This is a genomic window from Winogradskyella sp. UBA3174 (assembly GCF_002364335.1).
GTDB lineage: Bacteria > Bacteroidota > Bacteroidia > Flavobacteriales > Flavobacteriaceae > Winogradskyella.
The window spans coordinates 1-57,671 of the sequence record NZ_DEXW01000061.1 but is presented as its reverse complement, the minus strand read 5'-3'; the positions used below and the strand labels follow the sequence as shown (position 1 = coordinate 57,671).

The following is a 57,671-nucleotide window of genomic DNA, read 5'->3' as shown; positions in this document are numbered from 1 at the left end:
GAAGCTGAGAAGAAAGTTGACGTTATCCGCAAAAAGAAAAAAGCTGCCAAACAAAAAGAAGTTAATGTAGAAAAACCAAAGCCTATTTTAAAAATTGATGATCGTGTAAGAATGCATGATGGAAGAGCAATTGGCACTATTGACAGCATTGAAAAAGGAAAAGCAAATGTTAATTATGGCATGTTTACTACTAATATAAGCTTAGATTTATTGGAATTGGTTGAAGCCGTTAAGAAGAAAAAGTAAAAAAGCGATAGTTTAGACTACCACCATCGCTTCTTAGAATTGCTAGCAATTATTAGTCGCAATTCACTGAAACGTCTTATATATCAGTCTATGTCTATATAATATTATCTAAAATCGTTGCACCTCTTACTGTTAGCTCTACATAATCCGCCCTGTAAAAGTTATAACACCACTAAAATTTGTGATTTTTAATTGTGTTGCAATAGCACCACCACTCATGTTAGCTACAAGTGCATTGTTATTTGTTGGGTCTAGCTGTAATGCTTTAATTCTTAACCGTTTTACAAATGGCATCTTAACGTTTGAATAGGTCTAGTATGTGTCGTAGACTAATGAGGCTGATCCAAATGGCACTGTAACTATTCTATTAGAGAAATAATCAAATGAGCTTACAGTGAAAATCCTGAACTGTAAGTTGACGATTGTTAAGCCTAAGTTGAAATTTCTAGACTTGTAGATACTTCTCCTGTAATAGAATCTCCAGTTCCAAAATAGCTAACTTCTATTGATGCTGTTGTAAGACTACTTAATCCAATAGTTTCTTTGTATTCAGATGTATATGTGGTCGTTATATTTTGTATGATACTAATTTCCTGAGATAAAGGACCATTACCTCAATTTACTAGAGTACTATTAAACCCAAAAGACGTATCTATAGCTGGTAAAATTGGTGCTAGGCTTTGTGTATCTAAAGCTACGATTCTAAAATATTGTGTTGTGCCACCTTCAGCATTCCAATAGGTTTCTGTATTATTAGAATTCTTAGTTAGCATTATATTAGCACTAAACTTTCTAAACCATTAGACTCTCTAACAATTCTAATTTTTTATTGACTATCAAGAGTTTAGTCTATCTACGATAAATCTGGCACTAGGAAAGATGTATTATAGTGAGAAAAGCTATACTGAAGCTTTAACTAAAACGAAAGGTGATTTTGTGAGCGCATTACAATACCAAGAAACCAACAAAATAATAGCAGGATAGTCTTTATAATAAATAAAAGGGAACTAAGTTTGATGAGTTACAAACCAAATTTGACATCGCAAAAAAAAGTATCCGAGATTGCCTTACAAGACGAAGAAATAAAAACATTAAACGCTAAAGCAGAAAACTAGAAACTTACCAAGACCCTTTATGATATAGGCATGTTTTCATTTCTAAGTATTGCATCACTACTCTATTTCGGTTTTAAACAACGAATAAAAAAGAATAAAACTGAACGCGAAAAACAAGAGATAGCTTTTAAATAGAAATAGATGACCTATAAGACTTTACACTTAGTTCAGAAAAGTAGCTTCATTCAATAATTGAAAGATAATTTAGAAAAGATAAAAAAATATCCAGAATTATTTATAATAGAATTTAGACATTTAGTATTGCACCTAAAAAAGGAAAGCGCGGAAGACAAAGGTTGGGAAGTTTTTAAATCTTATTTCACAGAAGTACATAATAACTTTGATAATAAAACAAAAGCCATAGCCGACGGTATTTCTGAAAAGGAATACATCTAGCATCATTTTTAAGAATGAATCTTTCTACGAAGGAAATCGCTTCAATACTAAATATAGACTAAAGAAAAAGCTAACTTTAAACAAAGAAGACAATTTAACTCAATTTTTAAATTCATTATAATCATAAGACTTATCTTTGCAATGTGATATATAATATACCTAAAGATAAGCTATTAATACTGTTTGACGGAGTCTGTAATCTTTGCAATTCTAGTGTTTTGTATGTTATAAAACGAGATAAAAAAAATAGATTTTTATTTGCACCGCTTCAAAGTGAAATAGGACAATCTGTTTTAAATGAATTTAATATAGATAGGTCTAAAACAGATTCTATACTACTTTATAACCCTATTAATAATTCAATTATATATAAATCTTCAGCTGCATTACATATTTCTAAACATTTAAGTTTCCCTACTAATTTAATGGTTGTGTTCTTTATAATACCAACTTTTATTAGAAATTGGGTTTACAGTTATATAGCAAAAAACCGCTACAAATGGTATGGAAAAAAAGATGCTTGTATGATACCTACACCAGAATTAAAATCTAAATTTATTGCATAAAAAAAGCCTTTCAGCATACATTCTGAAAGGCTTTTTTAAATTAACAATTTACTTAAAACTAATTTAATCTAAACAAAAATTAAATTTCAATTCAATTCAATTCAATTCAATTATAATGAGGGAAAATAATGAATTGATTATTAGCACATTATTTTGTTGGTTCAAAGATATAAGAACAACTAATCTAGTTGCAAAAAACTCGTTATATGAACATTTTAATTGTTTAAAATTAAAGTTGTGCAAAAATCATCTACAAGTTGTACAGTTAAGAACAACAAACTCATTGAAAAGTTCCTTTTACTTCATATTAGTATTGCCTTACTCATTTTAGATTTATTAAACTGCTTATTAGCTCTAGTTTTGACTTAAACAAAATAAAAGCTATCATGAAAAAACTAGTACAAATTATGCTTATTGTATTGAGCATACAATACATAAATGCACAGCAAGAAAGTAAAATAACAGATGTCACCGTTTATTTAGATGGTGCTGAAATTAACAGAACGACTAAATTAAGTTTAAAACCAGGAACTACAGCGCATACCCTTAATGGTTTATCTCCTTACATTGAAGAAAGTAGTATTCAAATTTCTGGACTAAAAAACACATCTATACTATCTATTAATTATGGTATCAATTATTTGTCTAAACAAAAGCAAAGTGATTCTATTTTAGGTCTACAAGATGAGTTGAAAAGCTTTGATAACAAAACTCAATATGAGTACGATTTAATCGCTGGTTATAACGAAGAGTTGAGTCTAATTCAGAATAATAAACGCTTAGGTAATGAAACAGAAGTCGTGAGTTTGGAAAAACTAAAAACCTTTGCCGCTTATTACAGAACACGTATTACTGAATTAAAAGTGGCCATTAATAAATCTAATTCTGAGATTAGAAGTCATCAAGAAAAACAAGTTGATATTAAAAGGCAATTGGCAGAGTTTAATGTTGATAATAAAGTGCAAACTGGTGAGATTAAACTAAAATTGAATAGTGATATCTCAACATTATTAGATTTAAAAATCACTTACAATATTAAAAATGCAGGTTGGTTTCCTATTTACGATTTAAAAGCAGATAAGATTAATAGCCCAATAAACCTAGAATATAAAGCGCATGTCTTTCAAAATTCTGGTTGCGATTGGTCTGATGTTAACTTGGCATTATCTACTAGTGATCCAAACACAAATAATGAAAAACCAATTATAAACGCAAAATATTTAAACTTTATAAACGCCTATAGTAATTACGAATCTCAACGTGCCACAAGAAGTTACAATTATAAACACAATCCTTTGGTGAAAATGGTTTCTGGTATCGTTACCACATCTAGCGATGGTTTGCCATTACCAGGTGCAAGTGTTATTGAAAAAGGAACTTCTAATGGCGCACAAACAGATTTTGATGGTCGTTATACGTTAAGAACAACTAATGGTAATACATTAATTTATTCTTATGTTGGTATGAATACTGAAGAATTACCTATTCACTCGAGCCTTATGAATGTAACATTAGATGAAGGAGCACAATTAGACGAAGTCGTTGTTTTTGGTTATGGTACCTCGCCCAAGCAATCTTATTCGGGTGTGTCACAATCTTTAGCAGGTGAAGCTGCTGGTATAACATATAGTAATTCATCTGGTCAGCCTGGTTCTAGTTCTTCTATAAGAATTAGAGGATTTGGGTCTATAAACGGAAACAGATCTCCTCTTTATATAGTTGATGGTGTTCCCTTAGTAAATACTAGTAGTTTAAATAATCTAAAAGCAGGTGATATAAAAAACACAACTATCTTAAAAGATGCTGAAGCAACAGCAATATATGGAGCTAGAGCTGCTAATGGTGTAGTTTTAATAACTCTAAAAAGTGGTTCTGAAAGCAAAAAGAATAATTTAGGAATTACGATTGAAACTGGCATTACCAATACACGTTTCGAAATTGACAAAAAGTACAGCATACCTTCAGACGGAGATGTAACCGTTATAGAAATAGACCAATTTAGTGTACCAGCTACTTACGATTATTTTGCTGCACCTGTTTTAAATGAAAATGTATTCTTAACTGCTAAAATTGGAAACTGGGAACAATACAACCTATTGCCTGCAGAAGCCAATGTTTACTTTGAGGGCAGTTATTCTGGTAAAACAAATATAAACCCAAGTGCTATATCAGATAGTTTAACCATTTCACTTGGTGTAGATCCCAATATTATTGTAAAACGTACACAACTAAAAGACTTTAAAAAAACCACATTTATTGGCAGTAATAAAATTGTATATAAAGGTTTTGATATTGAAATTAAAAACAACAAACAATCCGATATTCGATTAACACTTATAGATAGAATTCCTATCACCCAAAACAAAGCCATTAAGTTAGACGATATAGAAACCGGAACTTCTGTATACGACAAAGACAAAGGGCTACTTACTTGGACTCTGAATTTAAAAAGCGGAGAATCAGACAAAGTAAAACATTCTTATTCTGTAAAATATCCGAAAGGAAAACGCGTTAACCTTTAACTCAGTGAAAAGAAGAGTTTACGAATCAAAAAAGCCAAATACACTCCGTATTGGTTTTTTTATTCTATTAATGAGCATAACTTAGTTCTAAGCTTTTTAAGATATTAGTTTTAAGCTTAGTAATTAGAAACCTCAAAGCAAGATGATGTTGGTCTGCCCCTTACTTCAGTTAGTAAGGAATGAGTCAGATTCTATTTAGAGACGTGTCTAACCTCTTATTAGTGTCAGTGAAAATGATAGACAGAAACATTTAGCTTTGGGGTTTATTCTATTGAATGCTAGATAAAAAAGCAATAGATACTAATACGAGAAAATTATTAACTGCATGGAATACAAACCCTACAAATAAGCCTTCAGATTTTTTTACCATATAACCTGTTATAAGCCCAAAAATAAAATAGTACAAGAACAGTTGAAAACTCATGTGTACCAATGAAAATAAAGAGGCTTGTATAATATTTGCACCTAAAAAACCTATATGCTTTTCAATACTACTAAGTATAATTCCTCTAAAAATGATTTCTTCATATAATGGTACAATTACAGCAACTGAAAAGAAAGCAACGCTGAAACCATATTGAGAAAGTACATTATCTATTTCTGCTCTAGAATTTAGAGTTTGCATTACAGCAATAGTATCCTCCGCACCAAACAAATTAGTAACTATTCTAATCACTATGGCGTTTACAATAACAAAACCTATAGCATATAGAATGATTTTTCCGAGGCCAAAAGTGGTGTTGAAAACAAATTTAATTCGTCTTTTATTTAAAAATAACGCTGTAAAACAAAGCATTAGAAAAAAGAAAAATAAATTAGAATTGGCAGAGATAACTTCAATTTCATTAAAGGTCTCTACTCCATATAAATAAGCAACCTCCAAATAAGCATTAATAAAATCTTGATAGTAAAAACACAAAATTAAAATAAATTGAGAAATCAAATACACAAAACTAATAAGCCAAAAGTGTCTTAAATTCCAATCTACATCAATTAACTTTTTGTTCAGTTTAATTCTGAAAAACTTCTTCGCACTATAAACTGGTAAAATCCATAAGTATGGCACAACAAAGAGCGTAAATACGGCTAAAACTAGCAAGAGTATATGAGTTATTTCATTCCATGTCCATAATTGAAATGGGGATTTAAAAAACAAACGTATACGTTTTACACCAAAAAAATCATCATTATAACTTAGATCTTGCATACGTCTATAGCTTATAATAGAAGTATCAAATGATGAATAAGAAATATCGTGATTTAATAACTTCTGAATCTTACCAGCTTTCTCCCATTCTTCTATCGTGTCCTTTACGAGGTAATTACGTGCTTCATCAATCTTATTACGCTCAAGAAATATCTTATATAAACTTTCGTTATTTGTGAGCGTTGAATCTTTAATACTAGCGCGTTCAAACATTTTTACAGCCTCATCAATTTCTTCAAAATCGACCAATAAGTCGCCTTTACGTTTTAGCACCCATCCGTATTTACTGTCATAAAACAAGGCATTCATTAAAGCATCTTTAGCCTTTTTAGTTTTACCTAATCGTAAATAAGCTTCCGAAATTTCGACTGATAAGTCTAGACTGTCACTAAATCTTTCAGCTCTTTTTGCATACATTATAGCTAAATCATCATTATCTTCTATATGGTAATTAAAAGCAAACTCATACAATCTACTCTGATGATTATAGGTCCAATTATCCTTGTTCTTCTCTAAACTAATTAAAGCATCAGCAATTAAATTTTTACGCTCGTCGCTCCAAGTGTATTCTAACTTGTAAAGTAAAACCTCTGGATTTTCCGGATAACGATTAATTAGATTATCAATACAATCTATCATCTCATCATAGTTAGGGTTGTAATCTTCATAAACATCATAACTAGAGTTTCCTATGAATTTACAACGCTCTATTTGGCTTATAATTTGTTCTGGGTTTTTTTCAATATATGTATTATAAGTTTCAAGAATTTCTGAATACTTTAAGTTTTTAGAATCTTGTAAAATTTCGATAAAGTATTCTGAACTACCTGATTCATTGATAGATTTGACTTGAGCCGTAACATGAGACAAAACAAAAAATAAGATCAAAAAAACTAAATGTTTACGCATAAGGCCTTACTTCAAACTTCGCAGTATAAAATCTAAATTAGTATTCTTGTTATTGTTTGTAACATAGGCATCTGTAAAATGCTTTGGAGGTGTTGCTAAACCTAGACTTTGCATTTTTTCTATGGTTGGTATATACTCTTCACTAACTTTTCCTGTAAGCAAAATACCTAAATCTTTACCGTTTTGAGCATATTTATAGGTATTACGTAAACCAGAAAGGTATAAGTGATCTTTAGTAAAACCACCACCTCTGTGTACTCTAAGTGTAATACCGAAGGCTTTATCTCTGTTTAGTTTATGTTGATTATGTAATAAATGAAAGGTGTCTGAGAAATCATAACCTTTATTTAAACTATCTACAGCAATGACTCTAAAAGCCAATTCCTTTAAACGATCCATAGTTAAACAACCACTCATAAATTCTGAATAGACTGCTAAACCTTCTTGAGTTTCTACATTATTTGGCAAGCCATTAGAAAATACTTTAAGTGGGTGTGAAAGTCCATTAAAAGTCGTAACCATATGCACACCAATCTCATGATTAGTTAATACTTTAAGCTGGTTTAAACTAAACTTATGACTTTTACGTAACACCAATGTTTGAGTGCTATTTAACACCATAGCTACAGCAGAAAGGTTATTTGAGATTCTTATATTATAATCAAAATCATAACGCTTAGAGTAGTCTTCAAAATAGTGTTTTGCTTCGTCTACATTATAAAGCGGCAGCATTTCTTGGTCAAATTCAGCATCATCAAAACGCAAAATAAACTTAGCATTTTCAATATCTTTTTCGGTTGGAGTGCCAAAACTTTTTAAACTATTAAAATAAAATTTTCGTCCTTTCCCAATCGTTTCAATACATTCTATTAAACCAGAGTACTCATAAATAATATCTTCATATAATTGTCTAATGTCCTCATCTTCTATCCGCTCTAAACGTTGAGAGAAAAATAAGCGATGTAGTTTATAACCGTTGAATTTAATTTTTGGATACTTAAACTGAGGTTCGTAGTTGTATTTTGAGGAATAAAATTTCTTCTTTTCTGACGCAATATTTAAAGGATTAACATAGTTCAGCAATTCAATATTTTTAACCAATCTATTAAGATTGCTATCAATATCAAATAAATCTTGAAATTCTTCTGTTATTTTTATTTGGGACATTAGTTTCTAAAGCTATTGTAAAATTGGTTGGCATGTTTTGGTAGTAGTGTTTGTAATTGCTTTTCTACAGCAAATACTACTTCCGGATAATTAATTTGATGGTATTCGTCGCAATATACTTTTGCAATTTCCGTTGCCAAAACTAAAGTATTATTAAAGTTATTGGTAATATATTTTAGAAAATAACCGTTCCCTTGAAACGTATCATTAATTTTTGCAGTTTGTTTAATACTATGAGGTAATTCAATATGTTCTAAAGCTTCTCTCCACAATTCTACTTGGTTACCAAAACGCTTATTATCTATGTTAGATGTTCCTAAATTCCAAGTTGGCACTTCCCTATCCCATCGTTGCCAATTATAACTATGCATATCGTAAATTATAGCAACACCAAACTTTTCTTCAAGCTTAGAGATTAGCGCATGTACCACTTTATAAAATTTAGTATGTTTCTTTAGACTCTCTGTTTTTTGGGCATCGGATAACGGGGTTTTCCAAAGTTGCTTTCCCCAAGCGGTTTCAAAAACAGCTTCTTCTGGTACACGATTCAAATCATATTCGAAACGCGAATCACAACTTGCAATTAAAATTGGATGCGAAATCACCATATTTTTAGTTTCTGGATCTTCCTCGTACCACCTATCGTATTCGCTATGTAAACAATTGCTCCAAAGTTCTTTTCTAAATTGGTGACCATCATGCACTGCTGCGCAAGCATATGCTACATAGTTATCTATTTTTAAGGTAAATGAATAGTCCTCTGAAATTGCGTGAAAGGTTTCTTCAGATTCTATTTTAGCTATAATGGAATCAACGGAAAGTCTTTGCATTACGAGTTCTTTAGAAGTTTTTCTAAAAAACGAAACATAATCTGTTCGTTGATACTAAAATCATCATCAATATAAAAAAGAACTTTTATATCTTCTAACAATACATCTATATCATCTTCACTGTAATTGTGCTGTTCTAGACTAATAGTTATTTTTTTGATACTACGGTAATCATTATCCGTATGAAATTCATCATAAATCTCTTGGAAGGTATTTTTATCTACCAAAGCGAGAATCATCTCTTTTTCTTTTGGATCTTCTTTAAAATCTGAATTTGCCGCAAACAGTAAAATGTATGCTACGAGTTCATCTCTTGTCCAGTCTATTGTTTTCATTATTTTATTTTGTTAAACTTCCATATTCAGTCCACGAACCATCATAGACTGTTAAATTATTATAATTACAAAGTGTTGCTGCTAAGGCTAAAATACAAGCCGTAATACCTGAGCCACAACTAAACACCAACTCAGTTTTATCTTCTACTAAATTATTAAAGATTTCTGAAAGTTCTGTTTTAGATTTCAATTTATTTCCATTTAATAATTCGGTGTACGGTAAGTTTTCAGAATTAGGTATTGTACCACGTCGCAAACCAGCTTTTGGTTCATCTACTAAACATTTAAAACGTACTTCTGAACGTGCATCTATAATTAAAGAATCTGGCTTATTAGAAAAAGTATTGATACCATTAAAATCTGTCATTAATTCTAGATTTAACTTAGCTTCAAAATTACCTATTGGATATGTTTCATCTTTATAATGTTCGACTTCAAAATTATTATTTAACCATTCTGGTATGCCTCCATCTAAAACAGCAATATTTTTAAATCCAAATGTTTTAAATAACCACCAAGCTCTGGCACTTGAGTAAATGCCTTTGTCATCATAAACTATAACAGCGGAATCTTCATTAATACCTAACAATCTTGCTTCTTCTTGAAATTGTTCTGCTGTTGGTAACGTACTAGGAAATGGAGCACTTATAGTACTAAATTTCTTTTTAATATCGAAAAAACGTGCATTCGGAATACGTTCAGCCGTATTACTAATAGCTTTATTAATTGTTGCGTCTAGTACAATTAAGCTTGTGGTATTAAGGTTTGCATTCAACCATTTAACCGAAACTAACGAAGAATTAATATGCGTTGGGTTCATTTATAAAACTCTTATTGATATACTAGCTAATTTTGAACTAGGACTTAAAACTGTTTTAAGCATCATCTACTGCTTTACGTAATCTTGTGCGTCTGTCAAAAGCCTGAAGTTGATCTACAACTTTACTTTCTAAAAAGTCAATAACCTTCTCCTCTACTTTAGTTTTATTCTTATACACTTTATTAATGTATGTAATACCACCAGGAGACATTACGTTTACTTCAACTAGCTTTCCTCCAATAACATCAATACCAACAAAATAAAGACCATCTTTAACTAATTTAGGTCCAATTTGCTTACACAACGCCTTTTCCGTTTTAGTTAACGAATGTTTTGCAATACTTCCTCCTGCTGATACATTAGATCGATGATCGTCAGTACCAGGAATACGTTTCATTGCGCCTACTGGTTCTCCGTTTAAAAGTAGAATTCTAACATCTCCTTGATCTGCTCCTTCAATATAATCTTGAAGAATTACATAATTAGAATCACCATCTCCTGCGCTGATATAAAAGTCTAAAAGTGAATTTATATTATTCATCGCAGATTTTTCTATAAGAATTACACCAGATCCTCCAAAACCATTCAATGGTTTCAAAATCATCTTATCGGCTTTAGATTCTTTAATCTGTTGTACCAAATAGGCTTTGTTCTTAGACACATGCGTATTCGGTATAATATTACTATGGGCATCACCGAAAGCAGCTGTGTAAAGCTTATTATTAGCTTCGCGCATACCTTGCAACGAATTAATGATAAATACATCATCTTTAACTGAGTCCAAGAAATTTAGCATTATCGGATCTAAAGGCGGGTTTGCTCTAAAGAAAATAGCATCAAAACCAGCCAATGGTAACATTTCTTCTCTTAATTTGACTTTATTATAAAATGATTTTAATGTTGTTGGTACTTTATCCATGCGACTAATAACATTACAAAATGCATTAGTAACACTATCTCTAATGGTTAAATTAGCTGGTGTACACATAGCAACACCGTGACCTCGTTTTGCACATTCTTTTATCAAAGCTAAACTTGTATCATTTTCTGGGTCTATGTCTTCCCAAGGGTACATTATAAAGCAAACATTCATTTTAATATAGTTTTAGTTGATTAAATGTATTCACTAAAGTTAATGACTTTTAATGAGGATGAAAAATTATTTTACAGCCTCATAATTATCATCCCATTCTTTTGGTTTAGGATTATCGTGAAGCTTACCTAGTGATTTTGCTACCATCATAGAAACTGTTGCGTCTCCTGTAACGTTAACCACAGTTCTACACATATCTAAAGGTCTGTCTACTGCAAAGATTAATGCCAATCCAATCGGTAATAATTCTGGTGGAAAACCAATAGATTCTAATACAATAACGAGCATAACCATTCCTGCACTTGGCACTGCTGCGCTTCCTATTGAGGCTAATAATGCAGTTAACACAATGACCAATTGGTTGGTAAATGTTAAACCTTCTGGCCAAATTACCTGCATAATAAAAACAGCTGCAATACCTTGGTATAAACTCGTACCATCCATATTTACTGTAGCTCCTACTGGTAATACAAATCCAGAAACTTCTTTATCTACGCCAAGATGTTCTTCTACACGTTCCATAGTTACAGGCAACGTTGCCGCACTACTACTAGTAGAAAATGCTAATAATTGCGCTGGACTAATTTGTTTTAAAAACCATAATGGTGATTTTTTAGTATAGAATTTTATCAATAACATGTAAAATCCAATCATAAGAATTAATCCACCTACAACGCAAAAAGCATATTGTAAAAGTTTGACTAATATTTCGGTGTCATCAAAAGCAATAATAACATTTGCCATAAGTGCAAAAACAGCATATGGTGCAAAAAGCATAATTAGATCTACCATTTTCATGACGACTTCATTAAGCGCATCGAAAATATCTATCATTGGCTTGGCCTTCTTTTCTGGAATAAGCAATAAACAAATCCCTACAAAAAGTGCGAAAAATATAATCTGAAGCATTTTTGCATCTCCCATTGCCTGAAATATATTACTTGGAAAGATATCTACCAAAGCCTGTAATGGTCCTGTATCTTGTTGTGCGCTCGCTTTCGCTAATTTATCTGTAACACCAGCATCGTTCTCATACTTCAGTTTAATCTTTTCGATAGTTTCTTGAGGCATTCCAGCACCTGGCTTTACCAAATTAACAATTGACAGTCCAATTATTATGGCAATTAAAGTGGTGCCTATATAAATCGATATGGTTCTTAATCCCATACTCTTAATCTTAGAAATATCTTTAAGATCTGATATGCCTTTAATTAAAGACGCCAAGATTAGTGGTACTGCAATAAGCTTAAGAAGGTTAATAAATATGGTGCCAAAAGGTGAAATCCAATCGGTCACAAATTGCTGACCGTCTACTGAATTCATTATAAAACCAAAAATGATTCCGAGAACCATTCCTATAATAATCTTCCAATGTAATGCTAGTTTTTTCATAAGCTATATACCTGCGAAAGCAGGAATCTCATAATTAATGATTAGAATCTTTTACTTAAGTCAATGACTTAACAAATAGTTTTTTATAGTTTTCACAAGAAGCAAACTTCTTGTAAATAAATATTATTAGATTCCTGCTTTCGCAAGAATTTGTTTACCAATTTTGGGTCTCTTGCCTACGCAAGAGTAAATAATCTGCTAAAACTAATGCTGCCATAGCTTCAACAATAGGTACTGCTCTTGGCACAACACAAGGGTCGTGTCTGCCTTTTCCTTGCATTTCTACTGTTTCACCTGCGCTATTAATTGTTTCCTGTTTCTGAAGTGTTGTTGCTACAGGTTTAAAAGCGACTCTAAAGTAAATATCCATACCATTACTTATACCGCCTTGTACTCCACCAGATAAATTGGTTTGTGTACTTCCGTCAGCATTGAACTTATCATTATGTTCACTTCCTTTCATTTTTGCACCACAAAAACCACTTCCATATTCAAAGCCTTTTACCGCATTTATAGACAACATAGCTTTACCTAGTTCTGCATGTAATTTATCAAAAACAGGTTCTCCTAATCCGGCAGGAACGTTTTGCAAAACACAAGTAATTGTTCCTCCGATAGTATCCCCTTGCTTTTTAACCTCTTGAACTTTCGCTATCATTTTCTTAGCAGTAACTTCATCAGGACAACGGATCATATTAGATTCAATTTTACTAAAATCTAAATCTTGATAAGGTTTATCTAAAAAAATAGCACCAACAGAAGATGTAAAGGCGTTTATACTGATTGAAGCTAGCATTTGTTTTGCAATAGCACCAGCTACAACACGAGACGCTGTTTCGCGAGCAGAACTTCTACCTCCACCTCTATAATCTCTTACACCATATTTTTTATCATACGTATAATCTGCATGACTTGGACGATAGACATTCTTAATATGTGAATAGTCTTTAGATTTTTGATTGGTATTTTTTATCACAAATCCGATTGGTGTACCTGTAGTAAGCCCTTCAAAAATACCTGAATAGAATTCTACTGTATCTGGTTCTTTACGTTGTGTCACAATTTTAGATTGACCTGGCTTACGACGATCCATTTCATTTTGAATAGCATCAAAATCTAGTTGTAACCCTGAAGGACAACCATCAATAATTCCGCCAATTGCAACACCATGAGATTCACCAAAAGTGGTGAGTTTAAATAATTTTCCGAAGGAATTTCCCGCCATTAAAATATATTTTATGCTAAAGTAAATGTATTATCACAGAAACAAAAATACACCGACTGTTTTTAGCATGTTATTACTACGTTAAGCACTTTTAGATACACTAACTTTCAATAACATTTTAATAACAGTTTACTGATATTTTATTGATTTTTACTTTACACCTAATTAACAACTGATATAGTTCTTTGTATATAATTAATATATAGCATTGAATTTAAAACGCAAAGTTGAAATCGCCGTCATTTCTGATGTTCATTTAGGGACTTATGGTTGCCACGCAAAGCAACTATTAACCTATTTAAACAGTATTGAGCCTAAGACCTTAATTCTTAATGGTGACATTATTGATATTTGGCAATTTAAGAAGCGTTACTTCCCTAAATCTCATTTAAAGGTCATTAAAAAAATCATGGATTTTGCTGCAAATGGCACTAAAGTCATCTACATTACTGGAAACCATGATGAAATGCTTCGTAAATTTACAAATACTGAAATAGGTAATATTTCTATAGTCAATAAATTAGTTCTCGATTTAGACGGAAAAAAAGCTTGGTTTTTTCACGGTGATGTTTTTGATATATCCATCCAAAATGCAAAATGGTTAGCAAAACTTGGTAGCTATGGTTACGATACCTTAATCCTTTTAAACAGATGTACAAATTGGTGTTTAGATAAATTGGGGAAAGAGCGTTATTCATTATCTAAAAAAATAAAGGACAGTGTAAAAGGTGCTATTAATTATGTTAATGACTTTGAAAAAATCACTACTGATTTAGCTATTAAAAACGGTTATGATTATGTGATTTGTGGACATATTCACCAACCAAAAATACTGATTAAAGAGACTAAATATGGACAGACAACCTATTTGAACTCTGGAGATTGGGTTGAAAATTTCACAGCATTAGAATATCAATTTAAGCGTTGGAAAATCTACAATTATAATAAAGACAAACTCTCTCCTTTTTTTGCTGACGAAGATATAAAGGAAATGAATACCCAAGATTTAATCGCTGCTATTACAATTTTTGAGCAACCTAAGCGTAAAAAAAAATCTAAATAAAAACTCTTATTATTATAGTGAATTTAGGCAGAGATAAACTTTGTGCCTTTGCGAGAAAAAATCAGACCAAAGCTTCCTTCAAAATAGTAATAGGATGCTTGGCTAAACGACCTGTACCATCTTTAATCTGATGTCTACAACTCGTCCCATTAGCTGCAATAATAGTATCCTCTGAAGCATTTCGTATAGCTGGAAACAAGGTTTGCTCTCCAATCTGCATACTAATATTATAATGGTTCTTTTCGTAACCAAAACTACCTGCCATACCACAACAACCACTAGGAATTATAGTAACCTTATAATTCTCAGGAAGATTTAACATATCGAAACTCGATTTCTGATTCGCTAATGCCTTTTGGTGACAATGTCCATGAAACTTTAAAGACTTCTCTTCTTTTGTAAATTTACTAGATGTTATGTTACCTAATTCAATTTCTTGTTGAATAAATTCTTCAATTAAAAATGTCCGTTTTGCTATGGATTTGGCGACCTCTTTATCGTCAGCTAATTTTATGTATTCATCTTTAAAAGTTAATATAGCAGAAGGCTCAATTCCTAATAAATAAAAATCATCATTCAAAGCGTCTTTAAAGTACGCTATATTTTTATTAGCTAATACTTTAGCTTCTTCTAAAAACCCTTTAGATAAAAACGATCTTCCACTTTCTAAATGACTAACTAACAATACTTTGTAATCCAATGATTCAAGTAATAATTTAGCATCATTAGCAATAGGTGATTCGAGGTAATTAGTGAATTCATCTACGTAAAGAACTACTGTTTTTAATGGATTATCTAAAACCAAAGTACGCTCAGAACTTTCAATTTGGGTCTGTATTTTTGTAAATGATTTTGTGATTTCTGGAAGACTTCTATTAGGATGAATGCCCAAGAAAATTTTAATAAAACCTGAAATAGATTTAGAATTAAACAATACATTAGATAAACTCGGAATTCGAGAAGCTAACTTATTATAACGTGTTGAATTCGCAAAGAATTTATCTTTAAATTTAAAACCATTGGCTTTTTGGTATTGGTATTGAAATTCTGCTTTTAAACTCGCCACATCGACACTACTTGGGCATTCGCTTGCACAAGCTTTGCAGCTTAAACATAAATCGAAAACCTCTTTAAGTTCGGTGTGATTAAACTTATTAGCTTTTTCTGAATTGGTTAAATAGTCGCGTAAAGCATTTGCTCTAGCTCGTGTTGTATCCTTTTCATTACGTGTTGCTCTGTAACTTGGGCACATAGTACCACCAAATTCTGGTAATTTTCTACAATCACCAGATCCATTACATTTTTCTGCTTCTCGTAAAATACCTTGAGAGCTAGAAAAATCTAATAGGGTTTCAATTTTTGGTTCTACTCTATCTGCCTCATAACGTAAACTTTTATCCATAGGATAAGCGTCTACGATTTTCCCTGGATTAAAAATATTACTTGGATCAAAAGCAGATTTAATTTGTTTTAAAATTTTATAATTCTCTTCACCAATCATAACAGGAATAAACTCGCCTCTCACAATTCCATCTCCATGCTCTCCTGACATAGAACCCTTATATTTCTTAACTAATTTAGCAACTTCAGTTGTAATTTCTCTAAACAGTTTAACGTCTTCAGATTGCTTTAAATCTAAAATTGGTCGTAAATGCAACTCACCAGCACCAGCATGAGCGTAATACACTACCTTTTGTTGGTATGACGTCATTAAAGCCGTAAATTCAGTAATATAATCTTCTAAATCATCTAATGCCACAGCTGTATCTTCGATACATGCCACTGCTTTTTTATCTCCAATAATATTACCCAATAAACCTAACCCAGCTTTTCTTAATTCTAAAGCTTTATCAATGTCTTTTCCTTTTAATATGGGTGCTGCATAACTCAAATTGAGTTTGTTAACGCTTTCTAACAAATTACCAATACCTATTTGAAGTGCTTCAGAAGTATCTGCTTTTAATTCGCACATTAAAATAGCCACAGGATTACCATCAATAAATTGTCTGTTTTTTTCTTGAGTTTTATTCTGTTTTGTGAGATTTAAAATAGTATCATCTATCATCTCGCAAGTATGCAAATTATACTGCATTGCTGGTTTTACCGCTTTCATGCATTGCGAAACACTTTCAAAATGAAATGCAATCATGGCACTTTCTATAGGTGGCAAATCATCTAATTTTAAAGTAATTTCTGTTGTAAATGCTAAAGTCCCTTCACTACCAGACAAGAGTTGACACATATTAAAACTTGAATTTGAATCTGAAAAAACTTCAGATTTAATCAATGCATCAATAGCGTAACCTGTATTTCTTCTATGTATTTCTGGCTTTGGAAAATTATCTTGAATCTGCTTCTGAATCGTTTCAGATTTCAACTGATTGTAAATCGTTTTATAAATATGGCCTTCAAGATTTTCTAATTTTAATTTTTCTTGAAATTCTTCGACTTTAATATTAGAAAATTCAGCCTCACTTCTATCGCTTAATATTGTTTTTAAACTTAAAACCTTGTCGCGTGTGACACCATATTGAATTGAGGTTGAACCAGAAGAGTTGTTCCCAACCATACCACCTAACATACAACGATTAGATGTAGATGTATTTGGCCCAAAAAATAAGCCAAAAGGTTTTAGGTAATTGTTAAGCTCATCTCTAACAACACCAGGTTGAACAGTTACTGTTTTATTAGTTTCGTTAATATCTAAAATACGTGTGAAATATTTTGAAACATCTACCACAATGCCATCACCGACACATTGACCTGCCAAAGAAGTTCCTGCCGTTCTTGGTATTAAAGACGTCTTTTCATCTTTTGCAAATGCAATAAGTAGTTTTAGGTCTGCTTTATGTTTTGGTAACGCAACAGCTAATGGTAATTTTCTATATGCAGAGGCATCTGTAGCGTATAATTTCCGCATTAAATCATCATAATAAAGCTCTCCTTCAAATTGTTTTTTTAGATATTCTAAAGCTTTTTTATGTTTCATTAATTTGTATAATAATGTTAAGAATTCTAATATAAAAATAGTTTTGGCGTTATTTTTGTAAAGATAAGTTCAATCAATAAAAAACGTAATATAATGAAGAAATTAATTTTAACAACATTCGCGATTTTCACATGCTTGGCATTTGTAAACGCACAAGAAATCGCAGATAACGCTATTGGTCTGAGATTAGGAGCTGGTGACGGCTTTGGTACAGAAATAACATATCAACGTGCTTTAGGCGGTAACAATAGATTAGAGCTTGATTTGGGCTGGAGAACTGGTGATGATTTTAATGGTTTTAAATTAGCAGGCTTATACCAATGGATATGGCAATTAGAAGGTGATTTTAACTGGTATGCTGGTGTTGGTGGCGGATTAGGTTCTTACAGTATTGATGACGTCCCGAATGGTTTTGATGACAGTGAAACTTTTGTATTTGCGGCAGGTAATGTTGGAATTGAATATAGTTTTGATATTCCTTTATTATTGTCATTAGATTTTAGACCAGAATTTGGTTTTGGAGATTTTAATGATGATTTAGATTTTGATATTGCTCTAAGCATAAGGTATCAATTCTAATTAAATAGAAATAATAATAAAAACCATCTCAATTGAGGTGGTTTTTTTGAGATTATTTTTTAAATAACAAGCCATAAAATTTGTGTAATTTTGCACATTCAAAAATTGTAAACTAACATAAAATGAAAGACACTGCACTATCCTCTACTCACATAGCTCTTGGAGCAAAAATGGTTCCTTTTGCTGGTTATAATATGCCTGTACAATATGAAGGAGTTAACGCAGAACACGAAACTGTAAGAAAAGCTGTTGGTGTTTTTGATGTATCACATATGGGAGAGTTTTTAATTGAAGGCCCAAATGCTTTAGCTTTAATCCAAAAAGCATCAAGTAACGATGCCTCTAAATTAGAAATTGGAAAAGCACAATACAGTTGTTTACCAAACGATGATGGCGGTGTTGTAGATGATCTACTTATTTATAAAATTGAAGAAGAAACTTATCTACTCGTCGTTAATGCTAGTAATATTGAAAAAGATTGGAATTGGATTTCATCTAAAAATGATGTTGGAGCAACAATGCGCGATTTAAGTAAAGACTATTCATTACTTGCCATACAAGGGCCAAAAGCTGTTGAAGCAATGCAATCTTTATCTAGCCATGATTTATCTGCTATTAAATTTTACAATTTTGTAGTTGGTGATTTTGCAGGTATTGAGAATGTTATTATTTCTGCTACAGGCTATACTGGTAGTGGCGGCTTTGAGATTTACTGTAAAAATTCTGAAGTAAAACAAGTTTGGGATAACGTATTTAAAGCAGGAGCTGATTATGGTATTAAGCCTATTGGCTTAGCAGCAAGAGATACGCTTCGTTTAGAAATGGGTTATTGTTTATATGGTAACGATATTGATGATACGACTTCACCTATAGAAGCCGGTTTAAGTTGGGTATGTAAATTCAATAAAGACTTTACAAATAGTAAAGCTTTACAAGCCGAAAAAGAACGCACGCCAGAACGTAAATTAGTCGCATTTAAATTAGACGAACGCGGAGTGCCTCGCCAAGGTTACGATATTGTTGATAGCAGCGGTAAAACAATTGGTAATGTAACATCTGGTACAATGAGTCCTAGTTTAGGTATTGGTATTGGCTTAGGTTACGTACCAAAAGTCTTTTCTAAAGTAGATAGTAAAATAAATATACAAGTTCGTAAAAAAGCTATTCCTGCAACTGTTATAAAACTGCCCTTCTACAAAGGGTAAAATACTGAATTGGAGACTGATTGATTAATGAAGAAGACCGAACAAAAACATCGTGTTTTAATACTTGGAGCTAGTGGTTACATTGGTAATGCTATTTATAAAGAATTAAGCCCTTATTTCAGGACCTTCGGAACGTATAATACCCCAAAAAAAGAATTTGAATCTAACAAGCAATTCTTTCAATATAACGTTGAGCAAGATGACGTTTACGAAGTTTTAGAAGTGTGTAAACCGTCTATTATAATTTCGGCATTGCGTGGAGATTTTAATGCGCAGACTATCGCTCACCAACATATAGCAGAATATGCCTTGGCATTTGGGAGTAAAATAATCTTTTTATCTTCTGCCAACGCCTTTGATGCTTACAGTCAATACCCTAGTTATGAGTTAGATAAAACCCTTAGCCATAGTGTTTATGGACATTTCAAAATAAAGATAGAAAACATGCTGTTGCGCTTGCCTAAAAAACAAGCTGCAATTTTAAGGTTACCTATGGTTTTCGGGCCAAATTGCCCAAGAATACAAGAAATTAAACAACTGATTTCAGATAAAGAATCCGTTGAAATATTTCCAAATTTAATAATGAATGTAACACTCGATAAAAAAATCACACAGCAAATTCATTATATAATTAATAGAGACAAATCTGGCGTTTTTCATTTAGGCAGTACAGATTTAGTACACCACGATGAATTTATTAAAGATATAGTTACCTCAATAACAGAAGGTGAAGTTTTACTAAAACACGTATTTACGACTAATGAAGATCGGTACCTGGCCGTTTTACCAAAATTTAATAAGCTACCAAAGCATCTTCAAATTACGAGTGAGAAAGTTTTAGAAGAACTTCAGAAATAGTTTTGTCACCTCGCTAATAATTTCTTAAATTACCATTAAAATTATATTATGAAATTAGACGATGCTACAATAGAAAAAAAAATACTTCAATTTCCTGATTGGGATTATTATGATAATGCCATTAACGCAGAGTTTGAATTCGATAATTTTAAAGATTGCTTTAGTGCTATGAGCAGAATTGCTTTTGAATGTGAAGCACAAGGCCACCATCCTAATTGGAGTAATGTCTATAATGTGTTAAAAATATCTTTATCTACGCACGATGTTGGTGGTGTAACTAATAAAGATTTCAAACTTGCAGAAGCAATAGAAGCTATTGTAGAAGTTGAAGAGTAAATCAATATCTAATAGTTATTAATGCCGAAATTTTTAATTACAACCCTTTTATGTGCTTTTTTTTGGGTTTCAATAGCTCAAAAAACAACGTTTTGTAATGAATTAAAAGCTATCACCACTATAGTAAACAAATCACATTATAGACCAAAGCCTTTAAACGACTCACTCTCTAAAGGTGTGTTTAAACTATTTCTAAAAGCTATAGACGATAACAACAAGTTCTTTACACAAAAAGATATTGATCACTTTAAAAAGGATGAATATCTATTAGACGATTACATTAAAACTAAAAAATGTGATTTTTTAATCCCGTATGCTAAAACTTTTGAGAATCGTATTGGTGATTCAAAACGTATTATTGAATCTTTACGTAACCAAGCTTTAGATTATTCTGGTACTGATAGTCTATACTACAACGCAGATAAAAGCTATTCCTATTTTAAAGATGAACCAGCTATTTCAAAATATTGGAATAAAAAGATACGCTTCAAAATTTTACAAAGAATTGTAGAAAATGATTCTATTCTTTCTGATATAAAGGTCAATTTTAAAACTTTAGAAAAAGACATAAAACAAAAAATCATTGATAATGAAATTTGTTTACTAGACGAAATATTAAATAGTAAAGGTTCTATTCTTGAGCTTTTAGAGGTGTCATTTTTAGATGTCTTTCTTAAATACCAAGACCCAAATTCAGCCTATTTTAGTGCTTCCGATAAAAATTTATTTGAGCAATCGGTATCAAATTCTCAATTATCATTTGGGATAAGTACAGAAAAGAAAAAGAATGGCGACATTGTTATTTCTAATATAGCGCCTGGTAGTGCCGCTTTTAAGCAAGGTGAATTTGAAGTTAATGATACCATTTTAACGTTACAAAACTCAAAGGGAACCTTAGAAACCTATTGTACATCTAATGCAACCATATTGAGCTTTATTAATAATGCAAATACAAATAGGATAACGTTTAAAATAAAGAAACAGGATGGTAACGTTAAATCTATTGAGCTGATCAAAACGTCTATAACTATTGAAAGTAATTCTATTACTGGTTATATTATTGAAGGACAAACGAGAATTGGCTACATTAATATTCCTAGTTTCTATACCAATTTAGAATATAGTAATGGCCTTGGATTATCTAATGACGTCGCAAAGCAGGTTTATAAGCTCCAAAAAGAAACTATAGATGGACTTATTATAGATCTTAGATTTAATGGCGGTGGTTCTATGAAAGAAGCTGCAGACTTGTCTGGAATGTTTATAGATCGTGGACCTGTCGCAATTACTAAAATACGAAATGAGGAAAACTATACAATTAGAGATCCTAATAGAGGTACCATATTTACAAAACCAATTATTGTTTTGGTTAATCAATTTAGCGCTTCCGCTTCCGAGTTTTTTGCAGGTGCTCTACAAGATTATAATCGTGCTATTATCTTGGGTTCTCCTACCCATGGCAAAGCAACATCACAGATGATTTTACCTGTTCAAAATACAAAAAATTCAAATTTCATAAAGTTAACTGTTGGGCAATTTTTTAGAGTTACTGGGCAAAGTCATCAGCAAATTGGTGTAGTGCCAGACATAATTTTACCTAATATTTATGATGATTTTGAAACCCAAGAATCTTATAAATCATTCGCTGTTTCAGCCAATACAACAGATGTCTCACTAAAACACAAAGCTAAACCTAAACAGAATATAGACGCTTTAAAATCAGCAAGTGAAACACGCACTGCTAATGATATAGTATTTAAATCGATAATAAAATTCAACCATGTTTTTGTTACTGATTATATTAAACGCGAAGGTAGATATCCACTAAATTTAGATTGGCTTTTTAAAGACATTACAAATTACACTACAACTTGGAATAAGTATTCTGCTATCTTAGACCAGAATGAAGCAGTGTATACAATAAACAATACCGCCTCAACAGAACGTGTTTTAGAATACAATACAGAAGATAAATCTATAAACACAAAGTACAGAGAACAACTAACAAAAGATCCATACATAGAAGAGGCTTATAATATTATTAACGACATTATTAAACTTTAAGAACACATACTACTTATGAGAAAAATTATTACTATCTGCATTTTTCTATTTACAGTTTCATTATCTGCTCAAAAGTTTGACACCGCTTTAGACTATTTAGAATTTGTAAGCGAGCAACAAGAAGGGATTACCAAAAAAATGTGGACATACACCAAAGCTATTGCACATGGAAAAAGTGATAGAAACGTAAACAATAAGCGAAAAAGCCTTCTGAAAACTTTAGATCGCTCTATTGAAAAAATTAAAAAAGCACCAGGTTTTGATGGAGTAGAATTTAAAAATCAGCTTTTAAAACGACTTCAATTTAACAAAGACCTACTAAACGATGAATACGCCAAGATTATAGATATGAAAGCTGTTGCAGAACAATCTTACGATGCCATGGAAGCTTATATGATGGCACAAGAATTAGCGGATAAACGGATGGAGGAAATACAAGAAGAATACGAAGTTAATTATTATGCATTTGCAAATAAAAACAAAATAAACATCGTTGAAAGTGAAACCGATTTAAGTAAAAATATGTCGATTTCTAACGAAGTTTTTAGCTATTACAAAAACATGTATCTCATCTATTTTAAGGTTTACATCAATGAAATTTATCTAATGGATGCTTTAAATAGTAATGACGCAAATGCTATTCAACAAAATGCCAATGCCCTTAGCGAAAGCGCCAAAGAGGGTTTACAGGTTTTAAAGTCAATTGAGCACTACAAAAATGATAAATCTTTGTCCATAGCAACCAAAAAAGCATTTGAATTTTTTATTGACGAGGCCGAAAATAAAGTTCCAGTATTAACTGATTTTTTAGTCTTAAGTGAAGATTTAGAAAAGACCAAAGCAACCATAGAAAAAACAGCTGAGCGTAAACGTACCAAAGAGCAAATAGATGGTTATAATGCCATGATTTCTAAGTTCAATAAAGGCGTAAAGCAATATAATAATACCAACACAGCACTCAATAAAAAGCGTCAAGTTGTTATTAATGTCTTAAATACGACGAATCAAAAATTTTTAAGCAAACATATTCCGAACGATTAATAGAATTTTTAAATTTGTAGTGTCTTCAAAATATTAACTTTAGGCACTTTAAAATACATATTAACTTTTAACTTAAAATTATGGGAAGAGCTTTCGAATTTAGAAAAGCAAGAAAAATGAAACGTTGGTCTGCCATGAGTAAAGCTTTTACTCGTATTGGTAAAGACATCGTCATGGCTGTTAAGGAAGGAGGCCCAGACCCAAACAGTAACTCACGTCTTAGAGCAGTAATACAGAATGCTAAATCTGTAAATATGCCAAAAGATAACGTTGAGCGTGCCATAAAAAAAGCAAGTGAAAAAGGTCAAGGAGATTATAAAGAAGTGATTTTTGAAGGTTATGCTCAACATGGAATCGCAGTACTTATTGAAACAGCAACAGATAACAATACACGTACAGTTGCTAATGTACGCTCTTACTTTAACAAGACAGACGGAAGTTTAGGCACCTCTGGCTCAGTTGTTTTTATGTTTGACCATACTTGTAATTTTAAAATTATAGGAGACGATTTAGATTTAGAAGAACTAGAGTTAGAGCTCATAGATTTTGGTGCCGAAGAAATTTTTGAAGATACAGACGAAGATGAAAACGGAGAAGAACAAATGAGCGTAATGATTTATGCACCCTTTGAAAGCTTTGGGAACATACAGTCTTATTTAGAAGAAAACAACTTAGAAATTATCTCTTCTGGCTTTGAGCGTATACCACAAGTCACAAATAAAATAACACCAGAGCAAGCTGAAGATGTAGAAAAACTTCTAGAAAAACTTGAAGAAGATGATGATGTACAGAATGTATACCATACTATGGATGAAGGAGGTGAATAATATTATTCTTCCATAAAAATCTTTACTGAATAGTAGAATTAAATACTGAAAATAAGTAAACATTATTAAAAAAACCTACTCATCAAATACATCTTAAAATAGTAAGTATACTAGACGATTTTAATAAAATCTAATTATCCAAATAAATACCATACCTTTGCAACTTGAAAAAATTCGTTTTATGAGTTTTTAAATTCCTCAGAGTGAGGATGTGTTACCTAGAAGTTTAAGTGTTTAGTATGTCGATTCGCTTCTTTTGTAACACCAACAGAAAATAATCGAATACATAACACTCAACAATGAGCACATTCCAAGAACTAGGTCTAAATGAAGACCTTCTCAAAGCTATTACAGATTTAGGTTTTGAAAAACCAAGTGAAGTCCAAGAAAAAGCAATTCCAATTTTATTAGAAGAAGATAAAGACTTAGTGGCTTTGGCGCAAACTGGTACTGGTAAAACAGCAGCTTTCGGATTTCCGATGTTGCAAAAAATAGATGTAAACAGTAGAACCACACAAGGTTTAATCTTATCTCCTACTCGCGAGCTTTGTTTACAAATAACTAATGAACTTAAACTTTACGGTAAATACTGTAAAGGTTTAAACGTTACTGCTATTTATGGTGGTGCAAGTATTAGTGACCAAGCAAGAGAAGTAAAACGTGGGGCACAAATTATTGTAGCAACTCCAGGTCGTATGAAAGATATGATTAGCCGAAAAATGGTTGATATTTCTAAAATACAGTATAGCGTTTTAGATGAGGCAGATGAAATGCTAAATATGGGATTCAAAGAAGATATTACTGATATCCTTTCTCATACACCCGACGATAAAAACACATGGCTATTCTCTGCAACAATGCCTAGAGAGGTTGCAACTATTGCTAAAAAATTTATGCTTGACCCTATTGAAATTACAGTAGGTAACAAAAATGAAAGTACAAATAACGTCTCACACGAATACTATTTAGTAAACGCAAGAGATCGTTACCAAGCTTTAAAACGTTTAGCAGATGCTAATCCAGATATTTTCTCTGTGATTTTCTGTAGAACAAAACGCGATACTCAAAAAGTAGCCGAACTTTTAATTGAAGATGGTTACTCAGCAGGAGCTTTACATGGAGATTTAAGTCAAAATCAACGTGATTTAGTAATGAAATCCTTCAGAAACAGACAAATACAAATGTTAGTTGCAACAGATGTTGCTGCTCGTGGTATAGATGTAGATGACATTACACACGTTATTAACTATCAATTACCTGATGAGCCTGAAATCTATACGCACAGATCTGGTCGTACAGGACGTGCTGGTAAAACTGGTATCTCAATGGTTATCGTTTCTAAAAGTGAAGTTAGAAAGATAAAGAGCATAGAGCGTATCATTAAAAAGCAATTCGAAAAGAAGGAAATTCCTTCAGGAATGGCTATTGTAGAAGTACAGTTAATGTCTTTAGCTAATAAAATTCATACCACTGAAACAAATAACGAGATTGATAAGTATCTAGATAGCATTAATGAATTATTCGCAGACACTGAAAAAGACGATTTAATCAAAAAATTCTTTTCGGTAGAATTTAACCGCTTCTTTAATTATTACCAAAAATCTAAAGATTTAGGATCTGTACAGTCTAGAGATTCTGACAGAGATAGTGGTCGCGATTACGGAAAACAATCTAATGATTCACGTTACTTTATCAATGTAGGTAGCAAAGATGGTTTTGATTGGATGAGAATGAAAGATTTCTTAAAAGAACAGTTAGACCTTGGACGTGATGATGTATTTAAAGTAGATGTTAAGGAAAGTTTCTCTTTCTTTAATACCGAAAAAGCATTACAAGAAAAAGTAATAGCATTTTTTACAGACTTTAAATATGAAGGTCGTTTTGTAAATGTTGAAGTCAGCGAAGACAAAGGCAGAAGCGGTGGCGGAAGACGAGACAGAGGACGTGGAGGAAATGACAGACGCTCTGGTGGTGGAGGTCGTAGACGCGATGATAAACCAAGAGGTGATAGACGCTCTAGTGACAGAGGAGATAGAAGATCTAGTGATTCTACTGATAGACGTTCTTCTGGTTCTGGTTCTGGAAACAGAAGCGATAGACGTTCTTCTGATTCTAGTAATAGAAGCGATAGAAGATCTAGCGATTCGCGCGGAGATAGAAGCTCTACTGAAAGTAGTGGTTCTTCAGAAAGACCAAGACGTTCTCGCAGAAGAGATTAATATAGAATTAAAAAAAAGCCTCTTAATTGAGGCTTTTTTTTGTATAAAATTTAGATAATTTACACAAAAAAGACCCATCAACAAATGGGTCTTTTTATTCCATTTCTTTAATACTAACTAACAAAATTAAGAGATAATGGATAGCTTGGTAATTCACCATTACTAGCTTTAATTGCATTTATAATTGGCATAACAAAAGCCAATATTCCTACTAATATTAAGATTAAAAACCCTAATCCAAAAACAAGAATTAAAGGGATACTTAAAATAGAGTATATAATGATACTTATTTGAAAATTAAGAATCGCCTTACCATGAGTATCCATTTGGTCTACTCTATCTTTTTGTGTCGCCCAAATAACTAAAGGCACTATAAACCCACCAAAACCAGTAACATAAGTTAATAATTGCGAGAGATGCGTAATTACTAATAATTGATTATCTGTACGTTTAAGTGTGTGGTAATTAGATTCCATTATTATTTTATGTTTATACTTATAGGACGCATACGTCACAAAAAAGTTACAGAATAATCAAAATATTCTTTGTTAAAGAAAAAATAATTTCACTTTTTTATGACTATTCAGTATCATTTTTTTTATTCTCACTATTCATTAAATTAATAATTATACCAATTAAAATGATGCAAACTAAAGCGAATATTCCAATCATTACAACACCCATTGTCCAATCGTACACTAAAGATATAAATTTATTGACAATCATAATTTGTTTTAATTTAATGGTATAAAATTACAGCTACTAATTATAAAAAAACATGACAAATGTTAGTTATCTAATCAATAGATCTGCTCTATTGAAGACCATCTATCTATTCTTTAGTAAACGCCATAAAAACAAGATTTTATTATCATTACAAGTTTTAGATTTTTTTTAAAAATATAAATTTGCTTAACATAAACTTTAGACCTTTAGTTTTCAAAGGCTATTTTTGTATGTATTATGGATTCACTCACACAAATCGTATTAGGCGCTGCGGTTGGCGAAGTTATTTTAGGCAAAAAAGTAGGTAACAAAGCCATGTTATATGGTGCTATTGCAGGTACAATACCAGATTTAGATATTTTTGCTTCGTATTTTACAGACACGGTTTCTGCTTTAGCGATTCATCGTGGCTTTACCCACTCCATAATGTTTTCTCTTCTTTTTGCTCCAGTCTTTGGTTGGTTAGTCTCCAGATATGAAAAACATAAAGTTTTTAAAGATTGGTCTTGGCTATTTTTCTGGGCTTTTGTAACACATCCTATTTTAGATGCACATACCACTTGGGGAACCCAACTGTTTTGGCCGTTAGATTTAAGATTGGCATTTAAAACCATCTTCGTTGTAGATCCTCTATATACTTTACCATTTTTAGTGTTTCTGATTTTAGCGATGTTTCAAAAAAGAACTTCAGACAAACGACGTTATTACAATAAGCTTGGATTAACATTAAGCACAGCTTATTTAGCCTTAACCTTTATATTAAAAAGCTTTGCATTTACTAAGTTTGAAAACGCTTTAAAAACCCAAAATATCGCTTATGAGCAAATAGATACGAGACCATCTCCACTAAATACGGTTTTATGGAGCGCAAATATTAAAACTAAAGATGCTTATCTATTGGCAAATTATTCCTTCTTTGATACCCAAAATATAACGTTTGAAACCTATCCTAAAAATCACAAATTGCTAGGAAGTCTCATCGGAAATAAAAAAGTGAAACGAATGATTGGGATTTCTGAAGGTTGGTACACCATTACCAAAACAGACGATAAATTATACTATAATGATTTACGTTTTGGCTTATTGAATCTAGAATCACAATCTCAAGAATTTGTGTTTAAATATGAAATTAACGTCGATGCTTCAGGACAGGTGACTTTTACAGAACAAAAGAAAACGCCACGTGATGCTAAAAAATTGATGTTTAGTTTGTGGGAGAGAATAAAGGGAAATTAAGTTACTTTCCGATACATAAAGTTTAATATACTTTAGCGTGCTATTTGCCAATACAGAAATTAGCAAAAATATTACCAAGTAAATCATCATTAGTAATTTCACCAGTAATCTCACCGAAGTGATATAAGGCTTGACGAATATCAATAGCTAATAAATCACCAGAAAGGCCTGTCTCTAATCCATGTTGTACTTTCTGAACTTCTTCAAAAGCTTTTAATAGCGCATCATAATGACGAGAGTTAGTGACTATAGTCTCGTTATTTTTAAGTGCTCCAGTGTTTATTAAGTTAAGAAGTGAATCAGTTAATTGTTCTACACCAAAACCAGACTTCGCGGATAATAAATGAATACCTTCGATTTCAGTATTCATTTTTGCTAATTGGATATCGTCTAACTGATCAATCTTATTTGCAATAATCAATAATCTTTTTTGTGGATGTTTATTTTTAATCTTTTCAATTTCAAGTTTTACAGCATTCAAATTATTTATACTAGCACCACTATCAAACAAATAAATTACTACTTGAGACTGCTCAATTTTTTCAAAAGTTTTTTTTATACCGATACTTTCAACGACATCTTCGGTTTCTCTAATTCCTGCTGTATCTATAAATCTAAAACCAATACCACCTATTGAAATTTCGTCTTCAATGGTATCTCTTGTTGTTCCGGCAATTTCTGAAACTATGGCTCTGTCTTCATTTAATAAAGCATTTAACAATGTCGACTTTCCAACATTAGGTTCTCCTACAATTGCTACCGGAATTCCATTTTTAATAACATTCCCAACCGCAAAAGAATCTATTAAGCGTTTCAAAACAAAATTAATACGCACTATTAGTTCTTTAAATTGCGTTCTATCTGCAAACTCTACGTCTTCTTCTGCAAAGTCAAGTTCTAATTCAATTAACGACGCAAAATTTAGTAGTTCTTCGCGAAGCTTAGAAATTTCGGAAGAAAAACCTCCACGCATTTGTTGCATCGCTATTTGATGCGATGCTTCATTATCACTAGCTATTAAATCAGCTACAGCTTCTGCCTGACTTAAGTCTAACTTACCATTTAAAAATGCACGTAACGTAAACTCACCTGCGCTAGCCATTCTGCAACCCTTCTGTAAAAACAATTGAATAATTTCTTGTTGTATATATAAAGAGCCATGGCAAGATATTTCAACTACATTTTCGCCAGTATAAGAATTAGGGTTTTTAAAAATTGAAACTAAAACCTCATCTATAGTTCTTTTGCCATCAACAATATGTCCTAAATGTATTGTGTGAGTAGACTGTTTATTGAGTTGTTTACCAGAAATAGACTTAAATTGCGTTTCAGCAATACTAATAGCGTTTTCCCCAGATAAGCGGATTATAGCTATAGCACCATTACCAGAAGGTGTAGCCAATGCTACAATAGTATCATTATAAATCTGTGAACTCATAGCTTCAAAAATAGGTCAAAATTAATAACCATTAACATTAGATAATTAAATATTTTAAGATATAATTTAGATTCGTAATCACTTTAATTTAAGATCACAGTTTATATATTTGTAGAACAATTATAATTTCTGAAACAAAATCATTTAACATGAAAAAATTTATAGTCGCTTGTTTATCTATTACCCTCTTTTTTAATTGTAATGGTGATCAATTCAAAATAAATGGAACAGCCGAAGGTTTTGCTGATGGCACTCAGGTTATGCTCCAATCCGTTGGTGAAAAAGGAAACGAAGTTATTAAAGATACTGTATTGGTGAAAAATGAAAAGTTTACAATGCAGGGTAGTGTTGAATATCCTGAAGTAAACTTCCTGTCACTAAGTGGTTCCTCAGGTAATCTTATTTTTATGTTAGAGAATAGTCATATTAGCATTGAAATAAACAAAGAAAATATAATGCAGTCTACGGTAACTGGATCTGATACTCAAAATGATATGAATAAACTCCAAAACGGCTTTAGAGATATAATGGATCTTAATAGAAAAGTTGTTATGGATTATAGAAAAACTGATTATAGAACAGAACCAAAAAAAAGAGATTCTTTAGCACAAATTATAAAGGAATATGGTGATCAAATACTAGCGCTACCTTTAAACTTTGTTAAAAAACATAATGATTCGTATTTCAGTTTAAATTTAATAGGATTAGAAGCAACCAAACCAAAGTTTGATGTTAAAAATTTTATTGAAGCTTACAATAATTTAACGCCCTCTTTAAAAATATCACCAAGAGGAGTAAATGTTAAGAAAACTTTAGATAGCTTATATATTGAATATAAAAAAACTGCGTACTTAGACATTGGCAGCATAGCACCAAATTTTGAAGCACCTAGCGTAGATGGCAAAATGATAAGTTTAAAAGACATTAAAGGAAAAGTAACTATTATAGATTTTTGGGCGGCTTGGTGTGGTCCTTGTCGTAAGGCAAATCCAAACATTGTTAGAATATATAATGAATATCACGATAAAGGTTTAGAAATAATAAGTATTTCTTTAGATGGTTCTCAAAATCAAAAAAACCCAAAAGAAGCTTGGCTAGAGGCTATTGAAAAAGATAAACTAACATGGAATCATGTTTCTAATCTAAACTACTTTAGTGGACCTGTTGCTAAACTGTATAACATTAATTCTATACCAGCGACTTATCTTTTAGATAAAGATGGTAAAATTATTGCTAAAAATTTACGTAATTACGCTTTAGAAGGGAAGGTTAAAGAATTACTTAATAACTAAATTTTTATTTAAGCTTACCTGTTTTATACAAAACATAAAGTACAATAATTGGTAACGCTAATAAGCCTATATGCCACAGATCTGTTTTAAATAAGCTTGGATATAAAATTAGAGTAACAGCATATCCTCCTACGGCTCCACCAAAATGAGCATCGTGGCCAATATTACCAATTCTGTTTTTCATTCCATATATCGAATATGCTAGATAGCCTATTCCGAAAATATAGCCAGGAATAGGTATAGGCACAAAAAACATATATAAACTCATATCTGGTTGAAGCAAAATAGCTGCATACAATACTCCTGTAACAGCACCACTAGCTCCAATAGCACTATACCAATACTCATTTTTATGAAAGTAAAGTGATAACAAATTACCAAATATCAGACTCGCTATATAAATAAGTATAAAGTTAAATGTACCTGTTTCTTCTATAACATAACCTGCAAAAAAATAGAGCGTAACCATATTAAAAAGGAGATGAGTTGTATCTGCATGGAGAAAAGCAGAACTAAACATTCTAATATGCTCACCACGTCTTATACTACCTACATTAAATTTAAAACGTTCAAAAAAGATACGATCATCAAATCCCTTTATGGATACTAAAACATTTAGAGCTATTAGAACTCCTGTTGCTATGTCTAAATTGTTCATATATGCTCAACTATTAAATCAAATATAATATATTTGTACCTCAAAGTTAACATAGTTTAATGCAACTTATTGCCTATATTCTTATCTATCCGATTTTGTGGCTAATATCAATTTTGCCATTTAGATTACTCTATGCTTTTTCCGATTTTTTGTACCTGTTTATATATAAGATTTTTGGATACAGAAAGTCTACTGTAAAGACTAATCTACGATTAGTATTTCCAAATAAATCAGAAACAGAAATCTCAACAATTACTGGTAAATTCTACCATCATCTTTGCGATATGATTGTGGAGTCTATAAAATCGTTGACGATCAGTAAATCTGCTATGCAAGAGCGCTATAAGTTTACTAATGTTGAACTTATTAATGATCTCGAAAAAAAACAACGTAGTATTATTTTAATGTGTGCGCATTATGGGAGTTGGGAATGGATTTTTATTTTACAAACCTATGTAAAACATAAAGGTTACGCCGTATATAAACGTTTAGCAAACAAGTATTTTGATCGTTTAGTTAAACGCATTAGAGCAAAATATAACTCTCATTTAATTACGACTAAAGAAACGCTCTCAGTACTAGGTGAGTTGAAGAAAAAAGGCGAATTAACTATTAACGGCTTTGTCTCTGACCAATCACCGAAAGCTAGAAAAGCATTTTATTGGAACGAATTTATGGGTATTAAAGTACCAATGTACACAGGTGCAGAAATGTTAGCTAAAAAGCTAGATATGGCAGTCGTGTTTTTTAGTGTTAAACGTATAAAACGCGGTTACTACGAAACAACTTTTAAAACCATAACAGAAACACCTAACGATTTTGATAATTATGAAATTACAGATATCTTTTTTAAACTCGTTGAAGATCAAATATTAGAGGATCCTCAGTATTATCTTTGGACACACAAACGCTGGAAACATAAAGATAGAGTTCCAGAGAAATTTAAATAATTTCCACACCAGTTTTATAAATCAAACCAAGCATCAACATTCGTAACAGTGCAAGGTTTACCAATTAATGATTTATGAACAAATTCATTATTGGAGCTTGAGTAGTCATAATCTAAAGCCCAAGTTTTATGGTTTTGAGCTAAGTCTATAATACTATCACAAACAAAATTTATTTCAGTATTTGTGGTTGTTGGGTGAATAGACATACGCATCCAACCTGGTTTGCGTACTAAATCGCCAATAGAAATTTCATTCGTTAGTTCATTAGACATTTTATGATCTACATGGAGCAAGAAATGACCATAAGTGCCTGCACAACTGCAACCACCTCTGGTTTGAATTCCGAATTTATCATTCAATAATTTCACACCTAAATTAAAATGTAAATCGTCTATGTAGAATGAAATAACTCCTAACCTATCTTTATGCTGACTAGCAAGAATATTAATATTAGAAATTGGATCTAATTTTTTGAAGATAATGTCTACCAATTCATGCTCACGTTTCAATATATTATCAACTCCCATCTGTTCTTTTAGCTTAACAGATAAAGCTGTTTTTATAGTTTGAAGAAAACCAGGTGTACCACCATCTTCTCTATCTTCAATATTATCGATGTACTTGTGTTCTCCCCAAGGATTCGTCCAACTAACAGTTCCACCACCTGGACAATCTGGTACCATGTTTTTATACAGCTTCTTATTAAAAACCAAAACACCAGAAGTACCTGGTCCTCCTAGAAACTTGTGAGGTGAAAAGAAAATAGCATCTAATTGTGCATCTTCCTCTTCAGGATGCATATCTATGGCAACATAAGGTGCAGAACATGCAAAATCTACAAAACAAACACCATCATGTTGGTGCATCAGTTTTGCAACCTCGTGATAAGGAGTCTGAATACCTGTAACATTAGAACCTCCAATAATAGAGGCTATCTTAATCGTACAGTCTTTATATTGATGTAGTAGTTTTTCTAAATTTTCTAAACAAAATAAGCCATTGTCATTTGGTGGAACAACTTCAACCTTAGCCATAGTTTCTAACCATGAAGTCTGATTAGAGTGATGTTCCATATGAGATACAAAAACCACAGGTCGCATTTCATCTGGGATACTTGTATAGTCTTTTAAGTTTTCAGGGATTTTTAAACCTAGTATACGCTGAAACTTATTAACCACTCCTGTCATACCATTACCAGAAACAATTAAAACATCGTCTTCATTAGCGTTAACATGATCTTTAATGATCTGTTTTGCTTTGTGGTATGCTTTAGTCATCGCTGTACCAGAAACTGTAGTTTCTGTATGCGTATTAGCTACAAAAGGCCCAAAGTCATTTGTTAATTTATCTTCTATTGGTCTGTATAAACGACCAGAAGCTGTCCAATCTGTATATATTATTTTTTGCTCACCATAAGGTGAAATAAACGTTTGATTCTGACCAATAATATGGTTTCTAAACTGATTGAAGTAAGTCTCTAAATCAGATAATTCTGTATGTATAGTTTCAGAAATCAAAGTCATAACTAAAAGATTATATTAATTTCAAAGATACTAAATATTAGCGATAGCTTTTATTTCACCAATGATTCTATCTGCTAACGTATCAGCCACATCTTGTGATGGTGCTTCTGTGTATATTCTAATAATTGGTTCTGTATTACTTTTACGTAAATGCACCCAACTGTCAGCAAAGTCAATTTTCACCCCATCTATCGTCGTTAATTTTTCATGACTATAATTAGATGCCATAGTACTTAAAATACCATCAACGTCTAATCCTGGAGTGAGCTGTATTTTCTTCTTACTCATAAAGTAACTTGGATAAGAGGCTCTAAGTGCACTAACCTTCATTTGTTTTTCTGCCAAAAGACTTAAAAACAAAGCCACACCAACTAAAGCATCGCGTCCGTAATGTGAGTCAGGATAAATAATACCACCATTACCCTCACCACCAATAACAACATTATTTTTCTTCATTAATGTCACCACGTTTACCTCACCTACTGCACTAGCTTCATAAGTACCTCCATACTTTTCTGTAACATCGCGTAAAGCTCTTGTAGAACTCATATTACTTACCGTATTCCCAGGGTTCTTGCTTAAGACATAATCAGCACAAGCAACCAATGTGTACTCTTCACCAAACATTTCACCAGTTTCATCCATAAATGCTAAACGATCTACATCAGGATCTACAACTATGCCAAAATCAGCACGCTCGTCAACTACGGCTTTAGCTAAATCACCTAAGTGCTCTTTAAGTGGTTCTGGATTATGAGGAAACTCACCTGTAGGGTCACAATATAATTTAACAGCTTCAACGCCTAAGCGTTCTAATAACAATGGAATAGCAATACCACCTGTAGAATTTACGCCATCGACAACAACTTTAAAATTAGCAGCTTCTATAGCTTTTTTATTCACTAAAGGCAATGCTAAAACCTCATCAATATGCATATCTATATAAGCATCATTTTTAGTTATTCTACCTAAATCGTCAACCTCTGCAAAAATCATAGCACTAGATTCAGCAATCTCTAAAATTTTCTGACCTTCAGATCCGTTCAAAAACTCACCTTTAGCATTTAAAAGTTTTAAAGCATTCCATTGTTTTGGATTATGACTTGCAGTTAGTATAATTCCACCATCGGCATGTTCCATTGGTACAGCAATCTCAACAGTTGGTGTTGTAGATAAACCTAAATCAATAACATGAATTCCTAAACCTACTAAAGTATTCATCACTAAATTCTGAATCATTTCCCCAGAAATACGTGCATCACGACCAACTACAACTCTATAATTTTCTTTATTACGTTGTTGTTTTAGCCAAGTACCATAAGCTGCTGCAAATTTCACAGCATCAATAGGAGTTAAATTTTCCTCAACTTTACCTCCTATAGTTCCTCGAATTCCTGAAATAGATTTTATTAATGTCATAGATGTTTCATTTTTAGCAAATATAATATCTTAATCCAAGTTTGTGATAGCAGTAACCTTTACTTTTTTCACTTCACCTAAAAAACAGCATTTTTAATAGCTGTCAGTGTCATTTTTAAGGAAATTATAAAAAATTAGGATGAGTCCATTACGAATTTGTAAATTCGACCTATGAACTTTCTAGCACATATTTACCTCTCTGGAGGTAACGAATTACTCACTATCGGAAACTTCGTTGCTGATGGCGTAAGAGGCAATAAATACACATCCTACCCTATCGAAATACAAGCAGGTATTCAATTACACCAAGAAATAGATACATTTACAGATGCACATCCATTATTTAGAAGATGTACCAAACGCCTTCATAAAGGTTATGGCCATTATAGTGGAGTTATCGTAGATATATTCTTTGATCACTTTTTAGCCAAAAACTGGAATGTTTATTCCGATATTCCACTAAAAGATTATATAAATGATTTTTACGCAAGTCTAAATAATCATTTAGAAATTCTTCCGCCACGATTTAAAAACCTAACACCAATTATGATTGAAGGCAACTGGTTGTTAAGTTATGCTGAACTTGACGGTATTCAATTAGTACTAAATGGAATGAATACAAGAACAAAGGGTCTATCTAAAATGAATGAAGCCACAAAAGAATTAAAATTACACTATAACGCTTTTGAAAAAGATTTTAGCCAGTTTTTTGAAGAACTAAAAACGTTCAGCACGAAAAAGCGTTTAGAAATTGAAAAAAAGTTTGATTTATGAATCGATTACTCACTCTATTTATTCTTGTACTAATCAATTTTACAAGTTGTAAAAATGAAACTAAAACCACTATTTCTGAAACAAAAAATAGAGGTCTAATTGCTAGAAAAGTAATGGTCGTTAGCGCCAGGGAAGAAGCTTCTAAAATTGGTGTAGACATTTTAAAACAAGGTGGCAATGCGTTTGATGCTATGATGGCGACGGAAATGGCACTAGCTGTAGCTTACCCTTATGCAGGTAATCTTGGTGGAGGCGGATTTCTAGTCTATCGCATGGCAGATGGTAAAAAAGGTACTCTAGATTATAGAGAAAAAGCACCATTAGCATCAACAAAAGACATGTATTTAGATGAAAATGGCGCTGTTATAAAAAATCTAAGCACAGTTGGCGGAATGGCTGTAGGTATTCCTGGGACTATCGCAGGCATATTTAAAGCACAAGAACGCTTTGGAAAACTAGATGTGGCTACCATCTTAAAACCAGTAATTGAGTTAGCAAAAAACGGATATATAATTACTAGAAAGCAAGAAACTAGAATCGCTCACTACGACAGCATGATTAGAGCCGTAAACGAAAAAGAAATTCTCTATAACAACAATCTCAAAGCAGACGATAAAATTATGAATCTAGCGCTAGCTGAAACGCTGCAACGTATTTCAGATAATGGACGAGATGAATTTTATAAAGGTGAAACTGCTAAAAAGTTAGTTGCGTTTCTTAAAACTAAAGGCAGTATTATAACACTTGAAGATTTAGCAAAATATGAAGCAAAGTGGCGCGATCCCATTACGTTTCAATATAATGATTTAACAATTACCTCAATAGCACCTCCAAGCTCTGGTGGTGTTTGCTTAACTCAGATTATGAAAATGATTGAACCTTTTGATTTAAAAGATTTTGGACATAATTCATTAAAGACGATTCAAGTAGTGGTTGAAGCTGAAAAGCGAGCTTACGCAGATCGAAGTTTTTACCTTGGTGATCCTGATTTTGTTGATATTTCACTTAAAACTTTAACTAGTGATGTTTATCTTCAAAATAGAATGAAGAATTTTTCATTCGAAAATCCAACTCCTGTAGATTCTATCTCACATGGTAATGTTGCTGGGTACGAAAGTGATGAGACGACCCACTACTCTATCGTAGATCAGTTCGGTAATGCTATTGCAGTAACCACGACTTTAAATGGCGGTTATGGCTCTAAACTATTTGTTGACGAACTTGGTTTCTTTTTAAATAACGAAATGGATGACTTTAGTAGCAAACCGGGAGAACCAAATTATTACGGTTTAATTGGTGCAGATGCAAATAGTATTGCGCCAGAAAAACGAATGTTAAGCTCAATGACTCCTACTATTATTGAAAAAGATGGAGAATTCTACATGTCTGTTGGTACACCTGGTGGGTCAACAATAATAACGTCTGTTTTACAAACCATATTGAATGTCCATGAATTTGAATTAACCATGCAAGAAGCTATAAATGCTCCAAGATTTCATAACCAATGGTTACCAGATGAAATCCTTATGGAGCCGAATGCATTCGATATAAATATTATAAAACAACTCGAAGCTTTAGGCTACACAATTAACGAGTCACGTTCACCAATCATAGGAATTGTTGACGGTATTTTAATGCTAGAAAACGGCACACTTGAAGGTGGTGCAGACAAACGTGGGGACGATACTGCTGTTGGTTTTTAAATACTTCTCCATACAATTTTTCATACTTCGAAATCACTCGAAGTGACTGAACAATTGACGTCAGTTCTAGTGAAATTACTTTTTTGCGATTTTGTATCGAGAACCTTTGTAACACCTAAAACCTTTTAACATAAGTTTTTAACACCATTTTACAATATCGACAAACACTATATCGTATATTTATAGTCACCAAATTATTCAACTAACTTACGTCTTAAAACCAACCAACACGGAACATTCATCATCAATAGTTTAATTTTAAGTAAAGACTATTTTTGAATGTACCATGTGACCAATTTATTAATTTAAAGACAAACACATGAAACAATTTATCGTTGCTATAGCATTATGCTATTCTTTTTTCAGCTTTTCTCAAGGCACACAATTATTAAGACAACCAACATTACATGGCAATGATGTCGTATTTGTATACGCTAACGATTTATGGAAAGCATCAGTAAATGGAGGAACTGCAATTAGACTAACCAGCGATGATGGTTACGAATCAAGTCCACACTTTTCAAATGATGGAAAGATGATAGCTTTTACGGCACAATACGATGGTAATGTAGATGTTTTTATTATGCCTTCGGAAGGAGGAGAGCCAAAACGCCTCACCTATCACCCAACCGGAGATTTTGTGCAAGGGTGGACACCAGATGGAGATGTAGTGTTTCGTTCAGGTCGAGAAAGTCAACCTACAATGACTAGTAAATTCTTTACCATTTCCATCAAAGGTGGCTTACCTAAGGCTCTAGATATACAAAGAGCTGCTTATGGTGAGATATCGTCAGACGGAAAACATATCGCTTATACACCAATTACAGGTTGGGATGCTGAATGGAGAAACTATAGAGGCGGACAAGCCATGCCAATTTGGGTGGTTGATATGGAGACGAAAGGCTTAGTAAGAACTAAGCAACCAACAGGCGAACGTCATTTAGATCCTATTTGGTTAAATGGTATCGTTTACTTTATGTCTGAACGTGATTACACCATGAATATCTGGTCTTTTAATCCTGATACCAAAGAAGAAAAGCAAATTACGTTTCATAAAAAATTCGATGTTAAAAGTTTAGATGCTAGTGCTTCAAAAATTATTTATGAGCAAGGTGGTTACCTTCATCTTTACAATCCGACGTCTACAGATACTAAACAATTAAATATTGAAGTTAAAGCAGACTTAAATTTCTACCGAACAAAGTGGGATAATGTTTTGGCTTCCAACTTATCAAATCCAAATGTATCGCCAAAAGGGAAACGTGCTATTTTTGAACATCGTGGTGAAATATTTACAGTACCTAAAGAAAATGGAACTTGGATGAATGTCACCAATTCTCCTGGTGTTGCAGATCGTAATCCAATTTGGTCTCCAAAAGGTGATAAAATTGCTTGGTTTTCAGATAAAAGGGGTGAATATCAATTAATGCTGGCAGATCAAAATGGCCAGAATGCAGAAGCTATTAAACTACCTAATCCGACGTTCTATTTTCAACCAGATTGGTCACCGGACAGCAAACATATTGCCTATACAGATACGCATTATAATATATGGATAATAAATCTAGACACTAAAAAAATAAGTAAAGTCGCCACAGACCGTTATGCACATCCTAACCGAACTATGAATCCTGTTTGGTCACCAGACAGTAAGTGGATTGCATTTGCTAAGCAGCAAGACAGTCATTTCAAAGCCATTTTTGCATATAATGTAGATTCTAAAAAAACAATGCAACTTACAGACCCGCTTGCTGATGCTATTTCGCCTGTTTGGGATATTTCAGGCAAATATTTATTTACATTGGTGAGCACTAACTATGGACTACAATCGGGTTGGCTAGACATGAGTAATTTTGATTCAGCAGCTACTTTAACACGAAGTTTATATGCTGTAGTGTTAAATACTGAAGATGAAGCACCAAATCTTCCAAAAAATGATAGCGAGGATATTAAAAAGGCCGATAGTGATACTGATAAAAAGGATGACAACAAGAATAAAGATAGTGATAAAAAAGAGTCTAAAGATGTTAAAGTTACGATTACAGAAAACGGTATTTACGATAGAGCTGTCGCTTTAGATTTACCTGCAAGAAATTATGTGGCACTACTAAAAGGACCTAAGAATAAGGTGTTTATTGCTGAAGCTATTCAGAATGTAGAGGGCTTAAAAGTTCATTCTTATGATGTTGAAAAAGGGAAAGCAACAGATTATGCAGATGGTGTATCGCAAATGGTCGCTTCCGAAGATAGAAATTCAATTTTATTATTTCAAAATAGAAGTTGGGTATTAGCTAGTGCTGCTACACCTCCAAAACCTGGAAAGGATAATTTAAAGACGAACTTAAAAATAAAACTAGATCCAAAAGCCGAAGCACATCAAATTTTTAAAGAAGGTTGGAGATATATGCGCGATTTCTTATATGTAGATAATGTACACGGAGCTCCTTGGGAGGATGTTTATAAGTGGTATGCACCTTGGATTGATCATGTACGTCATAGAACCGATTTAAATTATGTGGTAGATATTATGAGTGGTGAGGTTGCAGTAGGACATTCTTATGTATCTGGTGGTGATTTCCCTAATGTCGATCGTGTGCCTGTTGGTTTGTTAGGATGCGATATTGAATTGGTAAACGGTAATTTTAAGATTTCTAAAATTTTTAATGGAGAACGCTGGAACCCTAATTTAAAAGCTCCACTAGCGCAACCAGGAATTAACGTTAATGTGGGAGATTATATTTTAGCTATTAATGGCAAACTACTTTCAGCAGATGTAAATCCATACAACCTGTTAGAGCAGACCTCTGGACGCGAAATCAACATAACCGTAAACTCAAAACCATCAATGACAGATGCTAGAACCGTTTTAGTTAAACCAGTAGGCAGTGAACGTGGTTTAAGAACTATAGATTGGGTCGAAAGTAATCGAAGAAAAGTAGATGAACTCTCTAATGGTAAATTAGCTTATGTATATGTACCTAATACAGGTGGTGGAGGTTTTACATCGTTTAACCGCTACTATTTCTCTCAACAAGATAAAAAAGGTGCTGTGATAGATGAACGTAACAATGGAGGTGGTTCAGCTGCAGATTATATGATAGATATAATGTCTCGTGAGTTATTCGGATACTTTAATAGTAAAGCTGGTGACAATAGACCTTGGACCACACCAATGGCAGGTATTTGGGGACCGAAAGTTATGATCATTAACGAGCGCGCAGGTTCAGGTGGAGATCTATTGCCATATATGTTTAAGATGAAAAGCATAGGTCCAATGATTGGCACAAAAACTTGGGGTGGTTTAGTTGGAACTTGGGATACACCTGCGTTTATTGATGGTGGACGAATGGTAGCACCAAGAGGTGGTTTTTATGATGTGAATGGTGAATGGGCTGTTGAAGGGGAAGGTGTCGCACCAGATATTGAAGTGATTCAAGAACCAAGATTAACATCTAAAGGTATTGATCCGCAATTAGAACGTGCTGTGCAAGAAGCCATGAAATTATTAAAAGGTAACGAGTTTAAATTACAACCAGAACCAAAAGCACCTTTGCGTTGGAAACGACCTGCTGGTTATAAGTCTGATAATTAATTATAACGTCAGTTCGAGTCTTTCGAGTCAGCGAGAATTGTATCGAGAACAACATCTAAATGACAGATCAGACTTCTCGATAAAGTTTTCTCAAGTTTTGAAAATCACTCCAAGTGACGACATAAGTAGTGATATTACTGATTCCCTATTATTGTTTTTTAAACGTATTCAAAAATGCTTTGCATTTGCTTTGTTTCTCGCAATAACGTTCGAATATTTATATTAATTTTGAAAAAATAATTTGTGTATTCATGGCAAAGCAATCAAAACTTAAAAAAGCACTAAAAATAATTGGTGGAGTAATCATCTTCTTCACATTACCAACCCTCTTACTCTTCGGTTTCATGTACCTAAAATACAATGAAGACTTGCCTGAAGGGAAACAAGGACCTGCGGCAGATTTACTAGCCTTAGAGTTGTTACAAAGCTTAGACGAAGCAGCTTATTTAAATACCGATTATTTAGAATGGACCTTCAAAGACAGACACCATTATAAATGGTACAAATCTGATAATACTTGTGAAGTATACTGGGACAATTTCACAGTCTTATTAGATTTTGAAAACAAAGCTAATTCTAAAGTATTTGTTGCAGAACAAGAGTATAATGGTATTGAAAAACAAGATTACATAAATAAAGCCGAAGCTTATTTTAATAATGATTCCTTTTGGTTAGTAGCTCCATACAAAGTATTTGATAATGGTGTAGAACGCCGTTTGGTTAAAACAGAAGATAATAAAGATGCACTATTAGTCACTTACATATCTGGTGGTACAACACCAGGAGACTCATACCTATGGCATTTAGACGAAAATGGAAAGCCAAAAAGCTACCAAATGTGGGTCGCTATTTTACCAATAGATGGTTTAGAAGCGACTTGGGAGAATTGGATCACTACAGAAAGTGGTGCACAACTTCCAACCTTTCATAAATTGTTGTTTTTAGGATTGGAGCTTGATGGTGTAAAAGGACTTAATTTTTAATATAATTTAATTCTCTAAGCGCACAATAACAAACCTATTATTTACTACGCTGCCCAACAAACTGTTGCGTCTTTAACTTAAACAACACATTAAAGCTCGTTAAACTTCCGTAGCTTCTCGTAATATATTGCTGTAAGTCAATCTTTTCTTGTTCATCTAAGTTACTAGAATTAATCTTTTGCTCCATAACACGTAAGCGATCGCGTACCATTATAATTTTATGAAAAAAGGCATCTATAGGTACTTCACTAGATTTTAGATTTATATCTCCTGGTTGCATTATGAGTTTCCCTCCTTTCCATTTATCTGCAATCGTAATAACTTCAGACACATCTGACCATTTTTTTAAGACCGATTTTAAAGTACGTTCTACTTCATAAAAACTAACCGTGTCTACTTCATCTTCAGCAGCTTCAATAACTTGGAATTCAGAATCTAAATCTATAGTTTCTAAACCATTATCTATAAACGTAACCCAATAGTGTTTTGAGGTGACATTCGTCACTACACCTTTTCCGTGTTCTGCGTGATCTATTCTTGAGCCTATTCCTAGTAATTTCATGTTTATTATTTAAAATTTATATTACAATTATATGAATTTACGGCTAAACCTTCACGTCATTTTTAACATCTAAAATTTGTACCTTTGCAACTTTCCAAAACATTCGGAGGATTTTATATTATTTATGAGCCAATTTAACGATTCTATTAAAGTACAAGGTGCTAGAGTTCACAACCTTAAAAACATTGATGTTACTATCCCTAGAGAGAAACTAGTCGTAATTACTGGGCTTTCTGGTAGTGGGAAATCATCGTTAGCTTTTGATACAATTTATGCCGAAGGTCAACGTCGTTATATTGAAACTTTTTCGGCTTATGCACGTCAGTTTTTAGGTAGTTTAGAACGACCAGATGTTGATAAAATTGATGGTCTATCTCCAGTAATTGCCATTGAGCAGAAAACTACGAGTAAATCACCACGGTCTACCGTGGGTACAATCACAGAGATTTACGATTTTTTACGTTTACTATTCGCAAGAGCAGCAGATGCTTACAGTTTTAATACTGGCGAAAAAATGGTGAGTTACAATGATGAACAGATAAAAGGATTAATATTAGAATCGTTTAAAGGGAAACGCATTAGTATTCTTTCTCCAGTAATACGCTCTCGTAAAGGGCACTATCGTGAACTATTTGAGCAAATTGCTAAGCAAGGTTTTGTCAAAGTAAGAACAGATGGTAACATAGTAGATATTGAAAAAGGTATGAAACTAGATCGTTACAAAACTCACGATGTTGAGATTGTCATCGATCGCTTAAAAATTGATGATTCTAAAGATAACGAAAAGCGGCTCATGGAATCCATAAATACAGCTATGTATCATGGAGATGATGTCTTAATTGTTATTGACCAAGACACAAATGAACCTCGATATTTTAGCCGAAATTTAATGTGTCCGTCCTCTGGGATATCCTATCCAAATCCAGAGCCTAATAATTTTTCATTTAATTCACCGAAAGGAGCTTGTAAAAACTGTAATGGTATAGGAGAACTGTATGTGGTGAATCCAAAAAAACTAGTACCAGATGAATCATTATCTATAAGTAATGGTGCATTAGCGCCTCATGGTCCGCAAAAGAAAAGTTGGATTTTTAAACAGTTTGAAACGATTGCACAACGTTTTGATTTTTCACTTAATACCCCTTGGAAAGCTATTCCCGAAGAAGCTAAACAAATTATTTTATTTGGCGGAAAAGATAAATTCACAGTAGAAAGTAAAATGCTTGGTGTAACTAGAGATTATAATATAGATTTTGAAGGTGTTGCGAATTTTATTGATAACCAATACAAATCTAACTCAACATCTTTAGTCCGTTGGGCAAAAGAATATATGGATAATATAGAATGTCCTGTTTGTGATGGTTCTCGACTCCAAAAAGAATCCTTATACTTTAAAGTAGATGGTAAAAACATCGCAGATTTAGTAAAGATGGATATCATTGAACTTAGTGAATGGCTAAAAGGTTTAAATGAACGCTTGTCTCGTAAGCAACAACAAATTTCTGAAGAAATAATAAAAGAAATCAGAAATAGGGTTCAGTTTTTATTAGATGTAGGACTCACCTATTTATCCTTAAACCGAAGTTCTAAATCACTCTCTGGTGGTGAAGCACAACGTATTCGCTTGGCCACTCAAATTGGTTCTCAATTAGTTGGCGTACTTTATATATTAGATGAACCGAGTATTGGTTTGCACCAGCGCGATAATGAAAAACTAATCAATTCGCTTGAATCCTTAAGAGATATAGGTAATTCTGTTATTGTAGTAGAACATGATAAGGATATGATAGAGCGTGCCGACCACGTTATTGATATTGGACCGTTTGCAGGTAAACATGGTGGCCAAATTATAAGCGAAGGAACACCAAAAGAATTACTAACGCATAATACGTTGACTGCAGATTATCTTAACGGTAAAAAAGAAATTGAAATCCCTAAAACGAGACGAAAAGGCAACGGTAAAAAAATGGTTCTTAAAGGTTGTACTGGTAACAATTTAAAAAATGTAGATATTGAGCTTCCTTTAGGTAAAATGATTGGTGTGACCGGAGTTTCAGGAAGTGGTAAATCGACTTTAATTAATGAAACGCTCTACCCTATTCTTAATGCCTATTACTTTAATGGAGTCAAAAAACCAATGCCGTACAAAAGCATTAAAGGTTTAGAACATGCGGATAAAGTAATAGATATTAACCAATCGCCAATTGGAAGAACTCCACGAAGTAATCCAGCAACTTATACCAAAACCTTTGATGAGATAAGAAGCTTGTTTTCTAAAATACCTGAAGCCTTAATTCGTGGTTACAAACCAGGCCGTTTTAGTTTTAACGTTAAAGGTGGTCGTTGCGAAACCTGCCAAGGTGGTGGTTTGCGTGTTATAGAAATGAACTTTTTACCAGATGTTTATGTAGAATGTGAAACCTGCCAAGGCAAACGTTTTAATCGCGAAACACTAGAAATTAGATATAAAGGAAAGTCCATAAGTGATGTATTGAATATGACTATTGAAGACGCTGTAGGTTTCTTTGAACATATTCCTAAAATTTACCGAAAGTTAAAAACGATTAAAGATGTTGGTTTAGGTTATATTACATTAGGACAACAAAGCACAACACTCTCTGGTGGAGAAGCACAACGTATTAAATTAGCGACTGAACTAAGTAAGCGCGATACTGGAAACACCTTTTATATATTAGATGAACCTACGACAGGCTTACATTTTGAAGATATAAGAGTACTAATGAAAGTTCTAAATAAATTAGTGGATAAAGGCAATACTGTGTTAATTATTGAACATAATTTAGATGTCATAAAAACTGTAGATTATATTATAGATATTGGTTACGAAGGCGGTAACGCTGGCGGAGAAGTTGTTGCTAAAGGGACACCAGAACAAATAATTAAAGATAAAAAGAGCTATACAGCCAAGTTTTTAAAAAAAGAATTGAATTAATACTATATTGGTATTTAGACTCTAAGATTATAAAACACTTATATTAGCAAGTTATCTCTAATTAAAACTGAATACTGAATCTATGGAAAACAAACATAAACGTTGGAATGAAATAAAAACAAACGACTCATGGGCGATTTTTAAAATCATGGGTGAGTTTGTTAATGGCTATGAAAAGCTAAGTAAAATTGGTCCTTGCGTATCTATATTTGGTTCTGCTAGAACAAAACCAGATCATAAATATTATAAGTTAGCTGAAGAAGTTGCTAGTAAAATAGTAAATCAAGGTTACGGAGTTATTACTGGAGGTGGACCAGGTATAATGGAAGCTGGTAACAAAGGAGCGCATATTGCAGGCGGAACTTCTGTAGGCTTAAATATTGAGCTACCATTTGAACAACATGATAACCCATATATAGATAATGATAAAAGTTTAGACTTTGATTACTTCTTTGTTCGCAAGGTGATGTTTGTAAAATACTCTCAAGGCTTTGTAGTAATGCCTGGTGGTTTTGGGACGTTAGACGAGTTATTTGAAGCCATTACATTGATTCAAACACATAAAATTGAAGTATTCCCAATTATATTAGTCGGAAAAGAATTTTGGGGAGGTTTAATGGATTGGGTTAAAACAACTCTATTAGACGCAGGTAATATTAGTCCTAAAGACTTAGATTTAATTCACCTTGTAGACTCTGGTGATGAAGTTATAGAAATACTTAACGCTTTTTATAGAGAATCTGGTTTAAGTCCAAATTTCTAAAAATATCTACTATTATTTCACTGCTATGAAAAAGAAGGTATTTGGATTATTTGTAGTCGGATTATTAACTATTCTAAATGTTTCTGCGCAAGAAACTTTTAAAGTGATGTTTTATAATCTGTTAAATTATCCTTTAGAAGATGCAGTTCCTAATCGCGAAGATGATTTAGAATTTATTCTTTCAGATTATCAACCAGATTTATTTTTAGTTTGCGAATTAAATAACAGTACTGGTGCTAATAACGTTTTAAACATAACCAAATCAGCCATAAATTCAAACTTTGAAATGGCTACTTATGTTTCTAACACGTCTGACGATTTTGGTAGTAATCAAAATGATTTACAGAATTTATTGTACTACGATAGCTCTAAATTTATTTTAGAGGAAGAAATTATAGTACCTACTAATTTAAGAGATTTTAATGTTTATAAAGTTCAACTCAACACAACCGACCAAGCTACAAACCCAATAGAAATTTATATTATTGTTTGTCACCTTAAAGCGTCTAGCGGAACAGTTAATGCACAACGACGCTTTAATATGGTTCTAGAATTAGACAATTATTTAAATACATTACCATCTAGTAGTAACATTCTTTTAGGTGGTGATTTAAATGTATATACAGCTTCAGAGCCTGCTTTTCAGGAATTACTACAAGACAATAATAACATTACGTTTACAGATCCTGTAAATCGTATAGGAAGTTGGAATAATAATACAAACTTTGTAGATGTTTTTACGCAATCTACACGAACAGAAACTGGTTTAGGAGGAACAACAGGTGGTTTTGATGATCGCTTTGATTTTATTCTAACATCAGAAAATATGCTAGGTTCAACCACGATCAACTATGTAGCAGATTCTTATCAAGTCTATGGTAATAATGGTTTATTAAGCTGTTATAATAGACGAATTAATTCAACAGATTGTGGTTTACCAAATTCACAGTTTACTTTTGAAACTAGAGATGCATTGCACAATTTCAGTGACCATCTTCCCGTTACTATATCTTTGGAAGCTAATGTAACTTTATTACATACAGAGTCTGTAGCAACATTAGAAAACTTTCTATTAGAAAAAACCGTAAATAATAGCTCGCTAACGCTTTATATAAATTCTTTTGAATTATATAACCAAGATTTAATAATTTATAATAATATTGGACAACAGGTTAAGTCATTTAAATCTAATACTGATAGTCTCCAAAAATTCGATATATCAGATTTAGAAGATGGACTGTATTTTATAGGCTTTTCAAATGTAAGTCTCAAACCAATTAAATTCATAATAACTCATTGATTAAAAAAATACAAATACTTATAGTTTTTATCTTGTTTTATTCATCTGTATTCGGACAAAACCAAATGGATATAGATGCTGTTGTAAATATAGATGAGCATTCTATAACTATATCGCAAACTATAATTTATACGAACGACTCTAGTACAAGCTGGTCAGAGATATATTTAAATGATTGGAATCATAGCTACTCCTCAAAATCTACCCCTTTAGCTAAACGATTTGAAGAAGAATTTACAACTAAATTTCATTTAGCTAAAGACCGACAACGCGGTTACACTAAAATTTCTTCTCTTAAAGATAGTAAGAGTCAAAGTTTAGAATATAATTATCTAGACAAACACCCAGACGTTATTAAAGTTGAATTAAAAACTAAAATAAGACCAGGTGATTCTTATACACTGGTTCTAAATTATACGCTTATCTTACCAGATGCTGCATTTACAGATTATGGTATTACAGATACAGATGATCTAAAATTAAAATACTGGTACATTACACCAACTGTAAACGATGGTAAATGGAATTATTATAGCAATAAAAACTTAGATGATTTATTTGTACCACTTTCTGACATCAATTTAAGTATTACACACCCAATAAATTACAAAACCACATCAGAACTAAATTTAATTTCTATTGGTCCGGTAGAAAATAATAAAATGTTAAAAACAATATTAACAGGTAAAAATAGGATGGACACATTTTTATCTATTTCTAAATTTCCTAGTTATAGTTTTGTGCAAACGGACGACTTTGTTCTGTTAACAGATATTTATGAAAAAAAACTAAATAGCCCACAGAAAGCTATTATAACAGATAAAATTACAAGCTTTTTAACTGAGAATTTAGGTGAGTATCCTCACAAGCAATTATTGGTAACCAACATAGATTACAATAAAAATCCGCTTTATGGTCTTAATCAGCTTCCAGATTTTTTAAGACCATTTCCTGATGAATTTCAATTTGAGTTAAAACTTCTAAAAACAGCTACAAAAAAATACTTAGACAATATCCTTTTATTTAATCCACGTAAAGATTATTGGTTTAATGAAGGGCTTCAAATTTATCTCTTAATTAAATATGCCGAAGAAAATTACCCAGATATGAAACTATTGGGAACACTTTCTGATGTTTGGGGAATTAGAGCGTTTCATGCCGCTGATCTAAATTTTAATTTTCAGTATTTCTTGTATTCAATGGAAATTGCGAGAAAAAACAAAGACCAACCACTTACTACCTCTAAAGATTCTTTATTAAAATTTAACGCTAACATTGCCGGAAAGTATAAAGCTGGTGTAGGTTTAAAATATTTAAATGATTTTACTGAGGACACAAACTTAGACCAAACCTTAACTGAATTTGTAAAACTTTATAAGCTAAAACCTGTAAAAACAACTAATCTCGAAACTTTTATTAAAGCTAGGACTACTAAAAATATAGATTGGTTTTTTGATGATTATATAAGTACTCGAAAAAAAATAGATTTTAAAATTAAATCTGTCGAAACTTTAGATGACTCTATTAAAGTAACTATAAAAAACAAGCGCGATAATAAAATGCCAGTGTCTTTGTTTATGGTTAAAAACGATAGTGTACTAAGTAAACTATGGGTAGAGGGTGTATTAGACACTAAAACTATTACTATACCAAAAGGTGATACTGAAAAACTGGTTTTAGACTTTGATAATGTAATACCAGAATTTAACCAACGTGACAATTATAAAGCTGTTAATGGATCATTCTTTACTAATAAACCTTTACAATTTAGATTATTTAAAGATATAGAAGACCCTTACTACAATCAGATATTTTTGATGCCTTTAGTAGAATTTAATAATATCTATGATGGTTTAACTTTGGGTACAAAATTTTATAATAAAACGATTTTAAGAAAACGCTTAAATTATAGATTCTCACCTCAATATGCTACAAAATCTAGAGCAGTTACTGGAAGTGTTAGTGCTTTTTACACACACAATATAGAAAACAGAAACCTTTTTGATATTACTTACGGTATTTCTGCTGGCTACCAATCTTTTGCCCAAGATGCATTTGTAACAAGAGTACGTCCATCTATATCCTTTTCATTTAGAGATAATAGTAATTTTAGAAAAGACCAAGTAGATCGTATTACCGCACGCTATGTAAGTATTAGTAGAAAACTAGGTAATAATGCTATTATTGAAGAATTAGACGAGCCAGATTACGGAGTTTTAAATTTAAGATATACCCATTCTAACCCTGGAATTATTAACTTTTCAAGATTCACTTCAGATTTACAATTTGCTGATAAATTCAGTAAATTGTCTTTAAGTTATGAGTTTAGAAAATTAACTAAAAGTAACAGAAACATTAACTTTAGATTCTATACAGGCTTGTTTTTAGATAATAACACAGATCCAAACTCTAATTTTTTTAGCTTTGCTTTAGACAGACCAACCGATTATTTATTCGATCTTAATTACTTGGGTCGCTCAGAGGCTGCAGGTATATTTAGTCAACAGATTATAATTGCAGAAGGTGGTTTTAAATCGCAACTAGAAACAGCCTTTGCTAATCAATGGATAACAACTGCTAATTTTAGTACATCTATTTGGCGCTATATCCAAGCCTACGGAGATATTGGATTAGTTAAAAATAAATTTAGTAGTGCTAATTTTGTTTATGATTCTGGTATTAGACTAAATCTTGTAGAAGACTATTTAGAGCTCTACTTTCCTATTTATTCTAATCGTGGTTGGGAGATAGCACAACCAAATTATGACCAAAGTATTCGCTTTATAGTATCTGTTGATCCTCAAGTCTTATTGGGATTATTTAGACGCAAGTGGTATTAGAAGATTCTTATTGAAAAGTTAATTTTTACACTTTATTTATATTATTCTTTATATTATAGCGTATTTGCTAAAAATACTTCAATATTATAACACTTTTAGCTATTGCACAAAATTTCAAAATTTAGTAATTTCGCTATCTCAATTTCTCACACTATGAAGCCTAACACTGATACAAAAACTGAAATCACTTTCGAAGATTTTAAAACTGAAGTTTTAAATGATTATAAACTCGCTGTTACTAGTCGAGAATGTAGTTTATTGGGACGTAGAGAAGTTTTAACTGGTAAGGCGAAATTTGGCATTTTTGGTGATGGTAAAGAAATACCTCAAATTGCTTGGGCTAAAGCTTTTGAAAATGGTGATTTTAGAAGTGGTTATTATCGTGACCAAACGTTTATGATGGCAATTGGTGAGCTAAGCATAGAGCAATTCTTTGCTGGCTTGTATGGAAATACAGACTTAAAGGACGAACCAATGTCTGCTGGTCGCCAAATGGGAGGTCACTTTGCAACACATAGTTTAGATGAAAACGGAAATTGGAAAAACCTTACTAAACAAAAGAACTCTAGTGCGGACATTTCCCCTACTGCTGGACAAATGCCAAGATTACTCGGCTTAGCACAAGCGTCTAAAATATATAGAAATGTAAATGGCATAGATACCACTAAATTCTCTAAAGAAGGTAATGAAATTGCTTGGGGAACTATAGGTAACGCTAGTACAAGTGAAGGTTTGTTTTTTGAAACTATTAATGCTGCAGGTGTTTTACAAGTACCAATGGTTATTAGTGTTTGGGATGATGAATATGGAATTTCTGTACACGCAAGACACCAAACAACTAAAGAAAATATTTCTGAAATCTTAAAAGGTTTTCAAAGAGATAAAGATAATAATGGCTATGAAATCTTTAGAGTAAATGGCTGGAATTACCCAGAACTCATGGATACCTATCAACGTGCTGCACAAGTATCTCGTAAAGAGCACGTACCAGTAATGATCCACGTTCAAGAATTAACTCAACCACAAGGTCATTCTACATCTGGTTCTCACGAGCGTTATAAAAATGTAGAGCGTTTGGCTTGGGAAGCTGAGTATGATTGTAATGTTCAAATGCGTAAGTGGGTAATTGAAAATAATATTGCCACAGATAATGAGTTAGTAGCCTTAGAAAAAGAAATTAAAAAAGCGGTTAGAGATGGTAAAAAAGCGGCATGGTCTGCTTTCATCGATCCTATAAAGTCAGAAAAACAAGAAGTTATTTCACTATTAAATAAAGTAGCAGCTTCAAGTTCAAATAGTGCCTTTATTTCTAAATTGAAAAATGATTTAGATAGCATTGATGAGCCTTTACGCAAAGATTTACTGTCTGCTACTCGTAAATCATTACGCTACGTGGTTTCAGAAAATACTTCAGAAAAAACTGAGCTACAAAATTGGATTAACGCATATATCGAAAAAATACAACCTAAATACAGTTCTCATTTACATAGCGAATCTAACCTTAGAGCCCAAAACCATACTGAAATAGCACCAACTTATAATGCCAATGCAGAAGAGGTTGATGGTCGTGTTATTTTAAGAGATAATTTCGATGCAATATTTAGTGCATACCCAGAAGCCTTAATTTTCGGAGAAGATGTTGGTCATATTGGTGATGTAAATCAAGGCTTAGAAGCGCTTCAGGCTAAATTTGGTGAGTTAAGGATATCAGATACTGGTATTAGAGAAGCTACAATTCTTGGTCAAGGAATTGGAATGGCCATGCGTGGTTTAAGACCCATTGCAGAAATACAATACCTAGATTATATCTTGTATGCACTACAAATAATGAGTGATGATTTAGCAACACTTCAGTACAGAACTAAAGGACGTCAAAAAGCACCATTAATTATAAGAACTCGTGGTCATAGACTAGAAGGCATCTGGCATTCTGGCTCTCAAATGGGAGGTGTATTAAATCTTATTAGAGGTATTCATTTATTGGTGCCGAGAAATATGACCAAAGCTGCTGGTTTTTATAACACGTTATTACAGAGTGATGAACCTGCTTTAATTGTTGAGTGCCTAAATGGTTATAGACTAAAAGAAAAGATGCCAAGTAATATTGGTGAATTTAAAACACCTCTTGGAGTAGTAGAAACTATAAGAGAAGGTGATGATATTACTTTAGTCTCTTATGGATCTACATTACGTCTTGTTGAGCAATCTGCTAAAGAATTGTTAGAAGTTGGTATTGATGCCGAAATTATTGATATTCAATCCTTATTACCTTTTGATTTGAATCATGATATCGTTAAAAGTATTGCCAAAACTAATCGTGTAATGGTCATTGATGAAGATGTAAAAGGAGGAGCTTCAGCTTATATTTTAGATCAAATATTGAATGAGCAAAATGCATTTCAGTATTTAGATAGCCAACCAAAAACATTGGCAGCTAAACCACATAGACCAGCTTATGGAACAGATGGAGATTACTTTTCTAAACCATCATCAGAAGATATTTTTGAAGCTGTTTATAATGTAATGCATGAAGTGAGTCCTGTTGATTTTCCGAAATTGAGATAGTATCTCAACTTTAAATATAAAAAAAGACTTGAAAACACAGATTATTATCCGCAATTATTCAATTTAGTTTATGGTGATAACATCATAAATGAAACTAAAATACAAAATGCCTTAGCTCAGTTTTTTGAAGCATTCAATCCTTTGATAGTAAGCATGATAAAGGTCGTTTATTAACAAATAATGACAACCAACCCTTTACAAACTTCACACAACAAGAAAATTTAGGAAAGCAATTGTTCTCACAACTACCAAATTTCAATAATCAAGGTGCACGATTAAATGGGGGTTTAGAATGTGTTGACTGTCATCAAGCTCCAAAACTTAGTAAGCATCCTAATTCTCTAAATAACGGTGTTATAGGTATCGCAAATCAAACAGGAACAGATCTTACGGTAACAAGGTCACCGTGTTTACGTGACGTTGTAAAAGCAGATGGCACTAGTAACGGACAATTTATGCATATTGGTGCTAGTAATGATTTAGCAACAATAATGAATCGCTACGATCACATAAACTTAGCTGGTAATACCAACTTAGACCCAAGGCTCAGTACAAATGGAATAGGTCAGCAATTAAATATTACTGATGAAGAACGAAATGCAGTAATTGCATTTCTTAGAACTTTAGCTGGTAGTGACATTTATACAAACAGTAAATGGAGTAATTCATTAATTAGAGTAAAACAATTTTAGTCTAAAAGCACTTAATTAACTAAGTGCTTTTTTTATATCTTTAAGTCAAACTTAAAGCATGCTTACTAAATCAGATAAATCAAAACTAAGAAGTACCATATTTCGTCATTTAGATGGTATTGCGGTAGCTACTTCAGCTTTTACACTTCATAAAAAAGGAGTTTTAGAACATATTCTAGAAAAAAAACAGGTTTATCTAAAAGATCTAACACGTCAATTTGAAGCAAACGAAGGCTATCTCAATGTAGCACTACGTGTTTTGTGTTCTCAAGGTTGGCTAGAACAGCAATTAGATAACAAAACAAATACAACAATTTATAACACAAATAAAAACTCTGAAACAGCTTTTAATCAAATTCATTTATATGAAGATGTTGTTAATCTTCTAAAATATTCTGACCGTTTCGCCAATGAAAAAATGATTGGTACTGATGCTTTTATAGTTTTAGAACGTATTTTTAAAAAGTTCGAAGTCAACTATGGTCTAGATATAGCAGATGAAAATTCTATAGACTACCAAATCCTTAAACATATTGAAGGAGTTATTGCTGGTCCTATTATTGTGCTTTTGGGAGTTAATGGCTTGTTCCACAAATATTTTATGGATGCTTCATTTACAGCCGAAGAATATCATAAAGATCCGGAAAGTTTCAAGAAAATTTTAGATTATTTATCGCACTTAGGTTGGTTCAACAAAAAGAAAAACACCTATCAGTTTACAGACAAGGGTCTATTCTTTGCTAAACGTGCGAGTGCCTATGGAGTTACTGTATCTTATATTCCAACATTTTTACAATTAGATGAACTTCTTTTTGGCAATCCTTTAGTGTTAAAAACAGAATCACCTAACGATACTGAAAAGCATGTACATAGAGAAATGAATGTTTGGGGAAGTGGTGGTGCTCATACCACCTACTTTAAAGTTATAGATGAAGTTATTATCGATTTATTTAATAGGCCAATAGACGAACAACCAAAAGGCATATTAGATATGGGTTGTGGAAATGGAGCGTTTATTGAACATATTTTTAACGTTATAGAGAAACAAACATTAAGAGGTAAATTGTTAGATGACTATCCTTTATTCCTAGTTGGTGCAGACTTTAATAAAGCCGCTTTACGCGTAACACGAGCCAACTTAATAAAAGCAGATATTTGGGCAAAGGTCATTTGGGGAGATATTGGCCGACCAGATTTGTTGGCTAATGATTTAAAAGAAGATTATAATATTGAATTGCACGATTTACTAAATGTCCGAACTTTTTTAGACCATAATCGTATTTGGGATGCTCCAAAGAAAGATTATGATTTTATAAGCCAATCTTCTGGAGCATATGTATATAAAGGTAATCGTTTAAATAATAATAACGTAGAGGCTTCGCTATTAGAACATCTTACCAAATGGAAACCATACGTTGAAAAATTTGGATTATTAATCATAGAGTTGCATACTATAAATTCAAAATTAACAGCTAATAATCTAGGCAAAACAGCAGCAACAGCTTATGATGCAACTCATGGTTATAGCGACCAATATATTTTGGAAGTCGATGTGTTTAGAGATACAGCCAAGAAAGCTGGTTTAATACCAGACGATAGACATTTTGCTAAATTTCCAGATAGTGAATTAGCCACAGTAAGTATTAATCTTTTAAAAGGAATTCATTAATGTCCGAGACATCAAAACAAAAAGAGACTAATGGTCTTATTACAAGAGATTGGTTAGCTATTGAGCGAACTAAACTTGCTAACGAACGTACGTTTTTAGCTTATTTCAGAACCTTTTTAGTCGTCCTTGGCACTGGTGTAACAATATTAAAACTTGAGTTCTTTTCTGACTTAAAATCTTTTGGCAGTATATTAATTGTTACTGCTGCCATACTTCTAATCATAGGCGTTTTTAGACTATTTAGGGTTAAAAGAACCATCCGAAAACACTATAAAGTGTAAACTAAATTCACCAAAAAATTTAGAGTATTTAAATTTATAATTTATACTCTAAATTGTTTGGCAGTAGTTGCCTTTTGTTTGTCGAAATTTATTGTAGCTGAAAACAAATAGTAAGAGTTTAGCTAAAACTTTTAAAACCTATATTATGAAAACTAAAGGAATAATTTTAATCTTAACCCTTTTACTCTTTAGCTCTTGTATTGTAAAATCGCTTCAACCGTTTTATACAAAAGATAGTTTAAGCTTTAATGAAAAGCTTTTAGGAAGCTGGACCGACAATAAAAAAGGTGAATGGACTGTAGAGTCTATGAAATCAAAAATTGAAGAAGAGAAAAAAGAAGCCAAAGCGTTATCTAAAGAAGATCTAATTATTTTTGAGACTTATAAAGAGGGCTACTTTATTACGCATCTAAAAGACGATAAAGAAGCTGGTTTTATAGCGATGCCTTTCAAAATAGAAAATCAATATTTTTTAGACTTCATTCCAATTGAAATTGAAGAAGAGGAAATTAACAGTTTAGCAGCAGAACATCTTTTAAAAACCCATTCGGTAAGTAAACTCGATATAAATTCGGATAATGAATTAGCGCTCTCATGGTTAAGTGAAGAACGTCTCAACGAATTATTTAATGGGAATAAAATGCGTCTGAAACACGAAAAAATAGGGCTTGAAGAAACACTTTTGCTAACAGCTTCATCTGAAGAATTATACGCTTTTTTAACCAAATACACTAAGGCTGACTTATTC

At 32.4% G+C, this 57,671-nt stretch carries 47 protein-coding genes (1 of these 47 running past the window's edge); 29 read left to right on the top strand and 18 right to left on the bottom strand.

Translation table 11 applies throughout. From position 1 onward, the window contains the following. Positions 1–246: the end of an endonuclease MutS2 gene (locus tag B2U95_RS11455; RefSeq protein ID WP_296316569.1), read on the top strand. It extends 1,929 nt beyond the left edge of the window; only the last 246 of its 2,175 coding nucleotides appear in the window; the start codon falls outside the window, past its left edge; its stop codon occupies positions 244–246. Between the two features lie 138 nt (positions 247–384). Here the strand turns inward: B2U95_RS11455 and B2U95_RS11450 are convergent, their stop codons facing one another. Further along, on the bottom strand, positions 385–540 hold the full coding sequence (locus B2U95_RS11450) for a hypothetical protein (RefSeq protein ID WP_296316566.1): 156 nt from the start codon (positions 538–540) through the stop codon (positions 385–387). Positions 541–860: 320 nt separating this feature from the next. Then, the gene (locus B2U95_RS11445) at positions 861–1,019 is read right to left on the bottom strand and encodes a hypothetical protein (RefSeq protein WP_296316563.1); all 159 of its coding nucleotides are present in this window, start codon (positions 1,017–1,019) and stop codon (positions 861–863) included. Between the two features lie 534 nt (positions 1,020–1,553). On the opposite strand from B2U95_RS11445, the gene B2U95_RS11440 reads away from it, so the two are divergent. From B2U95_RS11440 to B2U95_RS11430, 3 genes are all read left to right on the top strand, one after another. Continuing rightward, positions 1,554–1,757, top strand: a complete 204-nt coding sequence (locus tag B2U95_RS11440) for a hypothetical protein (RefSeq protein WP_296316562.1) — start codon at positions 1,554–1,556, stop codon at positions 1,755–1,757. Between the two features lie 143 nt (positions 1,758–1,900). After that, positions 1,901–2,323, top strand: a complete 423-nt coding sequence (locus B2U95_RS11435; RefSeq protein ID WP_296316560.1) for a thiol-disulfide oxidoreductase DCC family protein — start codon at positions 1,901–1,903, stop codon at positions 2,321–2,323. Positions 2,324–2,709: 386 nt separating this feature from the next. Continuing rightward, complete coding sequence (locus tag B2U95_RS11430) at positions 2,710–4,845, top strand: mucoidy inhibitor MuiA family protein (RefSeq protein ID WP_296316557.1); 2,136 nt, start codon at positions 2,710–2,712, stop codon at positions 4,843–4,845. Between the two features lie 268 nt (positions 4,846–5,113). Here B2U95_RS11430 and B2U95_RS11425 read toward each other — a convergent pair whose 3' ends face one another. From B2U95_RS11425 to aroC, 8 genes are all read right to left on the bottom strand, one after another. Further along, the gene (locus B2U95_RS11425; protein WP_296316556.1) at positions 5,114–6,940 is read right to left on the bottom strand and encodes a type II CAAX prenyl endopeptidase Rce1 family protein; all 1,827 of its coding nucleotides are present in this window, start codon (positions 6,938–6,940) and stop codon (positions 5,114–5,116) included. Positions 6,941–6,967: 27 nt separating this feature from the next. Next, a complete protein-coding gene (locus B2U95_RS11420; RefSeq protein ID WP_296316554.1) occupies positions 6,968–8,128 on the bottom strand; it encodes a flavohemoglobin expression-modulating QEGLA motif protein in 1,161 nt (386 codons plus the stop codon). Further along, positions 8,128–8,958 (bottom strand): N-formylglutamate amidohydrolase, encoded by an 831-nt coding sequence (locus B2U95_RS11415; protein ID WP_296316551.1) that lies wholly within the window; start codon positions 8,956–8,958, stop codon positions 8,128–8,130. Before B2U95_RS11415 ends, B2U95_RS11420 begins: the two co-directional genes overlap by 1 nt. Then, on the bottom strand, positions 8,958–9,293 hold the full coding sequence (locus B2U95_RS11410; protein WP_296316548.1) for a hypothetical protein: 336 nt from the start codon (positions 9,291–9,293) through the stop codon (positions 8,958–8,960). The genes B2U95_RS11415 and B2U95_RS11410 overlap by 1 nt, the downstream gene beginning before the upstream one ends. A 4-nt stretch (positions 9,294–9,297) precedes the next feature. Further along, positions 9,298–10,113 (bottom strand): sulfurtransferase, encoded by an 816-nt coding sequence (locus B2U95_RS11405; protein ID WP_296316545.1) that lies wholly within the window; start codon positions 10,111–10,113, stop codon positions 9,298–9,300. A gap of 55 nt (positions 10,114–10,168) precedes the next feature. Beyond that, complete coding sequence (gshB, locus tag B2U95_RS11400; RefSeq protein ID WP_296316542.1) at positions 10,169–11,206, bottom strand: glutathione synthase; 1,038 nt, start codon at positions 11,204–11,206, stop codon at positions 10,169–10,171. Positions 11,207–11,272: 66 nt separating this feature from the next. After that, positions 11,273–12,598 carry a dicarboxylate/amino acid:cation symporter gene (locus B2U95_RS11395; protein ID WP_296316539.1) on the bottom strand — a complete coding sequence of 442 codons (1,326 nt, stop codon included), beginning with the start codon at positions 12,596–12,598 and terminating at the stop codon, positions 11,273–11,275. A 154-nt stretch (positions 12,599–12,752) separates the two neighbouring features. Then, the gene (gene aroC, locus B2U95_RS11390) at positions 12,753–13,823 is read right to left on the bottom strand and encodes a chorismate synthase (RefSeq protein ID WP_296316537.1); all 1,071 of its coding nucleotides are present in this window, start codon (positions 13,821–13,823) and stop codon (positions 12,753–12,755) included. A gap of 208 nt (positions 13,824–14,031) precedes the next feature. Between aroC and B2U95_RS11385 the strand changes: the two genes are divergently transcribed. Beyond that, a complete protein-coding gene (locus tag B2U95_RS11385) occupies positions 14,032–14,886 on the top strand; it encodes a UDP-2,3-diacylglucosamine diphosphatase (RefSeq protein WP_296316534.1) in 855 nt (284 codons plus the stop codon). Between the two features lie 61 nt (positions 14,887–14,947). On the opposite strand, the gene B2U95_RS11380 is transcribed toward B2U95_RS11385, so the two are convergent. After that, positions 14,948–17,875, bottom strand: a complete 2,928-nt coding sequence (locus B2U95_RS11380) for an FAD-binding and (Fe-S)-binding domain-containing protein (RefSeq protein WP_296316530.1) — start codon at positions 17,873–17,875, stop codon at positions 14,948–14,950. Positions 17,876–17,968: 93 nt separating this feature from the next. On the opposite strand from B2U95_RS11380, the gene B2U95_RS11375 reads away from it, so the two are divergent. The 8 genes from B2U95_RS11375 to B2U95_RS11340 all read left to right on the top strand — a co-directional run bounded on the left by B2U95_RS11375 (position 17,969) and on the right by B2U95_RS11340 (position 27,004). Further along, entirely contained in the window at positions 17,969–18,454 is a 486-nt protein-coding gene (locus B2U95_RS11375; RefSeq protein ID WP_296316527.1) for a hypothetical protein, read from the top strand. A 122-nt stretch (positions 18,455–18,576) separates the two neighbouring features. Continuing rightward, a complete protein-coding gene (gene gcvT, locus B2U95_RS11370) occupies positions 18,577–19,659 on the top strand; it encodes a glycine cleavage system aminomethyltransferase GcvT (protein ID WP_296316524.1) in 1,083 nt (360 codons plus the stop codon). A 27-nt stretch (positions 19,660–19,686) separates the two neighbouring features. Beyond that, positions 19,687–20,517, top strand: coding sequence for a sugar nucleotide-binding protein (locus B2U95_RS11365; RefSeq protein ID WP_296316523.1), 831 nt, complete (start codon positions 19,687–19,689; stop codon positions 20,515–20,517). 48 nt (positions 20,518–20,565) lie between these two features. Then, positions 20,566–20,853 (top strand): 4a-hydroxytetrahydrobiopterin dehydratase, encoded by a 288-nt coding sequence (locus tag B2U95_RS11360; RefSeq protein WP_414727677.1) that lies wholly within the window; start codon positions 20,566–20,568, stop codon positions 20,851–20,853. Positions 20,854–20,874: 21 nt separating this feature from the next. After that, a complete protein-coding gene (locus B2U95_RS11355) occupies positions 20,875–22,917 on the top strand; it encodes a S41 family peptidase (RefSeq protein ID WP_296316520.1) in 2,043 nt (680 codons plus the stop codon). A gap of 15 nt (positions 22,918–22,932) precedes the next feature. After that, positions 22,933–23,958 carry an LIC11966 family surface protein gene (locus B2U95_RS11350; RefSeq protein WP_296316516.1) on the top strand — a complete coding sequence of 342 codons (1,026 nt, stop codon included), beginning with the start codon at positions 22,933–22,935 and terminating at the stop codon, positions 23,956–23,958. Positions 23,959–24,038: 80 nt separating this feature from the next. Further along, the gene (locus B2U95_RS11345) at positions 24,039–24,785 is read left to right on the top strand and encodes a YebC/PmpR family DNA-binding transcriptional regulator (RefSeq protein WP_296316513.1); all 747 of its coding nucleotides are present in this window, start codon (positions 24,039–24,041) and stop codon (positions 24,783–24,785) included. A 299-nt stretch (positions 24,786–25,084) separates the two neighbouring features. After that, complete coding sequence (locus B2U95_RS11340; protein WP_296316510.1) at positions 25,085–27,004, top strand: DEAD/DEAH box helicase; 1,920 nt, start codon at positions 25,085–25,087, stop codon at positions 27,002–27,004. A gap of 113 nt (positions 27,005–27,117) precedes the next feature. Here the strand turns inward: B2U95_RS11340 and B2U95_RS11335 are convergent, their stop codons facing one another. Then, positions 27,118–27,480, bottom strand: coding sequence for a DUF4870 domain-containing protein (locus B2U95_RS11335; protein WP_296316507.1), 363 nt, complete (start codon positions 27,478–27,480; stop codon positions 27,118–27,120). 103 nt (positions 27,481–27,583) lie between these two features. After that, positions 27,584–27,730, bottom strand: coding sequence for a hypothetical protein (locus B2U95_RS11330; RefSeq protein WP_296316501.1), 147 nt, complete (start codon positions 27,728–27,730; stop codon positions 27,584–27,586). A 237-nt stretch (positions 27,731–27,967) separates the two neighbouring features. Here B2U95_RS11330 and B2U95_RS11325 point away from each other — a divergent pair, with 237 nt between their 5' ends. After that, entirely contained in the window at positions 27,968–28,966 is a 999-nt protein-coding gene (locus B2U95_RS11325; RefSeq protein ID WP_296316497.1) for a metal-dependent hydrolase, read from the top strand. Positions 28,967–29,006: 40 nt separating this feature from the next. Here B2U95_RS11325 and mnmE read toward each other — a convergent pair whose 3' ends face one another. Continuing rightward, on the bottom strand, positions 29,007–30,404 hold the full coding sequence (mnmE, locus tag B2U95_RS11320; RefSeq protein WP_296316494.1) for a tRNA uridine-5-carboxymethylaminomethyl(34) synthesis GTPase MnmE: 1,398 nt from the start codon (positions 30,402–30,404) through the stop codon (positions 29,007–29,009). A gap of 149 nt (positions 30,405–30,553) precedes the next feature. Here mnmE and B2U95_RS11315 point away from each other — a divergent pair, with 149 nt between their 5' ends. Further along, positions 30,554–31,696 (top strand): TlpA disulfide reductase family protein, encoded by a 1,143-nt coding sequence (locus B2U95_RS11315; protein WP_296316491.1) that lies wholly within the window; start codon positions 30,554–30,556, stop codon positions 31,694–31,696. Between the two features lie 4 nt (positions 31,697–31,700). Here B2U95_RS11315 and B2U95_RS11310 read toward each other — a convergent pair whose 3' ends face one another. Next, positions 31,701–32,354, bottom strand: coding sequence for a rhomboid family intramembrane serine protease (locus B2U95_RS11310; RefSeq protein ID WP_296316488.1), 654 nt, complete (start codon positions 32,352–32,354; stop codon positions 31,701–31,703). 59 nt (positions 32,355–32,413) lie between these two features. On the opposite strand from B2U95_RS11310, the gene B2U95_RS11305 reads away from it, so the two are divergent. Next, the gene (locus B2U95_RS11305) at positions 32,414–33,304 is read left to right on the top strand and encodes a lysophospholipid acyltransferase family protein (RefSeq protein WP_296316486.1); all 891 of its coding nucleotides are present in this window, start codon (positions 32,414–32,416) and stop codon (positions 33,302–33,304) included. 14 nt (positions 33,305–33,318) lie between these two features. On the opposite strand, the gene B2U95_RS11300 is transcribed toward B2U95_RS11305, so the two are convergent. Beyond that, positions 33,319–34,827: an aminotransferase class V-fold PLP-dependent enzyme gene (locus tag B2U95_RS11300; protein ID WP_296316484.1), complete on the bottom strand. Its 1,509-nt coding sequence runs from the start codon at positions 34,825–34,827 to the stop codon at positions 33,319–33,321. A gap of 30 nt (positions 34,828–34,857) precedes the next feature. After that, complete coding sequence (gene glmM, locus B2U95_RS11295; protein WP_296316481.1) at positions 34,858–36,246, bottom strand: phosphoglucosamine mutase; 1,389 nt, start codon at positions 36,244–36,246, stop codon at positions 34,858–34,860. 171 nt (positions 36,247–36,417) lie between these two features. On the opposite strand from glmM, the gene B2U95_RS11290 reads away from it, so the two are divergent. From B2U95_RS11290 to B2U95_RS11275, 4 genes are all read left to right on the top strand, one after another. Next, complete coding sequence (locus B2U95_RS11290; protein ID WP_296316478.1) at positions 36,418–37,020, top strand: ACP phosphodiesterase; 603 nt, start codon at positions 36,418–36,420, stop codon at positions 37,018–37,020. After that, entirely contained in the window at positions 37,017–38,723 is a 1,707-nt protein-coding gene (ggt, locus tag B2U95_RS11285; RefSeq protein WP_296316475.1) for a gamma-glutamyltransferase, read from the top strand. Before B2U95_RS11290 ends, ggt begins: the two co-directional genes overlap by 4 nt. Positions 38,724–39,042: 319 nt before the next feature. Beyond that, positions 39,043–42,315 (top strand): S41 family peptidase, encoded by a 3,273-nt coding sequence (locus tag B2U95_RS11280; RefSeq protein WP_296316472.1) that lies wholly within the window; start codon positions 39,043–39,045, stop codon positions 42,313–42,315. Between the two features lie 251 nt (positions 42,316–42,566). After that, complete coding sequence (locus B2U95_RS11275) at positions 42,567–43,298, top strand: hypothetical protein (protein ID WP_296316470.1); 732 nt, start codon at positions 42,567–42,569, stop codon at positions 43,296–43,298. 37 nt (positions 43,299–43,335) lie between these two features. Here the strand turns inward: B2U95_RS11275 and B2U95_RS11270 are convergent, their stop codons facing one another. Next, the gene (locus B2U95_RS11270) at positions 43,336–43,860 is read right to left on the bottom strand and encodes a hypothetical protein (protein WP_296316467.1); all 525 of its coding nucleotides are present in this window, start codon (positions 43,858–43,860) and stop codon (positions 43,336–43,338) included. A gap of 124 nt (positions 43,861–43,984) precedes the next feature. Between B2U95_RS11270 and uvrA the strand changes: the two genes are divergently transcribed. From uvrA to B2U95_RS11225, 9 genes are all read left to right on the top strand, one after another. Then, positions 43,985–46,813, top strand: coding sequence for an excinuclease ABC subunit UvrA (uvrA, locus tag B2U95_RS11265; protein ID WP_296316464.1), 2,829 nt, complete (start codon positions 43,985–43,987; stop codon positions 46,811–46,813). An 82-nt stretch (positions 46,814–46,895) separates the two neighbouring features. Beyond that, positions 46,896–47,576, top strand: a complete 681-nt coding sequence (locus tag B2U95_RS11260) for a TIGR00730 family Rossman fold protein (protein WP_296316462.1) — start codon at positions 46,896–46,898, stop codon at positions 47,574–47,576. A gap of 25 nt (positions 47,577–47,601) precedes the next feature. After that, on the top strand, positions 47,602–48,876 hold the full coding sequence (locus tag B2U95_RS11255; protein ID WP_296316459.1) for a hypothetical protein: 1,275 nt from the start codon (positions 47,602–47,604) through the stop codon (positions 48,874–48,876). Then, positions 48,873–51,716, top strand: coding sequence for a metalloprotease (locus B2U95_RS11250; protein WP_296316457.1), 2,844 nt, complete (start codon positions 48,873–48,875; stop codon positions 51,714–51,716). The genes B2U95_RS11255 and B2U95_RS11250 overlap by 4 nt, the downstream gene beginning before the upstream one ends. Before the next feature lie 153 nt (positions 51,717–51,869). Beyond that, positions 51,870–54,281 (top strand): alpha-ketoacid dehydrogenase subunit alpha/beta, encoded by a 2,412-nt coding sequence (locus tag B2U95_RS11245; protein WP_296316453.1) that lies wholly within the window; start codon positions 51,870–51,872, stop codon positions 54,279–54,281. A 233-nt stretch (positions 54,282–54,514) separates the two neighbouring features. Beyond that, entirely contained in the window at positions 54,515–54,973 is a 459-nt protein-coding gene (locus tag B2U95_RS11240) for a hypothetical protein (protein ID WP_296316450.1), read from the top strand. A gap of 58 nt (positions 54,974–55,031) precedes the next feature. Next, positions 55,032–56,642, top strand: a complete 1,611-nt coding sequence (locus B2U95_RS11235) for a class I SAM-dependent methyltransferase (protein WP_296316447.1) — start codon at positions 55,032–55,034, stop codon at positions 56,640–56,642. Continuing rightward, positions 56,642–56,923, top strand: coding sequence for a DUF202 domain-containing protein (locus tag B2U95_RS11230; protein ID WP_296316444.1), 282 nt, complete (start codon positions 56,642–56,644; stop codon positions 56,921–56,923). Before B2U95_RS11235 ends, B2U95_RS11230 begins: the two co-directional genes overlap by 1 nt. 145 nt (positions 56,924–57,068) lie before the next feature. Continuing rightward, a partial coding sequence (locus B2U95_RS11225) for a hypothetical protein (protein ID WP_296316441.1) occupies positions 57,069–57,671 on the top strand: 603 nt, incomplete at its 3' end.

Coding starts and splice junctions, on each gene's coding strand:
- B2U95_RS11340 (WP_296316510.1), top strand. CDS start 25,085: ATGAGCACATTCCAAGAACTAGGTCTAAATGAAGACCTTCTCAAAGCT.
- B2U95_RS11445 (WP_296316563.1), bottom strand. CDS start 1,019: ATGCTAACTAAGAATTCTAATAATACAGAAACCTATTGGAATGCTGAA.
- B2U95_RS11335 (WP_296316507.1), bottom strand. CDS start 27,480: ATGGAATCTAATTACCACACACTTAAACGTACAGATAATCAATTATTA.
- B2U95_RS11450 (WP_296316566.1), bottom strand. CDS start 540: ATGCCATTTGTAAAACGGTTAAGAATTAAAGCATTACAGCTAGACCCA.
- B2U95_RS11360 (WP_414727677.1), top strand. CDS start 20,566: ATGAAATTAGACGATGCTACAATAGAAAAAAAAATACTTCAATTTCCT.
- B2U95_RS11305 (WP_296316486.1), top strand. CDS start 32,414: ATGCAACTTATTGCCTATATTCTTATCTATCCGATTTTGTGGCTAATA.
- gcvT (WP_296316524.1), top strand. CDS start 18,577: ATGAAAGACACTGCACTATCCTCTACTCACATAGCTCTTGGAGCAAAA.
- uvrA (WP_296316464.1), top strand. CDS start 43,985: ATGAGCCAATTTAACGATTCTATTAAAGTACAAGGTGCTAGAGTTCAC.
- B2U95_RS11255 (WP_296316459.1), top strand. CDS start 47,602: ATGAAAAAGAAGGTATTTGGATTATTTGTAGTCGGATTATTAACTATT.
- B2U95_RS11235 (WP_296316447.1), top strand. CDS start 55,032: ATGCTTACTAAATCAGATAAATCAAAACTAAGAAGTACCATATTTCGT.
- B2U95_RS11345 (WP_296316513.1), top strand. CDS start 24,039: ATGGGAAGAGCTTTCGAATTTAGAAAAGCAAGAAAAATGAAACGTTGG.
- mnmE (WP_296316494.1), bottom strand. CDS start 30,404: ATGAGTTCACAGATTTATAATGATACTATTGTAGCATTGGCTACACCT.
- B2U95_RS11395 (WP_296316539.1), bottom strand. CDS start 12,598: ATGAAAAAACTAGCATTACATTGGAAGATTATTATAGGAATGGTTCTC.
- B2U95_RS11375 (WP_296316527.1), top strand. CDS start 17,969: ATGAAGAAATTAATTTTAACAACATTCGCGATTTTCACATGCTTGGCA.
- B2U95_RS11380 (WP_296316530.1), bottom strand. CDS start 17,875: ATGAAACATAAAAAAGCTTTAGAATATCTAAAAAAACAATTTGAAGGA.
- B2U95_RS11330 (WP_296316501.1), bottom strand. CDS start 27,730: ATGATTGTCAATAAATTTATATCTTTAGTGTACGATTGGACAATGGGT.
- B2U95_RS11280 (WP_296316472.1), top strand. CDS start 39,043: ATGAAACAATTTATCGTTGCTATAGCATTATGCTATTCTTTTTTCAGC.
- glmM (WP_296316481.1), bottom strand. CDS start 36,246: ATGACATTAATAAAATCTATTTCAGGAATTCGAGGAACTATAGGAGGT.
- B2U95_RS11300 (WP_296316484.1), bottom strand. CDS start 34,827: ATGACTTTGATTTCTGAAACTATACATACAGAATTATCTGATTTAGAG.
- B2U95_RS11315 (WP_296316491.1), top strand. CDS start 30,554: ATGAAAAAATTTATAGTCGCTTGTTTATCTATTACCCTCTTTTTTAAT.
- B2U95_RS11275 (WP_296316470.1), top strand. CDS start 42,567: ATGGCAAAGCAATCAAAACTTAAAAAAGCACTAAAAATAATTGGTGGA.
- B2U95_RS11430 (WP_296316557.1), top strand. CDS start 2,710: ATGAAAAAACTAGTACAAATTATGCTTATTGTATTGAGCATACAATAC.
- B2U95_RS11415 (WP_296316551.1), bottom strand. CDS start 8,958: ATGCAAAGACTTTCCGTTGATTCCATTATAGCTAAAATAGAATCTGAA.
- B2U95_RS11325 (WP_296316497.1), top strand. CDS start 27,968: ATGGATTCACTCACACAAATCGTATTAGGCGCTGCGGTTGGCGAAGTT.
- B2U95_RS11290 (WP_296316478.1), top strand. CDS start 36,418: ATGAACTTTCTAGCACATATTTACCTCTCTGGAGGTAACGAATTACTC.
- B2U95_RS11230 (WP_296316444.1), top strand. CDS start 56,642: ATGTCCGAGACATCAAAACAAAAAGAGACTAATGGTCTTATTACAAGA.
- B2U95_RS11350 (WP_296316516.1), top strand. CDS start 22,933: ATGAGAAAAATTATTACTATCTGCATTTTTCTATTTACAGTTTCATTA.
- ggt (WP_296316475.1), top strand. CDS start 37,017: ATGAATCGATTACTCACTCTATTTATTCTTGTACTAATCAATTTTACA.
- B2U95_RS11420 (WP_296316554.1), bottom strand. CDS start 8,128: ATGTCCCAAATAAAAATAACAGAAGAATTTCAAGATTTATTTGATATT.
- B2U95_RS11260 (WP_296316462.1), top strand. CDS start 46,896: ATGGAAAACAAACATAAACGTTGGAATGAAATAAAAACAAACGACTCA.
- B2U95_RS11245 (WP_296316453.1), top strand. CDS start 51,870: ATGAAGCCTAACACTGATACAAAAACTGAAATCACTTTCGAAGATTTT.
- B2U95_RS11365 (WP_296316523.1), top strand. CDS start 19,687: ATGAAGAAGACCGAACAAAAACATCGTGTTTTAATACTTGGAGCTAGT.
- gshB (WP_296316542.1), bottom strand. CDS start 11,206: ATGAATGTTTGCTTTATAATGTACCCTTGGGAAGACATAGACCCAGAA.
- B2U95_RS11310 (WP_296316488.1), bottom strand. CDS start 32,354: ATGAACAATTTAGACATAGCAACAGGAGTTCTAATAGCTCTAAATGTT.
- B2U95_RS11405 (WP_296316545.1), bottom strand. CDS start 10,113: ATGAACCCAACGCATATTAATTCTTCGTTAGTTTCGGTTAAATGGTTG.
- B2U95_RS11270 (WP_296316467.1), bottom strand. CDS start 43,860: ATGAAATTACTAGGAATAGGCTCAAGAATAGATCACGCAGAACACGGA.
- B2U95_RS11355 (WP_296316520.1), top strand. CDS start 20,875: ATGCCGAAATTTTTAATTACAACCCTTTTATGTGCTTTTTTTTGGGTT.
- aroC (WP_296316537.1), bottom strand. CDS start 13,823: ATGGCGGGAAATTCCTTCGGAAAATTATTTAAACTCACCACTTTTGGT.
- B2U95_RS11410 (WP_296316548.1), bottom strand. CDS start 9,293: ATGAAAACAATAGACTGGACAAGAGATGAACTCGTAGCATACATTTTA.